General features: G+C 35.1%; 59 protein-coding genes (1 of these 59 running past the window's edge). 37 read left to right on the plus strand and 22 right to left on the minus strand.

The genetic code is table 11. The annotated features are described in order from the left end of the window. Positions 1–241: 241 nt before the first annotated feature. Both EYD45_RS15750 and EYD45_RS15755 read right to left on the minus strand, forming a co-directional pair. Positions 242–1,126, minus strand: a complete 885-nt coding sequence (locus EYD45_RS15750) for an NAD kinase (protein WP_130965598.1) — start codon at positions 1,124–1,126, stop codon at positions 242–244. 3 nt (positions 1,127–1,129) lie between these two features. Further along, positions 1,130–1,789, minus strand: a complete 660-nt coding sequence (locus EYD45_RS15755) for a CBS domain-containing protein (protein WP_130965600.1) — start codon at positions 1,787–1,789, stop codon at positions 1,130–1,132. 88 nt (positions 1,790–1,877) lie between these two features. On the opposite strand from EYD45_RS15755, the gene EYD45_RS15760 reads away from it, so the two are divergent. From EYD45_RS15760 to pth, 7 genes are all read left to right on the plus strand, one after another. After that, complete coding sequence (locus tag EYD45_RS15760; protein WP_130965602.1) at positions 1,878–2,591, plus strand: pyridoxine 5'-phosphate synthase; 714 nt, start codon at positions 1,878–1,880, stop codon at positions 2,589–2,591. Between the two features lie 10 nt (positions 2,592–2,601). Next, positions 2,602–3,378, plus strand: a complete 777-nt coding sequence (locus EYD45_RS15765; protein WP_130965604.1) for an alpha/beta fold hydrolase — start codon at positions 2,602–2,604, stop codon at positions 3,376–3,378. 34 nt (positions 3,379–3,412) lie between these two features. Next, the gene (locus tag EYD45_RS15770) at positions 3,413–3,760 is read left to right on the plus strand and encodes a phage holin family protein (protein ID WP_130965606.1); all 348 of its coding nucleotides are present in this window, start codon (positions 3,413–3,415) and stop codon (positions 3,758–3,760) included. 120 nt (positions 3,761–3,880) lie between these two features. Then, complete coding sequence (tig, locus tag EYD45_RS15775; RefSeq protein ID WP_130965608.1) at positions 3,881–5,209, plus strand: trigger factor; 1,329 nt, start codon at positions 3,881–3,883, stop codon at positions 5,207–5,209. Positions 5,210–5,389: 180 nt separating this feature from the next. Then, positions 5,390–6,064, plus strand: coding sequence for an ATP-dependent Clp endopeptidase proteolytic subunit ClpP (gene clpP / locus EYD45_RS15780; RefSeq protein WP_130965609.1), 675 nt, complete (start codon positions 5,390–5,392; stop codon positions 6,062–6,064). 71 nt (positions 6,065–6,135) lie between these two features. Continuing rightward, complete coding sequence (gene clpX / locus EYD45_RS15785) at positions 6,136–7,368, plus strand: ATP-dependent Clp protease ATP-binding subunit ClpX (RefSeq protein WP_130965611.1); 1,233 nt, start codon at positions 6,136–6,138, stop codon at positions 7,366–7,368. Between the two features lie 77 nt (positions 7,369–7,445). Continuing rightward, positions 7,446–8,072 carry an aminoacyl-tRNA hydrolase gene (gene pth, locus EYD45_RS15790; RefSeq protein WP_130965613.1) on the plus strand — a complete coding sequence of 209 codons (627 nt, stop codon included), beginning with the start codon at positions 7,446–7,448 and terminating at the stop codon, positions 8,070–8,072. 10 nt (positions 8,073–8,082) lie between these two features. On the opposite strand, the gene EYD45_RS15795 is transcribed toward pth, so the two are convergent. Beyond that, positions 8,083–10,728: a reprolysin-like metallopeptidase gene (locus EYD45_RS15795; protein WP_130965615.1), complete on the minus strand. Its 2,646-nt coding sequence runs from the start codon at positions 10,726–10,728 to the stop codon at positions 8,083–8,085. Between the two features lie 68 nt (positions 10,729–10,796). Between EYD45_RS15795 and EYD45_RS15800 the strand changes: the two genes are divergently transcribed. The 14 genes from EYD45_RS15800 to EYD45_RS15860 all read left to right on the plus strand — a co-directional run bounded on the left by EYD45_RS15800 (position 10,797) and on the right by EYD45_RS15860 (position 25,204). Then, positions 10,797–11,726, plus strand: coding sequence for a bifunctional riboflavin kinase/FAD synthetase (locus EYD45_RS15800; RefSeq protein ID WP_130965617.1), 930 nt, complete (start codon positions 10,797–10,799; stop codon positions 11,724–11,726). Continuing rightward, on the plus strand, positions 11,726–13,042 hold the full coding sequence (locus tag EYD45_RS15805; protein ID WP_130965619.1) for an HTTM domain-containing protein: 1,317 nt from the start codon (positions 11,726–11,728) through the stop codon (positions 13,040–13,042). The genes EYD45_RS15800 and EYD45_RS15805 overlap by 1 nt, the downstream gene beginning before the upstream one ends. Positions 13,043–13,084: 42 nt before the next feature. Further along, complete coding sequence (serS, locus tag EYD45_RS15810) at positions 13,085–14,353, plus strand: serine--tRNA ligase (protein ID WP_130965621.1); 1,269 nt, start codon at positions 13,085–13,087, stop codon at positions 14,351–14,353. 140 nt (positions 14,354–14,493) lie between these two features. Next, positions 14,494–14,616, plus strand: coding sequence for a hypothetical protein (locus EYD45_RS17030; protein ID WP_262708621.1), 123 nt, complete (start codon positions 14,494–14,496; stop codon positions 14,614–14,616). Positions 14,617–14,797: 181 nt separating this feature from the next. Then, the gene (locus EYD45_RS15815; RefSeq protein WP_130965623.1) at positions 14,798–16,573 is read left to right on the plus strand and encodes a tetratricopeptide repeat protein; all 1,776 of its coding nucleotides are present in this window, start codon (positions 14,798–14,800) and stop codon (positions 16,571–16,573) included. Between the two features lie 16 nt (positions 16,574–16,589). After that, positions 16,590–16,856 (plus strand): SemiSWEET family sugar transporter, encoded by a 267-nt coding sequence (locus tag EYD45_RS15820; protein ID WP_130965625.1) that lies wholly within the window; start codon positions 16,590–16,592, stop codon positions 16,854–16,856. A 211-nt stretch (positions 16,857–17,067) separates the two neighbouring features. Beyond that, complete coding sequence (gene ald / locus EYD45_RS15825) at positions 17,068–18,168, plus strand: alanine dehydrogenase (RefSeq protein ID WP_130965627.1); 1,101 nt, start codon at positions 17,068–17,070, stop codon at positions 18,166–18,168. A gap of 80 nt (positions 18,169–18,248) precedes the next feature. Continuing rightward, positions 18,249–18,941 (plus strand): zinc metallopeptidase, encoded by a 693-nt coding sequence (locus tag EYD45_RS15830; RefSeq protein ID WP_130965629.1) that lies wholly within the window; start codon positions 18,249–18,251, stop codon positions 18,939–18,941. Between the two features lie 75 nt (positions 18,942–19,016). After that, positions 19,017–20,795: a MutS-related protein gene (locus tag EYD45_RS15835; protein ID WP_130965631.1), complete on the plus strand. Its 1,779-nt coding sequence runs from the start codon at positions 19,017–19,019 to the stop codon at positions 20,793–20,795. Positions 20,796–20,820: 25 nt separating this feature from the next. Beyond that, on the plus strand, positions 20,821–21,318 hold the full coding sequence (locus tag EYD45_RS15840) for a hypothetical protein (protein WP_130965633.1): 498 nt from the start codon (positions 20,821–20,823) through the stop codon (positions 21,316–21,318). 63 nt (positions 21,319–21,381) lie between these two features. Beyond that, positions 21,382–21,885, plus strand: a complete 504-nt coding sequence (locus tag EYD45_RS15845; protein WP_130965635.1) for a BAR domain-containing protein — start codon at positions 21,382–21,384, stop codon at positions 21,883–21,885. Positions 21,886–21,968: 83 nt separating this feature from the next. After that, the gene (lhgO, locus tag EYD45_RS15850) at positions 21,969–23,186 is read left to right on the plus strand and encodes an L-2-hydroxyglutarate oxidase (protein ID WP_130965637.1); all 1,218 of its coding nucleotides are present in this window, start codon (positions 21,969–21,971) and stop codon (positions 23,184–23,186) included. A 48-nt stretch (positions 23,187–23,234) separates the two neighbouring features. Further along, on the plus strand, positions 23,235–24,380 hold the full coding sequence (locus EYD45_RS15855) for a methionine aminotransferase (protein WP_130965639.1): 1,146 nt from the start codon (positions 23,235–23,237) through the stop codon (positions 24,378–24,380). 41 nt (positions 24,381–24,421) lie between these two features. After that, a complete protein-coding gene (locus tag EYD45_RS15860) occupies positions 24,422–25,204 on the plus strand; it encodes an amidohydrolase (RefSeq protein WP_130965640.1) in 783 nt (260 codons plus the stop codon). Here the strand turns inward: EYD45_RS15860 and EYD45_RS15865 are convergent. Beyond that, complete coding sequence (locus EYD45_RS15865) at positions 25,188–26,798, minus strand: Ig-like domain-containing protein (RefSeq protein WP_130965642.1); 1,611 nt, start codon at positions 26,796–26,798, stop codon at positions 25,188–25,190. The two genes, EYD45_RS15860 and EYD45_RS15865, sit on opposite strands and share 17 nt — an antisense overlap. A 63-nt stretch (positions 26,799–26,861) precedes the next feature. Continuing rightward, positions 26,862–27,536 (minus strand): ComF family protein, encoded by a 675-nt coding sequence (locus tag EYD45_RS15870; protein ID WP_233702678.1) that lies wholly within the window; start codon positions 27,534–27,536, stop codon positions 26,862–26,864. 112 nt (positions 27,537–27,648) lie between these two features. On the opposite strand from EYD45_RS15870, the gene EYD45_RS15875 reads away from it, so the two are divergent. Beyond that, complete coding sequence (locus tag EYD45_RS15875; protein WP_130965645.1) at positions 27,649–29,193, plus strand: glycine--tRNA ligase; 1,545 nt, start codon at positions 27,649–27,651, stop codon at positions 29,191–29,193. Positions 29,194–29,289: 96 nt separating this feature from the next. On the opposite strand, the gene EYD45_RS15880 is transcribed toward EYD45_RS15875, so the two are convergent. The 3 genes from EYD45_RS15880 to EYD45_RS15890 all read right to left on the minus strand — a co-directional run bounded on the left by EYD45_RS15880 (position 29,290) and on the right by EYD45_RS15890 (position 32,021). Next, positions 29,290–29,844: a DUF3575 domain-containing protein gene (locus tag EYD45_RS15880; protein ID WP_130965646.1), complete on the minus strand. Its 555-nt coding sequence runs from the start codon at positions 29,842–29,844 to the stop codon at positions 29,290–29,292. 96 nt (positions 29,845–29,940) lie between these two features. After that, positions 29,941–30,405, minus strand: coding sequence for an Lrp/AsnC ligand binding domain-containing protein (locus tag EYD45_RS15885; RefSeq protein ID WP_130965648.1), 465 nt, complete (start codon positions 30,403–30,405; stop codon positions 29,941–29,943). 251 nt (positions 30,406–30,656) lie between these two features. Continuing rightward, on the minus strand, positions 30,657–32,021 hold the full coding sequence (locus tag EYD45_RS15890) for a saccharopine dehydrogenase family protein (RefSeq protein ID WP_130965650.1): 1,365 nt from the start codon (positions 32,019–32,021) through the stop codon (positions 30,657–30,659). A gap of 47 nt (positions 32,022–32,068) precedes the next feature. Here EYD45_RS15890 and EYD45_RS15895 point away from each other — a divergent pair, with 47 nt between their 5' ends. Both EYD45_RS15895 and pckA read left to right on the plus strand, forming a co-directional pair. Next, positions 32,069–32,455 carry a DUF423 domain-containing protein gene (locus EYD45_RS15895; protein WP_130965652.1) on the plus strand — a complete coding sequence of 129 codons (387 nt, stop codon included), beginning with the start codon at positions 32,069–32,071 and terminating at the stop codon, positions 32,453–32,455. 73 nt (positions 32,456–32,528) lie between these two features. Next, positions 32,529–34,145, plus strand: a complete 1,617-nt coding sequence (gene pckA, locus EYD45_RS15900; RefSeq protein ID WP_130965654.1) for a phosphoenolpyruvate carboxykinase (ATP) — start codon at positions 32,529–32,531, stop codon at positions 34,143–34,145. A 58-nt stretch (positions 34,146–34,203) separates the two neighbouring features. Here pckA and EYD45_RS15905 read toward each other — a convergent pair whose 3' ends face one another. Beyond that, positions 34,204–34,953, minus strand: coding sequence for a uroporphyrinogen-III synthase (locus EYD45_RS15905; protein ID WP_130965655.1), 750 nt, complete (start codon positions 34,951–34,953; stop codon positions 34,204–34,206). An 18-nt stretch (positions 34,954–34,971) separates the two neighbouring features. Beyond that, positions 34,972–35,616 carry a DUF4271 domain-containing protein gene (locus tag EYD45_RS15910; protein ID WP_130965657.1) on the minus strand — a complete coding sequence of 215 codons (645 nt, stop codon included), beginning with the start codon at positions 35,614–35,616 and terminating at the stop codon, positions 34,972–34,974. A gap of 103 nt (positions 35,617–35,719) precedes the next feature. On the opposite strand from EYD45_RS15910, the gene EYD45_RS15915 reads away from it, so the two are divergent. The 3 genes from EYD45_RS15915 to EYD45_RS15925 are packed head-to-tail and all read left to right on the plus strand — an operon-like array spanning position 35,720 to position 38,297. Next, complete coding sequence (locus tag EYD45_RS15915; protein ID WP_130965658.1) at positions 35,720–36,451, plus strand: polyprenol monophosphomannose synthase; 732 nt, start codon at positions 35,720–35,722, stop codon at positions 36,449–36,451. Between the two features lie 5 nt (positions 36,452–36,456). Beyond that, the gene (locus EYD45_RS15920; RefSeq protein ID WP_130965692.1) at positions 36,457–37,797 is read left to right on the plus strand and encodes a dihydroorotase; all 1,341 of its coding nucleotides are present in this window, start codon (positions 36,457–36,459) and stop codon (positions 37,795–37,797) included. Continuing rightward, the gene (locus EYD45_RS15925; RefSeq protein ID WP_130965659.1) at positions 37,797–38,297 is read left to right on the plus strand and encodes a DUF4296 domain-containing protein; all 501 of its coding nucleotides are present in this window, start codon (positions 37,797–37,799) and stop codon (positions 38,295–38,297) included. The genes EYD45_RS15920 and EYD45_RS15925 overlap by 1 nt, the downstream gene beginning before the upstream one ends. Here EYD45_RS15925 and EYD45_RS15930 read toward each other — a convergent pair. Continuing rightward, positions 38,254–39,267, minus strand: coding sequence for an NAD-dependent epimerase/dehydratase family protein (locus tag EYD45_RS15930; RefSeq protein ID WP_130965660.1), 1,014 nt, complete (start codon positions 39,265–39,267; stop codon positions 38,254–38,256). The genes EYD45_RS15925 and EYD45_RS15930 overlap by 44 nt on opposite strands. 86 nt (positions 39,268–39,353) lie before the next feature. Here EYD45_RS15930 and tyrS point away from each other — a divergent pair, with 86 nt between their 5' ends. Next, entirely contained in the window at positions 39,354–40,649 is a 1,296-nt protein-coding gene (gene tyrS, locus EYD45_RS15935; RefSeq protein ID WP_130965661.1) for a tyrosine--tRNA ligase, read from the plus strand. Between the two features lie 117 nt (positions 40,650–40,766). On the opposite strand, the gene EYD45_RS15940 is transcribed toward tyrS, so the two are convergent. The 4 genes from EYD45_RS15940 to EYD45_RS15955 all read right to left on the minus strand — a co-directional run bounded on the left by EYD45_RS15940 (position 40,767) and on the right by EYD45_RS15955 (position 43,341). After that, positions 40,767–41,216, minus strand: a complete 450-nt coding sequence (locus tag EYD45_RS15940; RefSeq protein ID WP_130965662.1) for a YHS domain-containing (seleno)protein — start codon at positions 41,214–41,216, stop codon at positions 40,767–40,769. 66 nt (positions 41,217–41,282) lie between these two features. Next, positions 41,283–41,813 carry a hypothetical protein gene (locus EYD45_RS15945; protein WP_130965663.1) on the minus strand — a complete coding sequence of 177 codons (531 nt, stop codon included), beginning with the start codon at positions 41,811–41,813 and terminating at the stop codon, positions 41,283–41,285. Between the two features lie 111 nt (positions 41,814–41,924). Continuing rightward, a complete protein-coding gene (locus EYD45_RS15950) occupies positions 41,925–42,905 on the minus strand; it encodes an acyl transferase (protein ID WP_130965664.1) in 981 nt (326 codons plus the stop codon). Positions 42,906–42,996: 91 nt separating this feature from the next. After that, on the minus strand, positions 42,997–43,341 hold the full coding sequence (locus tag EYD45_RS15955) for a T9SS type A sorting domain-containing protein (RefSeq protein ID WP_130965665.1): 345 nt from the start codon (positions 43,339–43,341) through the stop codon (positions 42,997–42,999). 204 nt (positions 43,342–43,545) lie between these two features. On the opposite strand from EYD45_RS15955, the gene EYD45_RS15960 reads away from it, so the two are divergent. Further along, positions 43,546–44,223, plus strand: coding sequence for a response regulator transcription factor (locus EYD45_RS15960; RefSeq protein WP_130965666.1), 678 nt, complete (start codon positions 43,546–43,548; stop codon positions 44,221–44,223). A 2-nt stretch (positions 44,224–44,225) separates the two neighbouring features. Further along, positions 44,226–45,269: a sensor histidine kinase gene (locus tag EYD45_RS15965; RefSeq protein ID WP_130965667.1), complete on the plus strand. Its 1,044-nt coding sequence runs from the start codon at positions 44,226–44,228 to the stop codon at positions 45,267–45,269. On the opposite strand, the gene EYD45_RS15970 is transcribed toward EYD45_RS15965, so the two are convergent. After that, positions 45,252–46,298: a glycosyltransferase gene (locus EYD45_RS15970; RefSeq protein ID WP_130965668.1), complete on the minus strand. Its 1,047-nt coding sequence runs from the start codon at positions 46,296–46,298 to the stop codon at positions 45,252–45,254. The two genes, EYD45_RS15965 and EYD45_RS15970, sit on opposite strands and share 18 nt — an antisense overlap. 262 nt (positions 46,299–46,560) lie before the next feature. Between EYD45_RS15970 and trmB the strand changes: the two genes are divergently transcribed. The 7 genes from trmB (at position 46,561) to EYD45_RS16005 (ending at position 50,582) form a co-directional block, all read left to right on the plus strand. Continuing rightward, positions 46,561–47,238, plus strand: coding sequence for a tRNA (guanosine(46)-N7)-methyltransferase TrmB (gene trmB / locus EYD45_RS15975; protein ID WP_130965669.1), 678 nt, complete (start codon positions 46,561–46,563; stop codon positions 47,236–47,238). Further along, positions 47,239–47,868, plus strand: a complete 630-nt coding sequence (locus tag EYD45_RS15980; RefSeq protein WP_130965670.1) for a LysE family transporter — start codon at positions 47,239–47,241, stop codon at positions 47,866–47,868. 3 nt (positions 47,869–47,871) lie between these two features. Then, the gene (locus tag EYD45_RS15985; RefSeq protein ID WP_130965671.1) at positions 47,872–48,201 is read left to right on the plus strand and encodes an MGMT family protein; all 330 of its coding nucleotides are present in this window, start codon (positions 47,872–47,874) and stop codon (positions 48,199–48,201) included. 153 nt (positions 48,202–48,354) lie between these two features. Beyond that, complete coding sequence (locus EYD45_RS15990) at positions 48,355–49,491, plus strand: Mrp/NBP35 family ATP-binding protein (RefSeq protein ID WP_130965672.1); 1,137 nt, start codon at positions 48,355–48,357, stop codon at positions 49,489–49,491. Positions 49,492–49,494: 3 nt separating this feature from the next. After that, positions 49,495–49,737, plus strand: coding sequence for a NifU family protein (locus tag EYD45_RS15995; RefSeq protein ID WP_130965673.1), 243 nt, complete (start codon positions 49,495–49,497; stop codon positions 49,735–49,737). 116 nt (positions 49,738–49,853) lie between these two features. After that, a complete protein-coding gene (locus tag EYD45_RS16000) occupies positions 49,854–50,186 on the plus strand; it encodes a 2Fe-2S iron-sulfur cluster-binding family protein (RefSeq protein ID WP_130965674.1) in 333 nt (110 codons plus the stop codon). 57 nt (positions 50,187–50,243) lie between these two features. Continuing rightward, the gene (locus EYD45_RS16005) at positions 50,244–50,582 is read left to right on the plus strand and encodes a YegP family protein (protein ID WP_130965675.1); all 339 of its coding nucleotides are present in this window, start codon (positions 50,244–50,246) and stop codon (positions 50,580–50,582) included. A gap of 44 nt (positions 50,583–50,626) precedes the next feature. Here the strand turns inward: EYD45_RS16005 and EYD45_RS16010 are convergent, their stop codons facing one another. The 6 genes from EYD45_RS16010 to EYD45_RS16035 all read right to left on the minus strand — a co-directional run. Then, on the minus strand, positions 50,627–51,421 hold the full coding sequence (locus EYD45_RS16010; protein WP_130965676.1) for a DUF1853 family protein: 795 nt from the start codon (positions 51,419–51,421) through the stop codon (positions 50,627–50,629). After that, the gene (locus tag EYD45_RS16015; protein ID WP_130965677.1) at positions 51,422–52,321 is read right to left on the minus strand and encodes a metallophosphoesterase; all 900 of its coding nucleotides are present in this window, start codon (positions 52,319–52,321) and stop codon (positions 51,422–51,424) included. A gap of 31 nt (positions 52,322–52,352) precedes the next feature. Continuing rightward, the gene (locus EYD45_RS16020; RefSeq protein ID WP_130965678.1) at positions 52,353–53,069 is read right to left on the minus strand and encodes an SGNH/GDSL hydrolase family protein; all 717 of its coding nucleotides are present in this window, start codon (positions 53,067–53,069) and stop codon (positions 52,353–52,355) included. A gap of 96 nt (positions 53,070–53,165) precedes the next feature. After that, complete coding sequence (locus EYD45_RS16025) at positions 53,166–53,540, minus strand: hypothetical protein (protein ID WP_130965679.1); 375 nt, start codon at positions 53,538–53,540, stop codon at positions 53,166–53,168. A gap of 299 nt (positions 53,541–53,839) precedes the next feature. Beyond that, positions 53,840–57,298 carry a hypothetical protein gene (locus tag EYD45_RS16030; RefSeq protein WP_130965680.1) on the minus strand — a complete coding sequence of 1,153 codons (3,459 nt, stop codon included), beginning with the start codon at positions 57,296–57,298 and terminating at the stop codon, positions 53,840–53,842. 157 nt (positions 57,299–57,455) lie between these two features. Continuing rightward, a protein-coding gene (locus EYD45_RS16035; RefSeq protein WP_130965681.1) for an acyl-CoA dehydrogenase family protein crosses the window boundary here: on the minus strand, positions 57,456–57,671 show its 3' end. 963 nt of this gene lie beyond the right edge of the window; the window shows 216 of its 1,179 coding nt (coding positions 964–1,179); its start codon lies off the right edge, out of view — the gene reads right to left on this strand; the stop codon is at positions 57,456–57,458.

Raw genomic sequence — 57,671 nt, forward strand, 5'->3', positions numbered from 1 at the left:
TTGATTGCTCGCATCTTTGCGGTTATACAAAGACAAACACCTTATGTGGATACATTAAGGTTCGTAGCTTAAATTTTAACAAATTTTTTTTGGTCGAATCATAGAATACGCAGTAATATCTGCTAGCTTTAGTATCTTATCCTAAATTTAGTTTTATCTAAACATTAACTAATACTAAAATCGCACTTAATATCTTTCGATCTGTTTAGTAGTTCCTCACTTTCGGGGGCAGTAGGGGTAGTTAATTTCGGTTATCCTCGCCCCACAACATTTTCTTGCGAAGTGTTTTTAAAAAGCTCTCGTCAAGTAAATCAATCATTTTAATTTTAAAGTCGGCTTTTTTAACTTTTATAATAGTGCCATTATCTAAAGTTGCAATTCTGGAGTCTAACGAAACCAAATGTTGCTCTTCACGACCATCAACTTTTAATTGAATTTCGGTTGAATCGGGAATCACCAGAGGTCTTGCACTTAAATTATGCGGAGCAATAGGTGTAAGTACAAAACTGTTGGCACCAGGTGTTATTACGGGGCCACCACAGCTTAGGGAATAGCCAGTTGAACCTGTTGGTGTTGATACAATTAGGCCATCACTCCAATATGAGGTAAGATATTGCCCGTCAAGAAGTGTCTCTACGGTAATCATGGAAGTGGTGTTCTTGCGGCTAACGGCTATCTCGTTTAAGGCAAAGTTTAAGTCCAAAATATCATCATTTTCAGGTGACGTTTCTATTGTAAGTAAGCTGCGTTCTGAAATTCTATACTTGCCGTCAATAATATTTTGTACTGCTTTTTCAATATCCTCTACCTGAATTGTTGCCAGAAACCCTAACCTTCCAGTATTAATGCCAACAATAGGGATGTCTAAATCCATCACAAAGGTTATGGCTCTTAAAATAGTGCCATCACCACCTATACTTACCAATAAATCGAATGATTCATCCAGGGATTTAAACGTTTCAAACGTACTATAAAAATCTCGTTTTGTTGAAACGGATTTTATGAGTTCCGAAAATTCAGATTCTATGTAGACTTCCACATCTTTTTGAGCAACATAGTTAAGGAGTGTGTCTACAGATATAAGTGTATACTTATTATTAAAGCGTCCAAAAACGGCTAACTTCATACATTAAATATTTAAATATTTTTTTAAATAGTCCGACCGTTCTTTTAAATTCTGTGTAAAACTATCTTCCTCGTGTCCTGATGCTATATTGTAGCTATAACGCCTGAATGTTTGAATAATATCATTAAGACTGGTATTTCCAATTTTTAAGGTAACCTGAACAATATCATTTTTCATTTTTGAAACAAACGCTCCGAGCAATTTACCGTTGTTGGACTCTACAATTTGGCTTATCTCGCTAAAAGAATAATCATTAATACCTTTTTCAACCACTAAAACACCTCCGGCTTCATTAAAAAATGGGGATTCGTTAAAAAGTCCTATCACATCATTAAGCTCATAATACCCCAGATAATCTCCTTTTTCATTCAAAACAGGCATAATGTTAGCCGAGTTTTGGGCGAAAGCTTCCAAGACGTCTAGCCACATGGTGCTTTCTCGCACATAAAAATCCTCCAAACTATATAGGTAGTCGCTCACCAATTTGTTGCCATCAAAACAATGCACATCAGTCTCAAAAAACGTACCTGCAAAAACACCGTTTTCATCCTGAATAGGGATATGTGAATAAGTAAGCTGGTTAAAAAATTCTTGCAACTCACTTATTTTACTGTTAGTTTTTACTGGTTTTATGTCGTTTATAATAAATTCTGAAAGTCTCATGTGTACTATTAATTACATTGCAAATTAATCAAAAAAAACCTACCTAAGCCTGTTCTAGTTTGTATTTTTGTACTTTAAAATTGAATAGATGACAAAGTTAAGTGTAAATATTAACAAGATTGCAACCTTGAGGAATTCCCGTGGTGGTGATGTGCCAAACGTAGTGCAGTTTGCCAAAGATGTACAGCGTTTTGGTGCCGAAGGGGTGACTATACACCCAAGACCAGACGAGCGCCACATACGTTACCAAGATGCAAGAGATCTAAAACCTGAGGTGTATACGGAGTATAATATTGAAGGTAATCCCATAAAATCATTTATGGATTTGGTATTGAGTGTAAAACCTACGCAAGTTACATTGGTGCCTGACGCTGAAGATGCCATAACAAGCAATGCAGGTTGGGATACTATAAAACACAAGGATTTTCTAATTGATGTAATTGCAGAGTTCCAAAAGAATGGGATTAGAACATCTATTTTTGTCGACCCGATTTTAAAACAAATTGAAGGTGCTAAAGCAACAGGAACTGATAGAATTGAACTGTACACTGAAAGTTTTGCACATCAATATAATTTGGGAAATAAAGACGGTATTTTACCTTATACTGAAAGTGCTATTTTGGCAAACGACTTAGGTTTAGGAATTAATGCAGGACATGATTTATCATTGGATAATATTCAATTTTTTAAAGAAAATATTCCAAATCTGTTGGAGGTTTCTATCGGGCATGCTTTAGTTGCAGAGAGTTTGTACTTAGGCGTTGAGAATGTAATTCAAATGTATTTGCATAAATTAAAATGAGGTTAAGTTTATGACAGAAGATAGAATTTTACATTCAAATATATTAGGGGAAGGACAACCGTTTGTGATTCTACATGGGTTTTTAGGCATGGGCGACAATTGGAAAACTCATGGTAAAAATCTTGCTGAGTTAGGATATGAAGTACATTTGGTAGATCAGCGCAATCACGGACATAGTTTTCATGATGATGCTTTTAGTTATGAAGTGTTAGCAGAAGATTTGAAACACTATTGCGAAGCAAAACACTTAGATAAAATTATTTTACTGGGGCATTCCATGGGTGGGAAAACAGCGATGTTGTTTGCAACGGAGTACCCAGAACTGGTTTCAAAATTAATAGTTGCTGATATTTCTCCAAGATTTTATCCTGTGCATCATGATGCGATTTTAAATGGGCTAGGCGCACTCGATTTTGATAGCATTAGAAGTAGAGGAGAAGCAGATAGGGCTCTAGTCAAATATGTACCCGATGTTGGTACACGCCAGTTTTTATTGAAAAACCTGTATTGGGTAGAGAAAGGACAATTAGGGCTTCGTATTAATCTGGAGATATTGCAAAATGAAGTTGCAGAAGTTGGTGAAGCGCTACCAAGTTATGCAAGATTTGAAAAAGACACCCTGTTTTTACGTGGCGATCGGTCAGAATATATTGGAGCAGATGATGAAAGGATTATAAAAAATCATTTTTCAAATGTTAAAATTACAACAATTCCCAATGCAGGACATTGGTTGCATGCTGAGAATCCAAAGGCGTTTTTTGATGAGCTTATGGGCTTTGTGAAATAATATTTACTTTTATTAAATAAAATAATCTGTAACAATGAAACTAATTATCAAACTTTTGCTAAATGCAGTAGCCGTTTTTATCTTAGCGCACTTACTTTCAGGTGTTAATGTAGATGGCTATGTAGGTGCACTTATCGTTGCCGTAGTATTGGCTATTCTTAACGTATTGGTAAAACCACTGTTAGTCATTTTTACACTGCCAGCCACCATTCTTACGTTAGGTCTTTTTCTATTAGTGATAAATGCCGTTATCATACTATTGGCGGACAAACTAATAGATGGTTTTGCAGTAGCTAATTTCTGGTGGGCGCTACTTTTCAGTATCCTATTGTCTATACTACAATCCATATTGCATTCACTTTTAAAAGAAGATAAAAAGTAGCTCTAAATCAAATAATTAAAAACTTTGTTGGGATGCAAAAATGTACTAATTTTGCATCCCAATTTTGATTTCGGGCCTATGCCCATTTGTTAATTGCCTAAACAGGCTTATATCATTACAATGAATATTACAAGAGAAAACTTAGATGCATTAAATGCGGTAGTAAAAGTAGATATCGCTAAAGAGGATTACAGCGATAAAGTAGAGAAAATTTTATCAGATTACCGTAAAACTGCCAACATTCCAGGATTTAGAAAAGGACACGTGCCAATGGGAATGGTAAAAAAGCAATACGGTAAAGCAGTATTAGTTGATGAAGTAAATAAGCTGTTGCAGGATGCGCTAAACAAATATCTTACTGAAGAAAAACTAGATGTTTTAGGGCAACCATTACCTAAGCCTCAAGACGAAATTGATTGGGATGCCGATGGTTTTAGTTTTGAGTTTGAATTAGGGTTGGCACCGGAATTTGACGTAAACTTAAAAAGCAAAAAAGCTATTACACACTATAATATTATTGCGGATGATAAGATGATTGACGAGCAAATTGAGCGTATTCAAAAGCAATATGGCAAGTTAGTGTCTCAAGATACCGTTGAAAAGGATAGTGAAATAACAGGATCGTACAAGAACGAAGAAAAGGAAATAGATAACACGGTTACTTTAACTTTAGATAAATTCAAAGGCAAAACAACAGCGAAGAAATTTGTTGGTGCTAAAGTGGGAGATGTTATTACTTTGAAAACAAAAGGGCTTTACGAAGATGATCACGATTTAATGCATGCCTTAAAAGTAGGTCATGATGAAGCTCATGGTTTGGATATTGAAGTGAACTTCACAATCACTGAAATTAACAAGCGTGAATTAGCAGATTTAGACCAAGAGTTATTTGATAAAATATTCCCTTCTAAAGAAGTAACTTCTGTTACCGAATTAAAGGAAAAGATTAAAGAGGACGCTGAAAAGCAATTCAAACAGCAATCTGACCAAAAATTATTGAATGATGTAACGGAATATTTGGTGGACAATACCAAATTTGAATTACCTGCTGAGTTTTTAACTAAATGGATGCAGACTTCAGGTGAAAAGGAAATGGATGAAGCGCAAGCCAAGGAAGAATATGAAAAGTCAGAAAAGAGTTTGCGTTATCAGTTAATTGAAGGTAAATTAATTGAAGACAATAACATTCAAGTTACCATAGAGGACATCAAAGGGCATGCTAAAGAAATGATCAAGGCGCAAATGGCACAGTTTGGACAGATGAACCCATCAGATGAAGAGCTTGAAGGTATTGCAGCTAGAGTGTTGGGAAATCAAGAAGAAGCACGTAGAATTTCAGAGCAATTAATAAGTCAAAAATTAATTGAACTTTATAAAGAAAAAGCAAACTTAAAGGTAAAGGAATTGAGTTACGAAAAGTTTGTTAAAGAAGTATACGGCGACAAATAAATCAAATAATAATTCATTATATTTATGCGCTTGAATCCATCGGATTCAAGCGCATTTTTAGTGAAACTCAATTTTGGGAAATCTCAAAATTTATCAAAATTGTAAGTTGAACTAATCCCGCTTTTTTTTGCGGGATATTTTTTAACATAACATCTTAATATTAAAAAGATATAGCTTATTATGGATTACGCTAAAGAATTCGAAAAATTTGCAATTAAAGATCAAGGTATCAGTAGCACGTATTACGACAAAATTGTAAGTAGTATGTACCCTACCAATCTTACCCCAAATATTATTGAAGAACGCCAAATGAATATTGCCATCTTTGATGTGTTTTCACGATTGATGATGGATAGAATCATATTTTTAGGTACGGGAATAAACGATCAAGTTGCAAATATTATTCAAGCCCAGTTATTGTTTTTAGAAAGTGTTGATGCTTCTAAAGACATACAAATTTACATTAACTCTCCAGGAGGTAGTGTGTATGCCGGTTTAGGTATTTATGACACGATGCAATTTATTAAGCCCGATGTAGCCACAATTTGTACAGGAATGGCCGCCTCAATGGGTGCGGTATTGTTGTGCGCTGGAGAAAAAGGAAAACGCAGTGGTTTAACCCACTCTAGAGTAATGATTCATCAGCCAATGGGCGGTGCTCAAGGGCAAGCCAGTGATATTGAGATCACGGCAAAGGAAATCTTAACCCTAAAAGAAGAGCTTTATAAAATTATTAGTAAGCATTCAGGTCAGGATTACGACAAAGTATATGAAGATAGTGACAGAGACTATTGGATGAAAGCCGATAAGGCGAAGGAATACGGCATGATAGACGAGATATTAGCTAGAAATTAAAAAAAATCGTACTTTTACAAGTCCTAATAGAATAAGTAAAGTAATTTGCTTCTCTCAAATTTAACTGATTAATGGCAAAAGAAGAATTAGAATGTTCGTTTTGTGGCAGAAAAAAGCCAGAAACAAACTTATTGATTGCAGGCTTGGATGCACATATTTGTGATAGGTGTATTGAGCAGGCACATGGTATTGTTGTTGAAGAATCAAAACAAAACGACACTAATGATTTATCTGCAGAATTAAAGCTAAGAAAACCACAGCAAATCAAGGCGTTTCTTGATGAATATATTATTGGTCAGGAAATGACAAAAAAGGTCATGTCTGTTGCTGTTTACAATCACTACAAGCGTTTATTGCAACCACCAACAAATGATGATATTGAAATCCAAAAGAGTAATATCATTATGGTTGGGCAAACTGGTACAGGTAAAACGTTGATGGCCAAAACGGTTGCCAGAATGTTAAATGTGCCTTTGGCGATTGTTGATGCCACCGTGTTGACTGAAGCAGGTTATGTTGGAGAGGATGTAGAAAGTATTTTAACACGTTTGCTTCAAGCTGCGGATTACAATTTAGAGAAAGCTGAAAAGGGTATTGTTTTTATTGACGAAATAGATAAAATTGCACGTAAAAGTGATAACCCATCTATTACCCGGGATGTTTCTGGTGAAGGTGTGCAACAAGCGTTATTAAAGTTACTTGAAGGAACTACAGTGAATGTTCCACCGAAAGGCGGAAGGAAGCATCCAGATCAAAAGTTTATCGAGGTGAATACCGAAAATATTTTATTTATCGCCGGTGGTGCTTTTGATGGTATAGAACGCGTTATTTCCAAGCGCCTAAATATGAAAGCGGTTGGTTATGCAGCTTCAATGTCTGATGAGGTTGTCGATCAGGATAACTTATTGCAGTACATTATTCCAAAGGATTTGAAAGATTTTGGCTTAATCCCCGAAATCATCGGAAGACTTCCAGTATTAACGTACATGGATCCTTTAGATGCGAAAACCTTGAGAGCGATATTAACTGAGCCAAAAAATGCCATTATCAAGCAATATAAGAAGTTGTTTGCGATGGATGATATTGAATTCACGATAACAGATGGTGCACTAGGTTTTATTGTAGACAAAGCGATTGAATATAAATTAGGAGCTAGAGGACTACGTTCGTTATGTGAAGAAATTTTAACCGATGCTATGTTTGAGTTACCAAGTAGTAATGACAAAAAATTGAATGTTACTAAAGTTTATGCAGAAGACAAGTTAACAAAAACCACACTTAAAAAACTCAAAGCCGTTTCTTAAGAAACAGATTTATAAATTAATATGAGCATTCTAAATTTTATTTAGGATGCTTTTTTATTTTTACAAAAAATGAACGTATGTGTAGGTTTTTGTTGAATTGGTTCAAATCGACACCCAAAATAAAAGATCAAGACCCCATGAAGAAATTTTTAATTGTTGGTTTAGGAAATATTGGTGAAAAATATGCTAAGACACGACATAATATTGGGTTTAAAATTTTGGATTTTTTTGCTAAAAAAGAAGATTTTTCTTTTGAAACACAAAAACTTGGAGACGTGGCTACCTATAAATTGAAAGGGCGTACTTTTATTTTTCTAAAACCTAGCACGTTTATGAACCTAAGCGGTAAAGCAGTAATCTATTGGTTAAAAAAGGAGAAAGTACCCTTAGAAAATCTGTTGATAGTTACTGATGACTTAAACTTACCTTTTGGAAGCATTCGGTTAAAAACCAAAGGAAGTGATGGAGGGCATAACGGATTAAAAGATATTCAGGAAAAACTGAATACTACCAAATACAACCGTTTTCGGTTTGGTATAAGTGATGCGTTTAGTAAAGGTAGACAAGTAGATTATGTGTTAGGAGAATGGAATGATGATGAAATAGAAAAACTTCCTCAACGTTTAGAAACGTCGGTAGAGCTTATAAAATCTTTTGCCTTGGCGGGTGTAAATACTACGATGAATAGCTTCAACGGGAAATAAGGAAAATTGCTTATTTCACTACAATTCTTCTTGTATCTGTACTGGTCTCATCTTGCAGGCGCAAAATATACATTCCTGATTGAATACTATCGAGTGTTACAGTCTCATCAAGTCTTGACGTTTCTTCGAATTGTTCTTCATACACCAATCTGCCCCTCACATCAAATAGTTCCATTTTAATGTTTTTATTAGCATGGGCAGCGTCAATTTTTATGGTAAACTCGCCATTATTAGGATTAGGAAATAGTTTAACATTTTTAAAGGAAAATTCGGTGATTTCCAACGCTGTATGAGTGGTTTGGCAAACCTCAATAAACCAAGAATTTAAGGTGCCAGTATCTCCTGGTTGAAAATCTCCTAATCTAATCGTCCAATCTCCGGCAGTACCTTCGCCATTAAAAATTTCTAGTAAATCATTTAAAGATTTTTGGTATAAGTTATTATCAGAATTGAAACAATTGAAAGCCACAGCGTCATCATCAAAAACAGCAATAATATCTTCTTCAGAATCACAATCACTTGAAGTTTTTAGTGTTACTGTTGTATTATTAGGACTCACAACTTCAATCCCTAAATCACCAATATAACTGTGGGTAATATTCATGCCAACGTTAATATCTGTTATAATTGCATCATCTGGTATATTAATCACATGACTTTGTGTAAAAGCCTCAGTATTATCATCAATATCAATACCTAAATTGGTTGAAGAATTATACTGCGTACATGTAGAGGTGACTTCAAAGTCAATAGCAAAATCTTCAGAATTAATGGCAAAGAAATTATTGTTGGTAGGTTCAATCATTAATCTACATTCAGGCGAAGGTGAGTTTGGAACAGTAAGCGAATAATTACCATTGTTAGGGATGTTGCTCACTATTTCATTATAAGTTTCGCCACCGTCAGTGGATAATAGAATATTTACGTTTGATGCTCCTGGTAAAGTATTGGTATTGTTTACATCCCAAGTAATGGTTTCAGTACTTCCGCTTGACCATGAAATACCAGTGGTACTTTGGGAAGTAATTTGAAACGGACCGAAGCTTGGGTCAAAAGTAACACGCATATCATCCTGATTATTATTGGCACCATTAGGTTTATTATCTCTCACAGTCAACCTAAAATCTGCAGTTCTACCCACATTAGGAACTTTTTCCCATTGGCTTGCATTTACTCCAAATGTTAAATCGGACAAGTTCGGAAAATATCTTGTGGGGCTTGTTGTGGGAGGAAAAGATCGTACCAAAACAGCATCGTCGCTGCCTAAATTTGGGTTAGGGTAGACGGTTGCGGCATTATTCTCGTCAATTTGCTCCCAGCAATATGTGATAATGTCCCCATCACTATCTCCACCTGTGCCAGTAAGCTTAAATGCAGTGCCAATAGGAAGCGTTACATCATTTCCTGCATCGGCAGTTGGAGTCGTGTTTCCTGTGTTGGTTTCAGTAGCGCAAGAGGTTGTTTTTATAAAATTTGTGACTTGCTCTATGGAAATTCCATGAAAGTAAGGATCACTGTTAAGCTGTATGTTGGCTGAAGCCGCAATACCAGCATAACCCATTACTGTTGTACCACTGCCGGGTTCTATTTGTACATTTGTACCCTCGTTACCGTCGTGTGTCCATGTATGATTTGCTCCAAATTGATGTCCAATTTCGTGTGCTACTAAATCGATATCAAAATTAAACCCGTCAGGTATATCATCAGAAGCATAAGCACTACCTTTAAGTCCAGTTGTGCAAACACATCCAATACATCCAGCGTTACCATCAAAACCTATAGCTGAAAGTAAGTGGCCAACATCATAATTGGCATCGCCAATTTCAGCATCTAAGGCGCCTTGTGCTTCCGTACCGTAATTGTTAAATCCAGAATAGGGATCGGTAGCCGCATCAAAATATATAACATTGTCATTGTTAGCAGCAAGTTGTAGAGAGACATTAAAATCGTTTTCAAAAACAGCATTTACATTAGTTAGTGTCGCCGCAAGTGATGCATTTACAAAAGGCAGGGTGCCACCATGAAAATCAGAATATTCTCCAGTAACTGAAATTGCTATCGTATACAGCCTGTTAATACTGTCATCTGCATCTTTCAAGCCATTACTCTTATTTGATGCTTCAAAAAAGCTATCTATAGTCCTACAGTTAAACCCTTCTTTTTTATCCAAACTAGATTTGGTAAGAACTGTAAATTGTGATGTATTTTTAGTATCAGGTTGAAAAACCTCCGCTTTCTCCTTACCTAAGACAATGCCGGTTAAGCCTTTGTATGGAGAGAGGCTAAACCTTAAATACCCTGTTGGGGAATCAATGCCATACCCAATATATGATCTAATTTCGGGGTATTTAGCTTGAAGCTCAGGATGCATCACTGATGCTTCAACTATTCTATACCTTTCTAAAGAGCCTTTTAAGTTTGGGAAATCAATTATAACATCTGATGCTTTAGACGTATTTTTATTAGAGGCTTTCTGTAATGCAGCACTCAATTTGTTATAGTCAAACTGATATGTTGAATGTGATTCTGAAGTAGTTTTTAATGCGCTTGCTTTTTGCTGATATTCTATTTTTACAAAAAAGTTATCTTGCGCAGAAGCTGAAAAAGCAATTAAAAATATGGTTGTTGCAAAAACATAATGTAGTTTTGTTTTCATAACTAAACAGGGGTCTTTTAAAAGCAAATCTAGCTTATTTTAGCGACATTAACAATTCCAAAACACCTATGGGTAAGGTATTGAAAATTGAAAAATATAAATCTTCAGCATCCACAATAGTAACCATTGGAACTTTTGACGGTGTTCACGTTGGACATCAAAAAATCATTAATCGTCTTATTGCTTTAGGTGAAAAGGAAGGTTTAAAATCTGTAATTCTTACATTTTTTCCTCATCCGAGAATGGTTTTGCAAAAGGATTCCAACATCAAACTCATTAACACAATTGATGAACGTAGTGAGATATTAGATTCATTAGGATTAGACTACCTGCTGATAAAAAAATTTACAAAGGACTTTTCACGATTATCGGCAGAAGAATTTGTAAAACAGGTTTTGGTAGATAGACTAAACGCTAAAAAAGTAATTATTGGTTATGATCACAGATTTGGTAGAAACAGGAATGCGGATATCAATGATTTGATAAAATACGGAGAGGCATTTGGGTTTGAAGTAGAAGAAATTTCAGCTAAAGATATTAATGACGTTGCCGTAAGTTCCACAAAAATTAGAAAAGCGCTTTCAGAAGGCAATATTCAAAAGGCAAATAGATATTTGGGCTATCCATTTATGCTGACAGGAACCGTTATAAAAGGAAAAGGTATTGGAAAGCAACTTGATTACCCTACTGCCAATATAGGCATAAATGAAGCTTATAAACTCATACCAAAACAAGGGTCTTATGTTGTAAAAACAACTATTGGTAAAGACACCGTTTTTGGTATGATGAACATAGGCATGAACCCTACGGTTAGTGGTGAAACAGAATCCATTGAAGTGCATTTTTTCAATTTTGATAGCACCATTTATGGCGAAAAAATTCAAATTGATGTATTGGAGCGCATTCGGGACGAACAAAAATTTGAATCGGTTCAAGCACTTAAAGATCAGCTTCAAAAGGATAAACTTTTTTCATTGAATTTTATCAATAACTTATAATGTTGAATAGTTGGTTATTCAAACATATCGATAATTCACAATTAGTAGTTTTTAGAGTTTTTTTTGGTCTACTTTGTTTCCTAGAATCTTTTGGGGCGATACTTACAGGTTGGGTAAAACGTGTTTTGGTTGAACCAAAATTCACATTTACATTCATAGGTTTTGAGTGGTTGCAGGTATTTCAAGGTGAAGGGATGTACGTGTATTACGCCATAATGGCTGTTTTTGGCTTGTTGATTATGGTGGGATACAAGTATCGCTTAAGCATAATAAGTTTCACGTTGCTTTGGGCAGGAAGTTACCTGATGCAAAAGTCGTCATACAACAATCATTATTATTTGTTGGTTTTAATTAGTGCCATAATGGTGTTTATGCCAGCGCATCGTGATATGTCTTTTGATGCCAAATTAAATCCATCATTAAAAACCAACGCAATGCCCAATTGGTGCCGTTTGGTGTTTATCCTGCAACTTTTTATTGTTTACACCTATGCTTCTGTCGCAAAACTCTACCCAGATTGGTTGGATGGAACCGTTATGGAAGTATTAATGAAAGGAAAACAAGGTTACTATCTTATTGGAGACATGTTACAGGAAAAATGGTTGCAAAACGTTTTAACTTGGGGAGGCATTTTCTTTGACGGATTAATAGTGCCTTTGTTGTTGTACAAACCAACAAGAAAATGGGCATTTATCATTTCAATAGGGTTCCATTTATTTAATTCGATAGTGTTTCAAATAGGTATTTTCCCTTATTTGGCTTTGGCTTTTTATCTGTTTTTCTTTCCGCCAAAAACCATTCGAAATATCTTTCTAAAAAAGAGAGTGTTTTATGATGAACGTGAAATAAAATATCCAAACTTTAAGAATGCTTACATTATTTTGTTTGCTATTTATTTTGTTTTTCAAATAGTATTGCCACTGCGCCATCATGGGTTTAAAGATTATGTGTTATGGACGGAGGAAGGGCATCGTTTGTCATGGCGCATGATGCTTAGAGCTAAATATGGGAGAACAGTATATACAATAAAAGATAAAGCTACTGGTGAGCGTTTAAGTATAAATATGAACGATTTCCTAACCAAAAAGCAGCAGAAAAGCACAAGTACAAAACCAGATGTAATTTGGCAGTTTTCAAAATACTTAAAAGACCATTTCAAATCTAAAGGAAAAGATGTAGAAGTTTATGTGGATTGTAGGGTAAGCGTAAATGGAAAGCCTTTAAAGCGGTTTATTAATCGCGACGTGGATGTTGCAAGCCAACCTTGGAAACCTCTAAAACATAGCGATTGGATTTTACCTTCAAAAACGGAATAAATACTACCTAAATCATTAAATTTGTCGCTTAAATTTTAAACCATGCTACAAGTTCCATTTATTCGAGATAATAAAGCAGCAGTTATACAACGTTTGGCAAAACGAGGTATAGATGCCAGTAAAATGATTGATGAGGTTATTGCTTTGGATGAAAAGCGTAGAAATATTCAAACCGAATTGGATAATACTTTAGCAGAGTCTAACACCATTTCTAAACAAATAGGAGGCTTATTCAAGTCGGGTAAGGTTGAAGAAGCAAATGTGTTAAAGGCGAAAACGGGAGAATTAAAAGAAACTTCAAAAGCCCTGACGGATCAATTGAATGAAACAACAGATAACCTACAGGAACTGTTGTTTCAAATCCCAAATGTGCCACACGAATCTGTGCCTGCTGGCAATTCTGAAGAAGATAATGAAGAGGTTTATAATTGGGGCGATATTCCAACACTTCACGAAGGTGCATTGCCGCATTGGGAGCTTGCAAAAAAATATGATATCATAGATTTTGAGCTTGGTAATAAAATTACAGGAGCAGGGTTTCCTGTTTATAAAGGAAAAGGTGCAAAGCTACAACGTGCGTTAATCACTTATTTTTTAGATAAGAATGCTGAGGCTGGATATACGGAATACCAATTGCCATTATTGGTGAATGAAGCCTCTGGTATTGGTACTGGGCAATTGCCTGACAAAGAGGGGCAAATGTATCACGTAACTGAAGATAACCTGTATTTAATTCCTACGGCTGAAGTCCCAGGAACTAATATTTTTAGGGATACAGTGTTGAATGAGAGTGATTTACCAATAGGGATTACTGGATATACCCCTTGTTTTCGAAGAGAAGCTGGAAGTTATGGTGCCCACGTTAGAGGTTTAAACAGGTTACATCAATTTGATAAGGTAGAAATCATAAGAGTAGAGCATCCATCAAAATCCTATGATGCTTTGGATGGAATGGTAAACCACGTAAAAACTGTTTTGGAAGAATTAAAGTTGCCCTACAGGATTTTAAAACTGTGCGGAGGCGACACGTCTTTTGCATCTGCTTTGACATACGATTTTGAAGTGTTTTCAACTGCGCAAAATAGATGGTTGGAAGTCTCTTCTGTTTCAAATTTTGAAACCTTTCAAGCCAATCGCTTAAAACTACGATTCAAGAATGCTAATGGGAAGAATGAGTTGGCGCACACCTTAAATGGCAGTGCTTTGGCATTACCAAGAATTCTTGCAGGTATTTTAGAGAATTATCAAACTGTGGATGGTATAGAAATTCCAGAAGTGTTGCGTGCCTATACAGGGTTCGCTAAAATTTAGTCTTTTTCTTTCAAAATTACATGTAAAAATCGATTAAATGCATTTTAGACATGTTGATTAACGATTTTTTATAAGTTTGCTTGGTGATTTCCAATATATTTTAGAATATAGCTAGACCAAATCTATCAACCTACTTAACCATGAAGAATGTACTACGTATTATTCTGCTTTTAGCACTCATATTTATCGGGAGTAAAGTTTTGTTTTCAGATTTTAGTTTAGAAAAATCTGAAGATAAAACCTTGGCAGTTGTGAAAAAATAAGTTGTTTTAAACATACAAAGACTGTCCCCAATCGAGTGATGCTATCGTTTTTATTTTCGGTAGTTTAGTTAATAGAACTTTATTTTGGTTGGTTATGCCCGAATGCAATATTCGGGCATTTTTGGTGTTCTTCAAGTTAGAAAAGGTATTGTGTTCAATTTATCTTCATTATATTTACTCAATGAGATTGCTATTGTTTTTATTCCTATTTATTCCAGCGCTTCTGGTGGCGCAGGATGATTTATTTGCTAAGGAATACTACAAAAATGGTGATTTTGAAAAGGCATTGGTAGAATACAAGAAGCTTTATTCAAAATCAAAGTCAAACATAAGCTATATCAAGCAGATTATTGATATCCATCAACAATTGGAACAATATCAAGAGGCTGAAGATTTTTTGACAACAATAATAGGGAGAACCAAATATCCCGCATTTTATGTAACGCTCGGGTATAACTATCAATTACAAAATAAACCAGAAAAGGCTAATGAAAACTACACGATAGCCATAAATAGTTTACTGGTAAACCCCAATAACGCCTATTCTGTCGCTAGGACGTTTCAAGATTATGCATTGCTAGATCAGGCGGCAACCACTTATGAAAAAGCCATGGAGCTTAATCCAAAATTGAATTTAAAATTGCCTTTGGCTCAAATTTATGGTGAAAAGGGAGACATTGAAAAAATGATGTTGAATTATATAGATTTTGCAGAGAAAAACCCCATTTCGTTAGGCAACGTAAAGCGAGCGCTTAATAGTTTCATAAGTGATGATGGCAGCAATGAGAGCAACATCATTTTACGAAAATTACTAATCAAGAAAATTCAGCAAGAACCCAATGTGCTATGGAATGAACTCCTAAGTTGGTTGTTCATTCAGCAAAAAGAGTTTAATAAGGCATTTGCCCAAGAAAGGGCCATAAATGCAAGAGTCCAGGAAGGACTAGAACGCATCATGAATTTAGGCAAAACTGCCGAAAGAGATAAAGCTTATGAAACTGCAAAAACTATATTTAACTATGTAATTGAAAATGCTCAGGATAGCGATACAAAATTAGTGGCGTTTTATGATTTACTTCAAATCGAAACAAAAGAAGCTGATAAAGATTCCTTTAAAGAACTTGAAAATAAATACATAGAACTTTTTGACACCTATGGTACTTTCGCACAAACATTAGATTTACAAATAGCTTACGCTCATTTTTTAGCCTTTTATATGAATAAAACAAAAGAGGCAACTGTGTTTTTGGAAAATGCATTAGAGTTACCGTTGAATGAAATTGAAAAGGCCCAAATTAAATTAGAACTGGGTGATATTTTGGTGTTAAAAGAGGAGTTCAATAAAGCTTTGATCTACTATACACAGATTCAAAGAAATTTAAAGAATAGCGAAGTATCACAAATGGCACGATTTAAAGTTGCCAAGGCAAGTTATTATAAAGGCGATTTTAAATGGGCAGAATCTCAACTTAAGATTTTAAAATCTTCAACATCACAATTAATTGCCAATGATGCTTTAGATTTAAAATTATTGATAACCGACAATAAGTACGAAGACTCTCTTCAAACGGCCTTAAAGCGTTATGCGAAAGCAGATTTGTTGGCTTTTCAAAATAGAAATGATGAAGCTATTATGTTACTGAGTAAGGTGCTCGAAGAACATAAAACCGAACCTATAATACCCCAAGCGCTATATAAGCAAGGTCAGCTTTTTGAAATTAAAAAACAATTTGAAAAGGCTGCAAATAATTACCAACAAATAATCGATAACTTCAGAGATGGTATTTTAATAGACAACGCTATTTACAGTTCGGCAGAGTTATATTTATACCATTTGGATGCCCCAGAAAAAGCTAAAGGATTATACAAAGAATTGATTTTCAACCATGCAGATAGCATTTATTTTATTGAGGCGCGCAAGCAATTTAGAAAACTTCGCGGAGATGCTATCAACTAACTTTTAAAGTTTACTAATGGGTTTTGATGCATATGAAACAATAGGTTTTGCCGCAGCGGTACTTACAACAATTGCATTTTTGCCTCAAGTATATAAAACATGGAAAACTAAAGATGTTTCTAGTTTGTCACTACCCATGTTAATTTTATTTTTTATCGGTATAGTGTTATGGCTTATCTATGGGTTCTTAAAACATAGTCCTTCTATGATTTTTGCAAATTCTATCACTGTATTGTCTGCAATATTATTGCTGTATTTCAAACTGAAATATGGCAAAAAGTAAACCTAACATGGTTCGATCGTTAATAACGAATAATACAACGAAAACTCTGTTAAGCTGAAATGTTTTATGTAATTCCTAGCATATTGTTAAAATCGATATTGAAAATTCAAAAAAAATAACAATTCTCTGTTTATTTTCAATTCAATATCTTAATATTGTACTCGTATTTCGTTTCTTAACCATAATTGTAATTTAACTTAAAAATTGAAAGATGAAAATTGGTGTTCCTATTGAAATTAAAAACAACGAAAACCGCGTTGGAATGACGCCTTCTGGTGTTTTCGAATTAACAAAAAGAAATCACACTGTATACATTCAAAAAGACGCTGGCCATAACAGTGGCTTCTTAGATGAAGACTACATTAAGGCAGGTGCAACCATTCTTGACACTATCGAGGAGATTTATGATATCGCAGATATGATAGTGAAGGTAAAAGAGCCTATTGAGCCAGAATATAGTTTAATAAAGGAAGATCAGGTTGTGTTTACCTATTTTCATTTTGCATCTAGCGAAGTGTTAACCCAGGCTATGATTGAGAGTAAGGCTGTATGTATCGCATACGAAACTGTGGAGGACAAAGACGGGTCTTTACCATTATTAATCCCCATGTCTGAAGTTGCGGGTCGTATGTCAGTCCAACAAGGTGCTAAATATCTGGAAAAACCAATTCAAGGTAGAGGTATTTTATTGGGAGGTATACCGGGTGTACCACCTGCAAAAGTATTGATTTTAGGAGCTGGTGTTGTGGGGGTTCAAGCAGCAAGAATGGCTTCAGGATTGGGGGCAAATGTATTTATTTTAGATATCAATATGAAAGCGTTGCGCCATGTAAGTGAAACTATGCCAAATAATGTGATTAGCGAGTTTTCAAGTGAATATAACATTAGAAAGCATATCAAGGATTCTGATTTGATTATTGGTGGTGTATTGATTAAAGGAGCAAAAGCACCTAAATTGATTACAAAAGATATGCTAAAAGATATGCGTCATGGAGCAGTAATGGTGGATGTTGCAGTAGATCAGGGTGGTTGTTTTGAAACTACTAAACCTACAACGCATCAAGACCCTACTTATATCATTGACGAAGTAGTACATTATTGTGTGGCCAATATGCCTGGAGCTGTACCATATACTTCTACTATGGGGCTAACTAATGTTACATTGCCTTATGTTATTAAACTGGCTGATATGGGATGGAAAAAGGCATGCAAGAAAAACAAATCTCTTGCAAAGGGACTCAACATCGTTAATGGTAAAATAGTATATAAAGAAATTGCCGAGGCTTTTGATTTAGAATTTGAAACTGTGTAAGCAAGTGAATCTGACAAAATTTCATGGGTTAGAATTGGCGTAATTATTGCTATATTTATTGTAAATTAAAAAATGAAATTATGTTTGGATATTATATATTAATTGGTGCAGTAATGCTCGCTAGTTGGGCGGTAAGTAATACTTTAAAGCGAAAGTTCGCAAAGTATTCAAAAGTGCACTTGAGAAATGGAATGAGTGGTGCTGAGGTAGCTCAAAAAATGTTGTCAGACCATGGTATTTATGACGTTGAAATTATCTCCACACCCGGAAAGTTAACAGACCATTACAACCCAAAGAATAAAACGGTTAATTTAAGTGAAGCGGTCTATAATCAGCGTAATGCTGCTGCTGCTGCAGTTGCGGCTCATGAAGTTGGTCATGCGGTACAGCACGCGCAAGCTTACAGTTGGTTGCAAATGCGTTCTACTTTAGTCCCTGTGGTTAGCGTAACTTCTGGCATGTCGCAATGGTTGATTATTGGTGGATTAATTTTAGGCGGTGCCGCTGGCTTAGGTTTAGGTTGGTGGGTTGCGGTAGCTGGTTTAGTAATGATGGGAGCTGCGACATTGTTCAGCTTCATTACCTTGCCAGTAGAGTACGATGCCAGTAATAGAGCATTAGCTTGGTTGAAGAATAAAAATGTGGTTACTCCAGATGAATACAAAGGATCTGAAGACGCTTTAAAGTGGGCTGCCAGAACGTATTTGGTAGCTGCTATTGGTGCATTAGCAAATCTATTATACTGGGCATTTCAAGTGTTTGGAAGAGATTAAGACAAAACATTATAACTACAAAAGCTCTGAAGTCATTTCAGGGCTTTTTTGTTTATTTACATTTTTAATTGCGTAATGATAAATTCAAACCCTAAAGCATATTATAAAGAACATCTTGAAAGCTACGAGCTAAAATCAAAAGCACTATATAAGCGAATGACAACATTAAGCATTTTGCGTGTATTGGTGTTTTTAGTAGTCGCTTTCGGAATTTATTTTTATTTCAATTTTTGGCAAGTAGCAGTATTACTAGCTGCTATCGGTATTGGTCTTTTTGTGTATTTACTTTCAAAACATAGCGATGTAAAGCATCAAAAGGCCTTTTATGATGCTTTAATTAAAATAAATCAAGATGAGCTTGCCATAGCTTCAGGAAATTTTCACAATAGAGATCAAGGATTGGAATTTCAAGATCCTAAGCATTTTTACAGTCTGGATATTGATTTATTCGGTCGTGGTTCCTTCTTTCAATTTATTAATCGAACACATATTAATGAAGGGAAAAAGCAATTAGCTGATGCTTTAAAAGCAAATGAAACTAAGGATGTAAAGCTTCGGCAGGAAGCTATTAAAGAATTGGCTTCTAAACCAAAATGGCGACAGTTTTATGGAGCTAATGCAAGATTGGTTACTGTAGAAACTCCTGCAACAGCGATTGTCAATTGGTTGGGAACTTACAAATCGTTTTTGCCAAATCTCATGCAATGGTTGCCATTGGCATTTAGTTTATGTTCCATAGCTATTTTTATAGGTATCATTTCAGACGTTATTGCTAACCAAAGTGTTTTACTGTATTGGTTGTTTTTAGGTTTGGGGCTCACGGGAATATACGTCAAGAAAATCAACCAGCTTTCTTCCAATGCTGATAAAGTAAAGGATACATTTCGTCAGTATGCTGTATTATTGGATATGATTGAAAACGAAACGTTTCAGTCGGAATTGTTGAAACAAAAGCAACATCAAATTCAAACGGAAAAAGATAAGGCCTCATTAATTTTTAAAAAGCTATCAAGATCCTTAGATGCATTGGATAATAGGAATAATATTATAGGAGCCATTTTTGGAAACGGTTTCTTCTTAACCGATATAAAAAATAGTTACAGAATTGAGCAATGGATTGAGCAATACAATACCAAGGTTTCTGATTGGTTCGAGGTTGTATCGTTCTTTGATGCCTACAACAGTTTAGGCAATTTCTCATTCAACCACCCCGAATATGTATTTCCATTAATTAGTAAAGATGAACATATTATTAAAGCAGAAGGTCTTGGGCATCCACTTTTAAATAAAGATAAAAGGGTGGATAGTGATGTAGTTATTGATAAAGAGCAATTTTTTATTGTTACGGGTGCAAATATGGCTGGGAAAAGTACGTTTTTAAGAACTATTTCGCTGCATATAGTAATGGCTAATGTAGGTTTGCCTGTGTGTGCTAAGTCAAGTGTTTACAGTCCAATAAAACTAATTACCAGTATGCGTACATCAGATTCCTTAACTGATGATAGTTCGTATTTCTTTTCAGAGTTAACACGATTAAAATTTATAGTTGATACAATAAAAGAAACACCATACTTTATTGTGTTGGATGAAATCCTGAAAGGTACAAACAGTACTGACAAAGCTATCGGTTCTAAAAAGTTTGTTGAAAAACTTGTGGCATCCAATGCTACGGGGATTATAGCAACCCACGATTTGAGTTTATGTGACATTGAAAAAGAACTAGAGGACGTTAAAAACTACTATTTTGATGCAGAAATCGTCAATGATGAACTGTTTTTTGATTATACATTGAAAGAAGGTGTTTGCAAGAACATGAATGCAAGTTTCCTTTTGAAGAAAATGGAAATAGTTTGATGTTAAATTTATAAATACAAAAATTATGAAATTGAAATATATAATTCTAGTAATTTGGATAGCTAGTATTACCTCATGCGGAAGTAGTGAACGTGTAATTACTGATAGTGGGGAGGTATACAAAGTAAAAGGGAATAAATTTTATAAAGAAGGTAAAGATGTTACTGCTGAACTTTCAGACTCAAGAAAGGAGTATATTAATGCTGTTTTAGAGCGCAGGCTTAAAGCCGAAAAGGAAGCTGAAGAACAGGAAGAGCGCATTAAAGGCGAGTTAGAAAAACTTCAAGAAAGGGAGAAAGCACTTAAGCAAAAGCAAAAACAGATTGAAGAAAAGACCGAAAAGCGTGAAGAGGCAAGGAAAGAATTTTTCAAGATTAAAGAGGATTTAGAAAGCTTAAAGAAAGAGTATAGTACAATTAAGGAAAAAGGGGAACTATCACCTAAAGCAAAGAAAAAGTGGGAAAAACGCTTGAACAAACTAGAACTGAAATTGAAAAAAGCAGAACTTAAAATCAACAATTAATAGTGAATTCAACAAAGTGACTTTTTAGTAAAAATAGCGTCTAAATGACAAAGTATGTAAACCATGAAAAATATAGTTAGATTCTTATTATTGATAGTATTTGTAACGATAGGAATGTCATTGTCCGCACAAGAAATAAAAGTTAACGACAAGGTATATGAAGTTAAAAAGGGACTTATTTTCCAAGAAGGTGTGGATATTACCAATACTTTGAGCGTGGAAGAAAAAGCAAAAATTTTAGCTGAATTTGAAAAGAAACAACAAAACATAGCGGAAGCTGAAGCAACACAAAAGCGAATAGAAAAGGCAGAGAAAGAGCAGAAAAAAGCTGAAAAGGAACAAAGAAAAGCTGAAAAAAAGCGAAAAAAGGCTGAAAAAGCATTAAGACAAAAAGAGAAAGCTCAATCTAATTATGACAAGGCCACCAAGAAATTTAAGGATGCCCAAAAGAAGTATGAGAAGCTAAAAAGCAAAGGCAAATTATCACCTCAGGATGAAAAAAAGTGGTTAGAAAAAATAGAGAAATTAAATGCCAACGTTGCTAAGACAAAACAGAAGCTAAAGTAAATATAGAAACTAGATTTATCTGTAAATCTGGTTTGATTACTTCAAATTATATAATATCTTAAGAGTTCAAAAAAACTAAGTGTTTGGACTCTTTTTTTTATGATATAACAATTGTTGGCGGTGGTATTGTTGGTGCTGCTACGGCCTATAAAATTCAACAGAAATACCCTCGTTTAAAACTGGTTCTTATCGAGAAAGAGGAGAGTTTAGCTGCACACCAAACAGGCAATAACTCAGGGGTGATACATTCAGGGTTATACTATAAACCAGGATCGCTTAAAGCTAAATTATGCTCAGACGGAAGAAAACAATTGGTGTCTTTCGCTAAACAGTATAATGTGGCTCATGAGGTATGCGGAAAAGTTGTGGCTGCAACTGATAAAAGTGAACTACCTTATTTGGATAAGATTTTCAATAACGGACTTCAAAATAAAATAGAAGATATTGAGAAAATTAACTCAGATCAGGTTAAAGATATAGAGCCTTATGTGAAAAGTATTGGAGGTATTTGGGTGCCATGTACGGGTATCATTGACTTTAAATCCGCTACGGAGACCATGGCGAATTTGGTTTTAGGGATACAGCCCAAGAGTAAAATTGTGCTAGGAGCAGAAGCTATGAATTGGAACCATTCGTCTGAGACTTCAGTTTTAGTAACTTCAAAGCAAAAGTATAATACTAAATATGTTATTTTCTGTGGTGGTTTACAAGCGGACAGGTTAGCAAAAAAAGATAACATAAATCTTAAACAACGGGTGGTTGGTTTTAGGGGAGATTATTACAATCTTACTGAAGGCGCAAAAGAAAAAGTAAAAAATCTTATATATCCAGTACCAAATCCAGCGTTTCCATTTCTTGGGGTTCATTTTACAAGGATGATAAATGGCGATGTGGAGTGTGGGCCAAATGCAGTATTAACATTTAAACGCGAGGGTTACGGTAAAACCGATTTTAATTTGAAGGATACTGTTGATGCTTTAACTTACTCAGGAATATGGAATTTGCTTAAAAATAATACCAAGTTTGCGGTGAATGAATATCGTCGTGCATTTTCAAAAACTATGTTTTTAAAGACATTGCAGCGTTTGATACCGTCATTAACTGCTGAAGACATAGTCCCTGGAAGGTCAGGGGTAAGAGCAATGTTGCTTAAAGAGAATGGAGAGATGCAAGAAGATTTTGAGATCGCCTACCAAAACAAAAGTATTCATGTGTTAAATGCGCCTTCACCAGCAGCTACAGCGTGTTTAGCAATCGGAGATAAAATTTGCGACATGGCAATTGCACATTTTGATTTATGAGGTGTTTTAAGATGGTAAAGATTGTTTATAAGTTCTTATCTTTAAAGGATGCAACATGCTTCTAAAATTCCCAACGTAGGTACTACCATTTTTACTGTTATGAGTGCTTTGGCAACAAAGCATAGTGCCATAAATTTATCCCAAGGTTTCCCAGATTTTGATAGCGATCAAGAACTTATCGATTTGGTTAGTAAAGCCATGAATTCTGGATATAACCATTACGCACCAATGCAGGGGAATTTAGAATTAAGAGAAGCTATTGCTGAAAAAACAGCTACACTTTATAACGCAAGTTATCATCCAGAATCAGAAATTACAGTAACTGCTGGAGCTACTCAGGCTATTGCCACCATTATAACAACTTTTATAGGTAAGGAGGACGAGGTTATAGTATTTCAACCAGCTTATGATAGCTATCAACCAATGGTGGAGCTTAATGGAGGTAAAGTGGTTCCCATTCAAATGAAGGCATCCAAGAATTTTAAAGTTGATTGGCAAGAAGTGAAAGAGAGCGTTAATCATAAAACCAAAATGATTATCATTAATTCACCTCACAATCCAACGGGCTCAGTCTTTTCTGGTGAAGATTTAGTTAGATTACAGGAAATTACTAGAAATACGAATATCATTGTTTTAAGTGATGAGGTATATGAGCATATGGTTTTTGATAGCGAGAAGCATCAAAGTGTATGTATGTATCCGGATTTAAAAATAAGGAGTTTTGTGGTGGCATCATTTTGTAAAACCTTTCATAATACTGGTTGGCGAATAGGGTATTGTTGTGCTCCAAATGAACTTATGAAAGCGTTTTTAAAAGTACATCAGTTTAGTGTGTTTTGCGTACATCATCCTACACAAAAAGGAATTGCAGACTATATGAAAAACCCTCAGCATTATCTGAGTTTGCCTGAGGTTTATCAGAGGAAAAGAGACTTGTTTTTAGATTTAATAAAAGATTCAAGATTCAAATTTACACCTGCTAAAGGTACCTATTTTCAATTACTGGATTATTCCGAAATTAGTGATGCATATGATGTTGATTTAGCAAAACGATGGACTATTGAGCAAAAAATAGCCTCTATTCCATTATCTGTTTTTAATTCTAATGGCTCTGATGAAAAGCTGTTGCGATTTTGTTTTGCTAAAAAAGAGGATACTTTAAAACAAGCTGCGGATATTTTAAACTCTATTTAAATATAATATCTGACAGATAAAAAACAATACAATTTAAGCAGATGAAAGACGACTTAAAAATAGCTTTAGTACAAACCGATTTGGTGTGGGAAAACCCAGAACAAAATCGGTTAAACTTCGGTGAGAAAATCAAAAGCATTAAAGAGGAGGTAGATATTATTATTCTGCCAGAAATGTTTACATCTGGGTTTACCATGAATGCTAAAAGTGTGGCTGAAACAATGGATGGAGTTACTGTATCTTGGTTAAAGGATATGGCAAAAACAGTGCAATCTGCTGTTGCAGGAAGTGTAGTGATCTCTGAAGATGGCAGTTATTTTAATAGGTTCTTGTTTGTAGAGCCATCTGGAAAATTATCATATTATGATAAACGGCACACTTTCACTTTAGCAGGGGAGCACAAGGTTTATACCGCAGGGAAAAGTAAGCTAATTTTGGACTATGAAGGATGGAGAATTTGTCCTTTAGTTTGTTATGATTTACGTTTTCCTGTATGGGCAAGAAACACTGAAAATTATGATATTTTGCTGTACGTTGCCAATTGGCCTGTGCCAAGAATTGATGCTTGGGATGCGTTATTGAAAGCAAGAGCTATTGAAAATATGAGCTACAGTATTGGTGTAAACCGAATTGGCGTTGATGGAGCCAACATTGGATATTGTGGGAGCTCTGCCTGTTATGATGTTTTAGGTAAAAAAATATCTGAAATACCGATGAATAAAGAAGTTATTGAAATTGTAAACTTATCCAAGAATCATATTAGGAAATACAGAAACGCACTTAAGTTTTTGGAAGACAGAGATGAGTTTAATCTTTTAATGTAAAGCTGGTTTCATCATCCCATCCAGCTCTAACTTCAATAGATTTTTCAGAATGTTTGGTGATTTCTGGTTGTATTTTTTTTAGGTAGCTCCCTGTGTCGTAAATCTTATTGCCGTTGGCATCAAAAATTACTTTAATTAAATAATTGCCAGGACTAATGTTTAAAAAGTCAAATATTCTTTGCTCAGTGGCATATTGTTCATACTTAACATTTTCACTTTTATCTGTAAGTTGAACAATAATTGGGTAAACCGCATTATTAATTCTTAGGCGTAAATTCCCGTAACTGTCTTGTTTTTTAGTTCTTAAAGAATATTGGAGTGTGTCATTAGTGTTTTCAAAAAAGTCAGTAAAAGCTTCAGGAAAAACAGTCATATTATATTCGCTGTCCTCGGTTTTTTTAAAATCTAAGGCATAAGTGTTGGATAAAGAGTCGTATGATTTTATAGTAAACTCAACAGGCAATGAATCTTTGTCAATCAACTCAATTTTGGTTTTATCAAATTTAGTGAAGGGGATGTTTCCAGAAATCTTGAAGTCTGCATCATAAGCAATAGTGCCGCTTGGTTCAACTTCAAGCATTAAGGAATCACGTTCTTTATCACGTATTCTTACGGTGTATTCCTTAGTTATTTGCGGGTGTTCAATATGCAAAATTAACGAGTCAACTTCTAGTTTAGGTTTGTACCAATAATATAGTGTGTCAGTTTCTTTGTTTTTAGAAATGCGATATTCAAAGTCCTCTGGGACTTCAGAAATCATCGAAAATCTTACACCTTCTGGATCTCCTTCATACCCAATCATAATTTTTTCACCATTTACAATTTGAGGTCTTGAAGGATTAAAATCTACCACTTCATTAAACAACCTTAGGCTATAGGTACTATCAGTTGGGAGCGTAATAAATTCCTTTTTAAAGGCAATTTGATCTGACTTTTGCTGATAAATATTATCGCCGTTTTTATCCTTTAATGCAACCAATAAATACTTGCCTGCCTTTGCATTTTCTATAGTATACGTAGTAAGACTATCGAGTGTGTTGGTAATGTATTTTGGAGTTTCTTTATAAATAATAGAGTCTGTAAAAGTAGAATCCACTTCGTAAAGCATTACCGAAACAAAGGTTTCGGGTTCACGTTTAAATGCATCCGTAATATTTCCTGAAACCGTTAAAGAGTCAATAAAATCTCCAGTAGAAAACACGTAACGATAATAAGTGTAGGGATTGCCTTCGTTATTGTCCTCAATACTATTCCCAAAGTTAAAGGCATACGTAGTATTAGGAGGCAGTGTGTCAAAAATCTTTATTTTAATAGTTTTACTTGCGGCTCCCAAAGGCGTAATTTCAGGTTGGGTTTTCATGGGAGGCGAAATAATTAATTGCTTTTGTAGGTTTTTAATTTTAATATATTCATCAAACTCAATTCTTATTTCCTTCGCATTAAAATTGGTGGAGTAGTTTTCTGGAGAAGTGCTAACAATTACTGGAGGTGTCACATCCTCTTCGCCACCTTCAGGTGTGCCTCTGTTGGCACAATTGATAAAAATACAGCCAACGGTTAGTGCCAAAAGAAAATTTAAAAACGTATTGCGCATTGCCTTAATTAAATTTTAAGCAAACCTACATAAAATTTGCCTTAAAAATAAACGATAAAACTTTTAGGCTATTGCCATAGTAGCAATACTTATTTTTATAACTTTTGCCTGACTTAATGCTGAGGAACATGCCTCTAAAGTAGCGCCAGTTGTAATAATATCATCTACTAAAAGTACATGCTTGTTTTCAATTTTTATGATGTTTTTTACAGCGAAAATTTCATTGCTGTTATTCCACCGTGCTAAGCGCCCTTTTGTGGTTTGAGATTTTGTGTTTGAGATTTTTACTAAAACGTCGTCCACGTATTCTGCATGTAATGCCTTAGCTATCTGTTGTCCAAATTTTGCTACCTGATTATAACCTCTTTTCTTTAGTTTCTTTGGATGCATTGGTACCGGAATTACCATGTCTATGGTTTGGTAAGCTTCAACTTCACTGAGTTCACCACCCAACCAATCTCCCAAAAGTTCTCCAATAGGTTCGTAACCTCTGTATTTCAGTCCGTGGATGAGTTGTTGCACAGGCCCTTTTTTTTCAAAACGAAATAATGCCGTGGCGTGTTCAATTTTTGCTCTACCTCTTAGTACTTTTTTTACGGTGTCGTCATCGTTAAAGTGAAATTCGGTAACGGGTAAATCATGTCTGCAATTGATGCAAATTGTGGCTTCGTTATCCGATAGGTAATTGGAGCATGCATAGCAAACTTTCGGGAATAATAAGTTGATGACTGATTTCAAAAGAGATTTTATTATAGCTGCTTTGTAAACTTAAGTAAAAAAATAACGCTAATGAGCTTAATTTTTTTCAAACTAGCTATACAGTTTACTACGGTTTTATATTTTTGCACCTATGGCAAATCAAGACGATACATTTAAGAAGGTGATTTCGCATGCTAAGGAATACGGATATGTGTTCCAGAGCAGTGAAATTTATGATGGTTTAAGCGCGGTTTATGACTACGCCCAAAACGGAGCAGAGTTAAAAAAGAACATTCGTGACTACTGGTGGCGTGCCATGGTACAGATGAATGAAAATATTGTAGGTATTGATGCGGCAATCTTTATGCATCCAACAACTTGGAAAGCATCAGGACACGTCGATGCCTTTAACGACCCGCTAATTGATAATAAGGATTCTAAAAAGCGTTATCGTGCCGATGTTTTGATTGAAGATTACTGCGCCAAGATTGAAACCAAAATTGAAAAAGAGGTAAAGAAAGCTGCAAAGCGTTTTGGGGAAGCCTTTAATAAGGAAGAATTCATCACAACCAATAGGCGTGTTTTAGGATATCAAAAAAAGATTAATGAGACGTTGTCCCGTATGGCAAAATCTTTAGAAAATGAAGATTTGGCTGATGTTAAGGCTTTAATAGAAGAGTTGGAAATTGCAGACCCAATGACAGGAAGCAAAAATTGGACAGATGTAAAACAGTTCAATTTAATGTTTGGGACAAAGCTTGGTGCTTCTGCGGATAATGCGATGGATTTGTACTTACGACCCGAAACAGCACAAGGTATTTTTGTGAATTTTTTAAATGTGCAGAAAACAAGTCGTTTAAAAATCCCATTTGGTATTGCGCAAACAGGTAAAGCCTTCAGAAATGAGATTGTTGCGAGACAATTTATCTTTAGAATGCGTGAGTTTGAACAAATGGAAATGCAGTTTTTTATAAAACCAGGAACACAGGCGGAATGGTATGAGCATTGGAAAGAAACCCGATTGAAATGGCATTTGTCTTTAGGACTGGGAGAAGATAACTATCGTTTTCATGACCATGAAAAATTAGCGCATTACGCAGATGCCGCGGCTGATATTGAATTTAAATTCCCATTTGGATTTAAAGAATTAGAGGGTATCCATTCTAGAACAGATTTTGATTTGAGTCAGCATGAAAAATTCTCGGGTAAAAAATTACAATATTTTGATCCTGAAGAAAATAAAAGCTACGTACCGTATGTTTTAGAAACCTCTATTGGTTTAGATAGAATGTTTTTGGCTGTTTTTTCAAACTCACTTCAAGAGGAAGCATTGGATAACGGTACTACTAGAACAGTTTTAAAGTTACCAAGTGTATTGGCCCCAGTAAAGGCTGCCGTTTTACCATTAGTTAAAAAAGATGGTTTGCCAGAAATAGCTAGAAAAATTGTTGAAGACCTAAAATGGGATTTTAATATTATTTATGATGAAAAAGATGCGGTTGGTAGACGTTATAGACGACAAGATGCCAACGGAACACCATTTTGTATCACTGTAGATCATGATACTTTAGAGGATAACACTGTTACTATTCGTCATAGAGATACTATGGAACAAGAGCGCGTAAAGATCGAGGATTTAAGGGATATTATTAAGAAAGAGGTTGATGTACGCCATTGGCTAATGAAGATGAAATAGAGCATGTATTGACATGCTGAATTCATTTCGTCATCTCATTAAATATATAACCCTAACTTTTTAGTTAGGGTTTGTTTTGTAGATATATAAGTTGATTTAGAATCTATAACCTAAAGTAATACCGCCTTTACCAATAATTTCGTAATCAAGATCATTATTGTTAAAAAAGTTTCTACCAACACCAAAACCTAATTCACCAACAAAACCGCTTTTTGTTACCCATTTACCACCAATGCCTATACCAAGGGCAAAATCAGTTTTGGCTTCGTTCTTTTCTATAAAACTATCAGAAGTAAATTCTATATCATAGCTTACGGTAGAGTTAAGCATTCCAAAACCTTCAACATAAAAACCTGCAGCATACTTTTTTCCAAAATAAAATCTATAATAAGGAGATACGTAATATTTTATTTCATCGCTTACATCGTCATCAATAGGCAAAAACAATGAAACTCCTGCTCCGGATTCCTCATTAAGCGTTCGTTCATAAGTAACTTCGAATGCCCCTAAAACTAAAAAAAGACCGTTAAGCTTGATTTCATTGAAGTTGGTTGAAGTGTCGTTTAAATCAATGCTGTTATTGTCTTCTTGTGCAAATGAAATATTAGAGATTAATAATGCCAAAATTGTAACAACGAATAGTTTTTTCATAAAAGTCTAGTTTAAAGTGTAATGTAAACAATTACATGCTAGATGTAATTCTATTGCAAAGGTTGCGCAATTATTGTGCCTATTTTATGATTTTTGTTAGATTTTAACTTGGCGCTGTATTAATTGGGATAAAGAAATAAAAGTCTCTGTTCGAGATACACCGTTTATTTCTTGAATGGTGTTCAACACTTCCATTAAGTGGTCATTGCTTTTACAGATAACCTTAAGGAAAACATTCCAGTTTCCCGTAGTATAGTGGCATTCCAATACTTCTGGCACTCGTTTTAGGAGTTTTATAATTAGTGGCGCATCCGCAGCTTTATCAAAATATACACCTACAAATGCCATGGTATCAAAACCTAAAACTTCAGGATTTACCACAAATTTTGATCCAGCCAGAAGTCCAGATTTTTCTAGTTTACGAAGACGTTGATGAATAGCAGCTCCAGAAATACCAACATTTCTTGCGATTTCAAGGATTGGTGTTCGGGCATCTTCCATTAAGGTGCGCAGTATTTTTTTGTCGATGCCATCAATCTCAGTTTGTTTCTTTTTTGCCATTGGTATTATAGTTTAGAAGGTAAAAGTAATAATTTGATTGCAATTAGGAACATTTTTTTGATATGTGTGCTATTTAAAATTTAACAAACATAGAAGTGTATATTAACTAGGGCTGGTAGCTGTTTTAGGCAGATGAGTGCGTTAAGGACTGAACACTTCGACTGTGCTCAGTGCAGGCTAAATATTGGAGCTCCTGACGTAGGAGGAGCTAATAGTAAAAGCCTGACCCCTCGCAGGTAACACCCATTATCCTAATTGTTTAACGGGTTATACCCCAAATACGGTACTTCTTTTTCCTTAAACAAAATCCCAAACTGCTGCAATTCCTGGAGAATAGGTTCATAAATTTCTTTTGTAATAGGGATTTGAACCCCAGCACTAGTGATTTTGCCATTGAGAATAGCTAGGGTAGCTATAGCAACTGGTAGCCCGACAGTTTTTGCCATTGCAGTGTACCGTTGATCTTCGCCAATAACCACCATATTTGCGTCTAGTTGATATTTTTTTCCATTCAGTTCGTAGCCAAATTTATGGTACATCACAATCATGTCCTTGTCGTCTTTACTCAAAGTCCAACTGTCCATAAGTATTTTTTGTAGTATTTGAGCTGGTGTGGCATTTTTAAGTACCACCTTTTTATCCGGATTGAAAATATCTAGTTCTACAAGTTTATCCCAAACAACATCATCCTGATCTATTTTTAATTCATGCCTTAGTTTTAACTCAACCGAATCTTTATGGCTGTATGGTAGAAAGGCGTTTGTAAAATCACGATAGCTCATGTTTTCGCTGTCCTCTATCGTGAAACTATCATCCGTCATTCCTAAAGTGACAAAAATATTCCAAGCACGACTGAAACCCACGCGACGCATTGTACCTCGATACAAAGTTCTAACATTGCTTAACCCATATGCATTTTGATATTTTAACGAATCACGATTTGCATATGCCTCAAACCTGCCAAAACCCTCAATATCTAAAAATTCGGTGCGCCTAAACAAACGGTGATAAGGGATGTATTTATAGCTGTTTTCTTGTATGAACTTTGCGGTACCTCCTTGTCCTGCGGTAACCACATTTCTCGGGTTCCATGTAAATTTGTAGTTCCATAGGTTGTTGTCACTTTCAGGAGCAACCAATCCGCCAGTAAAAGACTCAAACAAAATAATGTTGCCACCTTTATCCCTAATCTTATCTAAAACCTGCATGGCGCTCATATGGTCAATGCCAGGATCTACACCAATCTCGTTCATGAGAATGATGCCTTTGGATTTAGCTTTGCCTTCTAGAGCTTTCATTTCTGGACTAACGTACGATGCCGTAACCATATGTTTATTGTGGAGAATGCAATCTTTTGCTACCGTACCATGAAAACGGGCTGGCAGCATTGAAATAACAATATCGGCATTCTTGATGGCGTTTGAGCGTTCTTTATCATTGAAAACATCGAGTTGTATAACATTTGAATTAGTATGATTTTTAAGAATACTTTGTGCGCTGCTTATATTGATATCTCCAACTGTTATAAATAGATTTTCTGAAGTAGATTTATCTAGTAAATATTTTAATAGATAAGATGTGGATTTACCGGAACCGATAACTAAAATCTTTCGCATATTTGTGATTTGTTGCCTAAATTTGTTGAACAATTAAATTGTAAAAGATGCATAAAATTATTTTGATTACTGGAGCTATATTAGGTGTTTTGGCTATTGTACTAGGTGCTTTTGGCGCACATGGTTTAAAAGCCCATTTATCTCCAGAACAGTTACAAACTTTTGAGACGGGTGTACGTTATCAAATGTATCATGCACTTTTTTTATTATTTATAGGAAGTACTACTGTGGTGACTTCTGGATATAAAACTGTCATATTTTACTCAGTTCTTATTGGTGTTGTTTTGTTTTCTGGTTCTATTTATGGCTTAGCAACAAATACCTTAACAAACTTCAATTTTAAATCTATTGGTTTTGTCACTCCCATTGGCGGATTGTTTTTAATTGCGTCTTGGGTGGTTTTAATTATTAATTTCGTAAAATTAAAGTATTAAAAATACGAATTTTATATTTTTAGTTAAAAATAATATCATAGTTTTGCATAATAATTATTTTATCAGATAAAAAATGATGAACCATAATTCGTCCACACAGCAGATTTCATTAGAAGATTACGGTATTAAAAATGCGAAAATGCATTACCAACTATCCCCTGAAGATTTACATCGCATAACTATTGAGAAAGGGCAAGGTGTTGAGACGTTCTCTGGGGCTTTAGCAGTAAATACTGGAGAATTTACTGGCCGCTCTCCAAAAGATAGATTCATTGTAAAAGATACTATTACTGAGGACAAAATTTGGTGGGGTGACATAAATATACCTTTTGCACCTGAAGATTTTGATAAACTTTATGACAAAGTAGTGGCATACTTATCTGAAAAAGAAGTTTTTGTTAGGGATTGTTATGCCTGTGCCGATAAAAACTACAAAACAAATATTCGTGTAATTAACGAGTATCCTTGGAGTAATATGTTTGCTTACAACATGTTTTTAAGACCAACATTGGAGGAACTGGAAGGCTTTGAAGCAGAATGGACTGTTATAAACGCCCCTGGGTTTATGGCGAATCCTAAAGTTGACAAAACAAGACAACACAATTTTGCAATTTTAAATTTTACAAAAAAAATAGCTCTAGTCGGTGGTACTGGGTATACTGGTGAAATTAAAAAAGGTATTTTTTCTGCCTTGAATTTTATATTACCCGTTGAAAAAAACACTTTGCCTATGCATTGCAGTGCCAATGTAGGGAAAGAAGGTGATACTGCAATTTTCTTCGGGTTATCAGGTACTGGTAAAACAACACTTTCTACAGACCCTAATAGAAGTTTGATTGGTGATGATGAACACGGATGGACAAACGAGAATTCTGTTTTTAATTTTGAAGGTGGTTGTTATGCAAAAGTGATAAGCCTATCCAAAGAGAAAGAGCAAGAAATTTATGATGCTATAAAAAAAGGGGCTATTCTTGAAAATGTAATTTTGGATGATAACGGTGTTGTAGATTTTGATGATACTACAATAACACAAAACACTAGGGTAAGTTACCCAATTCATCATATTGAAAATATTATGGTGCCATCGGTAGGTGAGAATCCAAAAAACATATTCTTTTTAACGGCCGATGCTTTTGGGGTTATTCCACCAATTTCTAAATTAACACCAAGTCAGGCTGCATATCATTTTATATCGGGTTACACTGCAAAAGTAGCTGGTACCGAGGCTGGTGTTAAAGAGCCACAGCCCTCGTTTTCTGCATGTTTTGGTGCCCCGTTTATGCCACTGCATCCCGCGAAATACGCTGAAATGTTAAGCAAAAAAATGATTGAAGCTGGGGTAAATGTTTGGTTGATAAACACTGGTTGGACTGGAGGTCCTTACGGTGTTGGTAAACGTATGGAATTAAAATACACGCGCGCTATGATTAATGCAGTGTTAAATGGAGATTTAGGCTTATATAACTACGATGATTATCACATTCACTCAGTATTTGGTGTGGCGCAACCAAGAACTTGTCCAGGTGTGCCAACAAGTGTATTAAGTCCTCGACAAACATGGAATGATGATAAAGCCTATTATACAATGGCATTTAAGTTAACTAATGCATTTAGAGAGAACTTTAAAAAGTTTGAGGCCCACTGTACTGAAGAAATAAGACGTGGCGGCCCACAACGGTACGCCTTTTAAAAACAAAAAAGCGTTTTCAATTTTTTGAAAACGCTTTTTTTATGATTTACTATAAGTATTATTTTCCTTTGTTAACCTGGTCAATATACTTTTCCAGAGCCATGGTCATTGAAGGTGTTTCAGGAGTTGGAGCTGCAATATCAACACGTAATCCTTTTTCTTTAACAGCTTTTATGGTTGTGTTTCCAAATACCGCTATACGTGTATTGTTTTGTTGAAAATCTGGAAAGTTTTGAAATAAAGATTCAATTCCAGATGGACTAAAAAATACCAAAACATCATAATATACGTTAGCCAAATCTGATAAATCACTTACAACCGTTTTATAGAATGTAGCCTGTTTCCAATCTACACCTAGAGCATCTAATGTCTCAGGAACTGCTGGTTTTACTTTATCTGTATTCGGTAGCAAAAATTTCTCATCCTTATATTTTTTGATCAAAGGTGATAATTCAGAGAACGTACGTTTTCCAACATATATCTTACGCTTTCTATACACAACATATTTTTGAAGATAGTAGGCTACCGCTTCAGATTGACAGAAATATTTCATACTGTCAGGCACCTTAAAACGCATTTCTTCGGCCACTCTAAAAAAATGGTCCACCGCATTTCTACTTGTAAGAATTATAGCAGTGTAATTGTTCAAATCAATTTTTTGGTGTCTTATTTCTTTAGCTGGAACACCTTCTACATGAATAAAAGGTCTAAAATCTATTTTAACTTTCTTTTTCTCCTGAAGGTCAAAGTAAGGAGAATTTTCAATTTTAGGTTCTGGCTGAGATACTAAAATGGTCTTCACTTTCATAGGCGCAAAATAGTTTAATTAAGCACTAAAAATCGCGTAAATAACTACATAGGGTGCGATTTCGAGAGCGCAAAGATACAAAATAAAATAGAAAAAGTTATTTTTAATTTCATTTTGATACATTTTAAATGAGGTAAATAAACCACTGATATTCACTACAAAAAGTAATCCAAGAATACTATAAAGTAATGTTTTTGTTGGAGCTATACTAAATATTAAAATCGCATTAATTGGCAGAAGTAAAATGCCTAAATAATTTTTATAACTAATCTTTTGAAAAAGATAATTATCTATAATCTCATCAATTTCAAAAAGACTAGCAATTAAACGCTCTAGCAGTACTTTTGCAAGCATAAAAATACCAATACCAACAACGAGTTTAACGAGTAATGTGATGTTGGATTCTATTGAATTTGTTAAGTTTTCAATACAAATTACACTAAATATTGCGCCAGATATGATAAGGTTTATAAACAGTAGGCCATCGTAATAATCTAAAAACTTTTGATCCTTACCATAAATCTTAAGATATCTTGAGTTAGAAATTACCATAATGAACTCATTAAAGCGCCTTGGAGCTATACTTTTAGCGATGGCAATTGTTGCCAAACAACTTAGTAGCAAAAGTGTGTATAATGTATGGGAAGGTACTTCTCGAAGCATGGGTTAAAATTATCATAAATTTTAAAGAAGAAAGGAATTATTACGAAATTTTTAAAAAAAAGAATATCTTAAAAATGTACATTTGTCTTTGATATTATTTTAGATGAAGGACGCTGTTGTAATCATTCCAACGTATAACGAGATTGAGAATATAGAGCTTATCATAAGAGCTGTATTTTCAGAATCTAAAGATATACACATTCTTGTTGTAGATGACAATTCTCCAGACGGCACTTCCGATAAGGTAAAAGAGCTTCAGGGTGTTTTTTCAGGTAGATTGCACTTAAAACAGCGCAAAGAAAAAGCAGGTTTGGGTACGGCTTATATTTTAGGTTTTAAATGGAGTTTGGTTAGAAAATACGAGTATATTTTTGAAATGGATGCTGATTTTTCTCATGACCCAAGAGATTTGAAAAAACTCTATAAAGCTTGTGCCGAAGGTGGTGCGGATGTGGCTATCGGTTCGCGTTACATTACAGGTGTTAACGTTGTTAATTGGCCAATGAGTAGAGTGTTGATGTCGTATTTGGCATCAAAATATGTACGCTTTATTACAGGAATGAACATTAATGACACTACCGCAGGTTTTGTTTGTTATAAGCGTAAAGTATTGGAGGCACTAGATTTACGTAAAATTAAATTTATAGGATATGCATTTCAAATTGAAATGAAGTTTAAGACCTATCTCAAAAAATTTAAAATCGTAGAAGTTCCTGTTATTTTTACTGATAGAACCAGAGGAGAGTCTAAATTGAGTTCAGGGATTATTTCTGAAGCGGTTTTTGGAGTTATCTCAATGAAATTTAAAAGTTTGTTTAAACGAAAAGATTTATAATGAAATTGAAAAGAACACTTATAAAGAATGCCAATATTGTTAATGAAGGCAAAGTTTTTAGTGGAGACATATTAATTGAAGGCGAATTTATAAAGCAGATTGATACATCCATCAGTGCAAAATCGGCAGATGTTGCCATCATTGATGCTGAAGGGAAATATGTTTTACCAGGAGCCATTGATGACCAAGTGCATTTTAGAGAACCTGGTTTAACGCACAAAGCTACTATTGAAACAGAATCTAGGGCAGCTTTGGCTGGAGGGATTACCTCTTTTATAGAAATGCCAAATACAAATCCGCAAACCACAACAGTTGAAAAGCTTGAGGAAAAATTTGAAATAGCTGCAAAAACATCCTCAGCGAATTATTCGTTTATGTTTGGTGGTACCAATGATAACCTGGATGAAATACTTAAAGTAGATGAAACGTCTGTTGCTGGCTTAAAGTTGTTTTTAGGCTCTTCGACAGGGAATATGCTGGTTGACGATCCAAAAGTTTTGGAGAAAATATTCCAAAACACTAATATGGTAATCTCAGTACATTGTGAGGATGAAGCTACTATTAGAAAGAACCTAAAAGCACACATTGAGAAATTTGGAGATGATATTCCTATTGAAAAACACCCCATAATTAGAAGTGAAGAAGCGTGCTATTTATCCTCTTCAACTGCCATAGCATTGGCAAAAAAAACAGGAGCGAGGCTACATGTATTCCACCTTTCTACTGGAAAAGAAACCAACTTATTCACTAACAAAATTCCGTTAAAAGATAAAAAAATAACAGCCGAAGTATGTATCCATCATTTATGGTTTTCAGATGAAGATTATAAAACAAAAGGAACGAATATAAAATGGAATCCCGCTGTAAAAACAAAAACCGACAGAGAACAGCTTTGGGAAGCGCTTTTGGATGATAGGATTGATGTAATTGCTACAGACCATGCACCGCATACTATTGAAGAGAAGAAAAACGTTTATACTAAAGCACCATCGGGTGGACCATTAGTGCAACATGCATTACCTGCCATGTTGGAAAAGCATCATGAAGGTAAAATTTCGATTGAGAAAATAGTTGAAAAAATGTGCCATAATCCAGCTATTTTGTTTCAAGTTGAACGCAGAGGTTATATTAAGGAAGGGTATTATGCAGATTTGGTATTGGTAGATTTAAACAATCCATGGACGGTTAAAAAGGACAATATTTTGTATAAATGTGGATGGTCGCCTTTTGAAGGGACTACATTTAAATCAAGAATTACACATACCATTTTAAATGGTAGTTTGGTGTACCATAATTTTAAGTTTTCAGAAGTTAAAGCTGCAAAACGTTTAACATTTAACAGGTAATGTATAAAAAAGCGATAGTACTATTTTTGTTGTGTCTGCTGTTAGGGCTCTCTTCCTGCTACAAATACAATAAGCCTAAAAAGCCCAAAAACCTTATCCCAAAGGAGGAAATGGTTCATATTTTATTGGACTTAAAGTATATTGGTGCAGTTACAGGAAGGGATAAGAAAGTTTTAGATAGTGCTAAAGTTAATCCAGAAGGCTATATCTATAAGAAGTATAACATTGATAGCGCGCAGTTTGCTGAAAGCAATGCTTATTATGCCTATTATATGGATGACTATGCTGAAATTTATCAAAAGGTGAAAGACAGTCTTTCAAAACTAAAAACACATTACACGGAAATTCTAGATAAAGAACGAGAAGAAAAAAAGAAGGCAGATTCCTTAAAGGCTATTAAACGTGAACTTGAAGCAATAGAACTTGAAGATGAAGCAGATTTGGAGCAACTTGAACTTATTGAACCTGTTTCAGATACTGATCTGCAATCTCCGAAATAACTAATTCTACAGGCTCAAACTTATAGTTTAAAGCTTTTGTTATTTTCTTGTTACTGTAATTTGTTTTGGTAGTTAAGGATTTGGTAAGTTGCTTCGTTAATTTTCTACGTTTTCCCGTAATTTGTCGTTTTAACCAATCCAATCGCCATCCAATTTTCAATATCCAAGGTTTTGCTAATTTTTTTGGAAGTTTAACATGAAGAGCCCTAGCCATAGTTTGTAAAAACGATTTGTAAGACCAATTTTCAGCAACTAAAATATAGCGTTCATTTTTTATATCACTTTTCAGTAGCTTAATCATAATATTAACAACATCGGTAACAGATACTAAACCAATGTTGCCAGAAGTATAATAGTTAATACCATCATGTATTTTTTTAAATAGGTTGCCGCTGCCGTAGCGCCAAATGCCCGCGCCAAGGATAACGCCTGGATTAACAATTACAGCATCCAATCCTTCTTGGGTGCCTCGCCATACTTCCATTTCGGCACCATATTTTGTTATGGCATAAACGCTATTGTCGTCTTCAGGATTCCAATGGGTTTCTTCAGTAATAACTTCATCTTCTTTTACAGGATTCCCAACAGTTGCTATGGAACTTACATAACACATTTTTTTTACACCTTTGGCAATACAAACATTTACAACGTTGGCAGTGCCTTCAATATTTATTTGTCGTAAAAATTGGTACTTATCAGGTTCAAAAGAAACAAAAGCGGCGCAATGATACACATATTCAATTTCGTTTAATGCTTCGTTTAATGAAGGAATATCTAGAATATCCGCCTTAACCCATTCAATTTTGTCAAATAAAGCTGAATCGGTCTCACCATAGCAGGAAAAAACATTTTTAACGTTTTGAAGCTTACGTTCGGTACGGTAAATTGCCCTAACAGCTTCGTTGTCTGAAACTAATTTATACAATAAGTGAGCGCCTACTAAACCTGTTCCCCCTGTTACTAAAATCATAGAACGAAATTAAAGAATTATTCAGAATCACTGCCTATGTCTGCATGTATTTTTATATTTGCGCTAGTTTTCTAAAATTGAATAAAATGGCTAAGAATTTTGTTGAAGAATTAACATGGAGAGGTATGATACACACCGTAATGCCCGGGGCAGAAGAACATTTGATGGAGGGCATGAGAAGTGCGTATGTAGGTTTTGACCCCACGGCAGATTCTTTGCATATAGGAAACTTGGTGCCAATTATGCTATTGGCACATTATCAACGTTGTGGGCACAAACCAGTTGCCCTAGTTGGTGGTGCTACGGGTATGATTGGTGATCCGTCTGGAAAATCAAGCGAGCGTAATTTGTTGGATGAAAAAACACTACGCCATAACCAAGAGGCTATAAAAACACAACTAGCTCATTTTTTAGATTTTGAAAGTGATGCGGAGAATGCAGCCGTTTTGGTGAATAACTACGACTGGATGAAGACGTTTTCATTTTTGGAATTTATTCGAGACGTGGGTAAGCACATTACTGTAAATTATATGATGGCAAAGGATTCTGTGAAAAACAGAATTTCTTCAGACGACTCGGAAGGGATGAGCTTTACAGAGTTTACATACCAATTGGTGCAAGGTTATGACTTTTTGCACTTGTACAAAGAAAACGACTGTACCATTCAAATGGGTGGAAGCGACCAATGGGGAAATATTACCACGGGAACTGAGTTGATTCGACGTATTGGGGGAGGCAAAGGCTTTGCTATCACGTGTCCTTTAATTACGAAGTCTGATGGTTCAAAATTTGGAAAATCTGAAGGTGGAAACGTATGGCTGGATGCTAACCGTACGTCGCCATATAAATTCTATCAATATTGGTTAAACTCTAGTGATGAAGATGCTGAAAAGTATATTAAAATATTTACGTTTTTAGGAGAGGATGAAATCAAAAGTCTTATAGAAGAACATACGAAAGCACCTCACTTAAGAATATTACAAAAGCGTTTAGCAGAAGAGATTACCACTATGGTGCATTCAAAAGAAGATTTAGATAATGCAATAAAAGCTAGCAATATTCTATTTGGAAAATCTACAAGTGACGACTTGAAACAGCTTGATGAAAATACGTTTTTGGATGTTTTTGAAGGTGTACCGCAAGCGGAAGTTGATAGGTCTGAAATTACATCAGGGCTAGATATGATCGGTGCATTGGCAGCAAAAACCAGTTTTTTAAAGTCAAACGGAGAGGCGCGACGTGCCTTGAAGGAAAATGCTATTTCAGTAAACAAGGAAAAGGTAAAGGAAGATTATAAAATTACCGATGCAGATTTAATCAACAACAAGTTTGTACTACTGCAACGCGGCAAGAAAAACTACTTTGTTTTAACCGTAAAATAAACAAAAGCCCAATCAAGAGATTGGGCTTTCTAAACTAACCAACTTACTAAAATAATCTTTCTTTATTCTTAGCTTTTGTTTTGTCGAAATTTGTTCCAACTACTTACAAAAACCAAGTTATTTTTTAAATTTAATCGTTTCCCAGTTTTCATTGGCCATTTCAATTAACTCACTTTGGTTTTCTTTAATCCACAACTCTAATGTATTCGTGCCCCAAGCGTTATAAAATAAATACAGTTTTCCGTCTCTAATTAAAAACGACTTCGGATTTATGGAAACTTTGGTGTTTTTTAGCGCAACTGCGTAAGCGCAATAACCGCCATACTGCGGCACATATGTTGTCGGATCTTTTAAAAAGGTATTTAGGTTTTCTTCTGAAGAAAATTTGTAATTAACACCGTCAAAAGTGGTTTTAAATTTCTTGTTACCTTCCTCTGCTATATTATCAAAATATGCTACAACATCATAACCATTTGCGGCAAACCCTTTCTTGGTATTGTAATCAACTGTTTGGGAAAATAGGCCTGTACTGAGCATTATAAAAAAGACCGCTATTAGTTGTTTCATATCTTCAACTTTAGAGTTAAGTCCGTAATTCTTAAAGTAGCTTACAATAGTACGGTGATAAGTTGCTTAACCTGCACATTCAAAACAATCTAAAATCAAGTCAGAAATTGTTGAGTTCATTATCACACTGCCATCAAAGCTGCTAAATACGGCATTTAGCCTTAATTTATCTGCATCCCCATTCAAATTATCTTCAATTGTGCTTATGTCAAGAGAACCCGATATTCCTGTAAAAGTGGAACTGTTGTCTACATATCTAAGAGTAGCATAAAAAGACTTAGAGGTGTCTCCTATTGGGAATTTAGTACCATTAACTAGTGCCTGAAAAGTAGTGTCATTATCGACTACCGTTAAAGTTAGCTTGCCTCCGCTAGGACCTTCAGTATCGGCAGTAATATTGATTGATAGTGTTTGGCTAGTTTCGTAGTAGTTGGAAATTGTAGCAACTATATTTTCCATAGCAAAGCCTCCACCATTTGTAAAAGCAATAGAAATCGATCCTTGAGTTGATTGCTGTTCATCTTCAGAACCGTCATTTTCAGAACAAGATAAAGTTAATACAGATACTAGAAGAAAAATAGTTTTAAGAGTTTTCATAAATTTTGATGTTTTAATTTTATACTACAGCATCGCGCTAATCATAAAATGTCATCATTAAATATGAAATTAAAATTTCTTTTTAATTATTTAAAATGGGCTTATAAGAGGTTAAAGTACCATCAAATTACATCCTCTTATGTCAGAGTGGTCAAAACGTCCGATAACTTCAAATGAGTTATCATCATACACCCGTCCTAAATCTTGAGTAGCAATAAATGAACATGAGTTTACATTCGCCAAATCTATGATGTTAATACCTCCGGCTTTGCCAGAATCAAGAAGCGTTAAAGGATCTTCTGTGTCACGGGTTAACACTTTCATCCATGGTGGACAATTAAAAATGCCATCCCCATTTGAATACGCTTGACTTAATAATTCCGTCATACCATATTCACTATGGATTGTCTTAACGCCAAAACCTTTTTTTAGTATGTTATGTAATTCGCTACGAATAAGTTCCTTACGTCGTCCCTTCATGCCACCAGTTTCCATCACTATAGTGTTTTTCAGGTGAAAAGTATGTTGTTCGATTAAGTCCAATAAAGCAAAAGAAACTCCGATCAGCAATACTTTTGCACCAGATTTATCCAGTTGAACAAGTTTATTTTTTAAATCTGAAAGGTTGTTTAAATAAAATCCACTTTTAGGAGATTTTGATTGGGCAATTAAATCATTCACCATATAGATTAAGGACGAACCTTCACGTTCCAAATAAGAAGGGAGCAATGCTAAAACCACATAATCCTCAATATTACCGTAAAATTCAGAAAACCCTTTGGTATAGCTATCTTGGTAGATTTTTAAAATAGAAACATAATGTTTGCTTGTGACGGAGCCAGTAGTGCCAGAACTGGTAAACACAGTCTCAGCTTTGAAGTTTTTATTAATTACCTTACGGGATTTAAAAAACTCAATAGGTAAAAAAGGTATATCGCTAATAGTTTTTACATCGCTAGGATGCTTATATAGCAAGTCGCAAAATGAGCGATAAACGCTGTTGTTTTCAAACTGAAAATTAAATACTTTAAGAGCGGTATCTTCAAATTCAATTGGCGTAGCAATACTAAATATGGAAGCAGTGTCTATCATAAAGCGATAACGGCAAAATTATATAAAATAAAAGAGCATTGCTTTATGCAACGCTCTAAATATTTTTATGTGGTTTTGTATGTATCCTAAATTACCGTATGACTAATTTTCGTGTTTCGCTAATTGAGCCTTGAGTTATTTTAAGAATATAAACACCAGAATTTAAAGATGAGATATCCAACTCTTTTCTTGTAGACACTGTGGCCTTTATTTGCTTACCTAGAACATTATATATTGCAACTTTCTTAAGAGCAATTTTATCCTTGCTAATAATGTATATAGTGGAGGCGTTACCATCTACAGGGTTAGGATAAACCGAAAGCCCTTCAATATTTAGTTGAGTAGGCTCAGGAGGAGGATTTCCTTGTGCAAATCCATTTTGAATTGGCAGACAAAGAAAAACGATAAACATTAATAAAAAGTAGATGTTCTTCATAAAACGCTTCTTATAAGATATAAAATTACTACAAAAGCTGCAAAATCCGTACCAAAATAGTGTTAAATATTTATGTTTTACATCGAAAAGTTAAATATGCCTATGGCTATGTTACCTAATTGTTATTTGTATTTTAAATTCTATAAACTAATGTTATTTAGTTTTATCTTTACTTTTGGAAAACTAAAATAGTACCATTCTGTAATGAATAAAAAAGATATTAAAATCCTTCTTGTTGATGACGAGCCAGATATTTTAGAAATTGTAGGCTACAATCTGTCCAATGAAGGTTATCATGTAATTACTGCTGAAAACGGAGCTGAAGCCGTAAAAAAAGCAAAAAAGGAGTTGCCGCAATTAATAATTTTGGATGTAATGATGCCAGAAATGGACGGTATTGAGGCTTGCGAAAACATAAGAAAGCAACCGGAATTAGAAGATGTAGTTATCACATTTTTAACTGCTAGAGGTGAAGATTACTCGCAGGTAGCTGGCTTTGATGCTGGTGCTGATGATTACATTACTAAACCAATAAAGCCAAAGGTGTTGGTAAGTAAAGTAAAGGCGCTTTTAAGACGTTTTAAGGATGATGTAAAAAACACCGTTAAGGTTGGTAACCTTGTCATCAATAGAGATGAATATAAAATTGTGCTAAAAGGAAACGAAATAATTTTACCCAGAAAAGAGTTTGAATTACTATCTTTATTGGCGTCGAAGCCTGGGAAAGTTTTTAAGCGCGATGAAATCTTAGATAAAGTTTGGGGAAATGAGGTTGTAGTTGGTGGCAGAACTATTGATGTTCATATCCGTAAGCTACGCGAAAAAATCGGAGATAAAAGCTTTAAAACTGTCAAAGGCGTCGGCTACAAGTTTGTAGACTAATAATGCAGGTAAAATTTAAGAAATCTTATAAGTTCGCGATAAGTACATCGCTTTACATTACTATATGCTTTACACTCTTAATGAGTGTTTTTTTGTATTATTATTTTACCCTCAAATGGTTGCCCATTCTACTATTTGCTGTTTGTTTTTATGTTGTCTCTTTTATTATAATTCAATATAGGGTAGAACGCTATATCTACAGGCGCGTAAAAAGTATTTATGATGATTTAACGCTTTTGGAATCTACAAGTTTAACAAGAGGTGCAATTACCACCGATATGGCTACCTTAACACAGGAAATTGACAAATTTGCCAGAGATAAAAAGTTAGAGATAGAAACCCTAAAAGTAAGAGAGCAGTACCGAAAAGAGTTTTTGGGAAACGTGTCACACGAATTAAAAACACCATTATTTACCATTCAAGGCTATATTTTAACCTTGCTAGATGGTGCCATGGATAATAAAAAACTTCGCAGTAAATACTTGGAACGTGCCAATAGTGCTGTAGAACGTCTAGCGTATATAGTTAACGATTTGGATTTAATAACAAAACTAGAAGCTGGCGATTTACGCCTACAACCAGAAGTTTTTGATATTGTAGAGCTTATCAAAGAAGTATTTGGCATGGTGGAGATGCGCGCAAGCGAAAAGAAAATCACACTAACTTTTGATAGAGATTACGATAAACCGGTAATGGTACGTGCCGATAAAGAACGTATTCAACAAGTTTTGGTAAACCTCATTATCAATTCCCTAAAATATGGACGTTTAAAGGGTACTACAGAAGTAAGTATTGAAAACCTGATTAAAAACAAAGCCATTATCAGGGTTACGGATAACGGAGAGGGTATTGAAAGAAATCATTTGGAACGTTTGTTTGAGCGTTTTTATAGGGTTGATAAAAGCGGCTCAAGAAACCAAGGGGGATCTGGTCTGGGTTTATCTATCGTAAAACATATTATTGAAGCGCACGATGAACGTATTTATGTTGAAAGTGAATACGGTGTGGGTAGTGAGTTCTCTTTTACTTTAGAAAAGGCGAAATAACGCTTTGTAGTTAGCTCGGGTATTAAAACTTTTCAGGCCTTTATATTCTGAAATTTTGTCTAGTAAAAAAATGCTAAATTCCTTTTGTTTACAACTAGGAACAAACCCTTGTTGTGTCAAACGATTTGCCAAATACTCTTGCTCAGTTTGCCCAGGTGTAGGAATAAAAAATGCTTTTTTTTCCAATTTGGCCAAATCCATAATACTGGTGTACCCAGATCTTGACAGCACTAACTTACTTTTATTAATCGTTCTTTCCAGACGATTAGAAGTCATGAAATTATAAATGGTCACATCCTGTTTTTGCTCAATCTTTTGTTCTTTTTCAGGAATACCCCTAACAAAAACCACATGCCCTCCATAATTTTTTACTTCTTTAAGTAATTTGTCTTCAAGTAAGGAACGTTGTGGTTCAGGACCAGATAACAATACCAGCAAATCTATAGTTTCCTCAATGTCCATTTTAGTAAACCTGCTTATTGGACCAATATATTTCGTTTTGATATTTAGCTGCCTTTTATGCCCTAATTTTCCAGATAAATTTAAGTCACCCTCGGCATCAGGAACCCAGCATTCATTAAAGTTAGCCATATATTTTTCGTGCAGTTTGGTACTCAACCAAGTAGTACTTCCACTCAAAACATTAAGTTGATGGGTAACAAAGGCACAAGGAGTATCCTTATCATAAACACCAAGTCTATTATCAGAAATAATCCCAGAAATATTATGACTCTCAACGATGTCACGAGTAGCTATTTTTTCCGCCTTTATGGCCTTCAACATTCTTGGGGAGTCCTTTATAAGTTTCAATTTAAAATGACTTCCTTTTTTAGGGTAAGTTACATCGTAAGAAGGCAATTCTATCGAAGCAAACCTAGGGAATTCCTTACGCAACAAGTCCAATGCTATGCCATCACTAGCAATAATTGGCTGAAAACCATGCGTATGCAATGCTTTCATAATCGGTATACATCGGGTGGCATGTCCTAAACCCCAGTTTAGTGGTGCAACTAGTATTCGTTTTTTCATTAAAATAATTTGGGCGTGCCCATAAGGGGTCGGGTCTGCCTGTCGGCAGGCTTTCGGCAGTCGCTTTTTTGCGTTGCATACCTACCTGTTGGCAGAAAGGCAAAGCAAAAAGAACTTCAACTAACCTGTACTCATTTTGTTGAAGTATGCCTCTATCCCTCACGCGAGTTTCAGCTAAATTCAAAAGTAAAGATATAAACCCTGTTGTATATTTCCTTAATTTTACCAATTCAAAAAAATAATAAGAAATAATTAGTACACTTTGGGCAGTAAAAATAAACTGAAGCGATTTAAGGAAAACGAAACATTTGCTAACGTATTTCAACCAACTAGAGAAGAACTGGTTGAAGGGAGTTACAGGCTAAAAGGTGCATGGAATTCTAAATACTTTAAAAATAACAACCCAATTGTGTTGGAATTAGGTTGCGGTAAAGGCGAATATGCTGTCGCGCTCGCCCAAAAGTATCCCAATAAAAATTTTATAGGTGTTGATATAAAAGGAGCCCGATTTTGGCGAGGCGCAAAAACGGCGATTGAAGAAAACTTGCCAAACGTGGCATTTCTTAGAACACAAATTGAGTTAATAGACCATGCCTTTTCTAAGAATGAAGTAGATGAAATTTGGATCACCTTTCCAGATCCACAGATAAAATATAAACGTACCAAGCATCGTTTAACAAATGTGGAGTTTTTAAAACGTTACAAACACATCCTGAAACCAGAAGGCGTTGTTAATTTAAAAACAGACAGCGAATTTATGCATGGTTACACCTTAGGGTTGTTGCATGGCGCAGGGCACGAGGTCTTGTATGCCAACCATAATGTTTACAAGCAAGAAGGAAGTCCCGAGGAGGTAACTAGCATTCAAACTTTTTACGAATCGCAATACCTAGAACAAAATAAACCTATTACCTTTATAAGGTTTAAAATAAACAGGTAAATGAACCTCACCTTTGTTTTCTTTCTCGGACTTTTTTTTGCACTAATTGGTGTTATTCCACCTGGGTTGCTTAATATGACTGCTGCAAAAATTAGTTTAAAAGAGGGTCATACAAGGGGTATAGTATTTTCCATAGGCGTCTGTATTATCGTCTTTGTTCAAACGTATTTGGCAGCAATTTTTGCTAGGTACTTAAGTATGCACCCAGAAGTTGTGGATATATTAAGAATGGTTGCGTTGGTGATTTTTATATTGATAACGGTCTATTTCCTATTCGTTGCAAAAGCATCTTCAAAACAACAAATTGAACCTAAAATTAAAAGTAAGCACAGTCGTTTTTTTCAAGGGATGCTCATGTCTGCTATTAATGTGTTTCCCATTCCTTATCAAGCATACGTTACAATTACCCTAGCGTCCGTTAATTGGTTAGATTTTGAACTTACTAGCATTATATCTTATGTGGCCGGAGCGGGTATGGGTACTTTTGTAATGCTCTATGTATATATTTTCTTTTTCGATAAAATTAAAAGCAAGTCCTTTACCTCCCAAAAAAACATGAACTATATTATCGGTGGTATCACAGGAATTATTTCGATTATGACATTAATTAATATCATAAGGGATTTTTAAAAGATGAAGGCAGAAACCCTCAGTTTTTTTGAAAAGGTATACGAAGTTGCTCGACAAATTCCATATGGAAGAGTAACAAGCTATGGTGCCATTGCTAAATATTTGGGAGCAGCCAGAAGCGCGAGAATAGTAGGCTATGCAATGAATGGTTCAGGAGGAAAAGATGTGCCAGCACACCGCGTAGTAAATAGAAAAGGATTATTAACTGGGAAGCATCATTTCGATGGTACAAACCTCATGCAACAGCTTCTGGAAAGTGAGGGGATTGTTGTCAAGGATAATCAAATTCAAAATTTTAATGGAGTGTTTTGGGATCCAGGGAAGGAATTGTAATTATTTCCTAATTTTTTAAAAATTTACAAATAATTACAGATCACAACCGATAACCAAACCCAATAATTACATCAATAAATCTTCTAACTTGCATCATCTGTCTTCTGTCATTATTGCCTATCTTTGCACTTAGAATGATTCTTAATAGGAAAAATGAAATTAAATAAACAAGATATACTAAAGGCTTTAGAAACCATTACTGTTCCTGGAGAAGGACAAAATATGGTGGAAAGTGGCGCTGTAAAGAATGTGGTAACATTTGCAGATGAGGTTATTGTAGACATTACTATTAAAAACCCAAGTTTACAGGCCAAAAAGCGTACTGAAGTGGATATCCTTAAAACCATTCATGAGAAAGTATACGAAAAGGCAAAGATTACAGTAAATGTAAAGGTAGAAGCACCAGCTAAACCTAAAACAAATGTTATCAAAGGAAAACCAATTCCAGGAATTCAAAATATAGTCGCAGTAGCGTCAGGTAAAGGCGGTGTAGGTAAATCTACCGTTACCGCTAATTTGGCGGTGTCTTTATCCAAAATGGGTTTTAAGGTAGGTGTTTTAGATGCTGATATTTACGGGCCTTCAATTCCTATTATGTTTGATGTGGAGGCTGAAAAACCTTTGGCGGTAAATATTGACGGAAAATCTAAAATGAAGCCTATTGAGAATTATGGTGTAAAGGTACTATCTATCGGTTTTTTTACGCAACCAAATCAAGCAGTAGTATGGCGCGGGCCTATGGCGGCAAAAGCCTTAAACCAAATGATTTTTGATGCACATTGGGGCGAATTGGATTTCTTGTTATTGGATCTGCCTCCTGGAACAGGCGATATCCATTTAAGCATTATGCAATCGTTACCAATTACTGGAGCAGTAGTCGTTAGTACACCGCAGAATATTGCTTTGGCTGATGCTAAAAAAGGTGTGGCGATGTTTCAACAGGATAGTATTCAAGTACCTGTTTTAGGAATTATTGAAAATATGGCGTATTTTACACCAGAAGAGCTGCCAGACAACAAGTATCATATCTTTGGAAAGAAAGGAGCAAAAAATCTAGCAGAAGATTTGAAAGTCCCATTTTTGGGAGAGATTCCGTTGGTACAGAGCATCAGGGAAGCAGGAGATGTTGGTCGGCCTGCAGCAATGCAAACCGCAACTCCTTTAGAAAAAGCTTTTGAAGCTTTAACCCAAAATGTAGTGCAGGAGGTAGTACGAAGAAACGAAAATTTACCACCAACCGAAGCAATAAAAATCACCACGATGGCTGGATGTTCAGCTGTAAAAAAATAAGACATGACTACAGAAGAAATCAAATCAAATGTTGAAAAAGCCTTGGATGAAATTCGTCCTTTTTTGCAAAGTGACGGAGGGGACATATCTCTATTATCAATTGAGGAGGATAAATTGGTAAAAGTGCAATTGCAAGGTGCCTGTGTTGGATGTAGTGTCAATCAGATGACTTTGAAATCAGGTGTAGAAATGACCATAAAGAAGCATGCGCCACAGATTGAGAAAGTTATAAATATTGAGGCATAAACTGCGCTACGATTAAAATCCCATTACTTCATCATATTTTTTTAGAAAAATCCCAGAATAAATAATACTTTTGGCACGCAAAATGTATTGCATCTAGCGTAACAATAATTTTTCAAATGAGTCAAGATATAAATATCAAGATAACCGATAGAGATGGTGTAACCCACGAAATTGTAGCACCCACGGATATGGCCATGAATTTAATGGAAGTAGTTCGTTCTTACGAGCTAGCACCTGAGGGTACCATTGGGGTTTGCGGTGGGATGGCTATGTGCGCCTCTTGCCAGTGTTATGTGCATAGCGAAACTGAACTTCCTGAAAAGAGCGACGACGAAGAAGCTATGCTATCTGAAGCCTTTGGTGTGCGCGATAATAGCCGATTAGGTTGCCAAATACAGATGACGCCAGATATGGAGGGTCTTGAGGTAGAACTGGCTCCTGAGAGTTGATTTGCAGTGTGACTTCATAGCAAATTTTGTGTCATATAATTAATCGCATTCAGATTAATGACATTTCTAAAAATTTATAAGGACAGATTTAATAATTACAGGTTTTATTTAAAACCAAATAATCGCATCACTTTTTTTAGCGAACCTTATATTTCTAAACGCAAATGTTTAGAGAAAGCTGATTTTTTAAGAACACATTCTAGAGTGGATAAAAACTATCAAAGACTAAAAGCCCAATGCGGGAGTCATTATTTTGTGTTTAAGAATCATATTGATGGTGAAGTAATTGGAACGAGTGAAAGTTATTTAAATGTTGGCGCAATGGAGCATTCCATTTCCTTAATTAAAATGGGCATCAATAAGGTTAAAATAGATAACGAGGTTTATGTCATGTAATACCGGGCTCTAGGTTTAATTTCAACTAATAGCTTTCTGGAAGACTACCACCAAACTAAAAATACTTTCTCAATGGTACCAGTATTGCGCTTCATCCAGCATAATGTGGAAAATTTTTGCTCAAAGTAATTTTTAGTTGTTTCTTTAAAAGTTTCAAAATTTAACCAATCAACGTTGCTGTAAGGTTCTATTAGCCAATCTTTTTTTGTAGGGATAAAAAATTTACAATCTTTAAAATTATTCAATTCATTCTTATTAACGTAAAATCCAGCTATACAATCGGTATTCAGGGTTTTGAGTTTCGTATTTTTATTGTTGTATGGTAAAAAAAGTTGTGCCTTAAAATAGACTTGCTGCGTCATGTCTTGTGCATCAAGATTAAATCTGTCCAAATACTTTTGGCAAGCATCAGAATAGAGCAAAGGTAGTTGCTTGTCCTTGAGTTTATTTAATTTTTCAATCAGGGAATCTTTCCTATTCGGACCAATAAAGTGTTCAATTTCCGAAGCGCCAATAGAAGTGTCATACAAATAGAATTTATAAATAATTTCTAAATGAATGGGCTTGTCGTCTTTTAAAAGCAAACAATCCAACTCACCCAGAGTGCCATTGTTTTTTTGAATTTGAATATTTTCGGCTACAACCTTAATGGCATCTTGTTGCCGTAATTCAAACGAAATTAAACGTTCTACATATTTTCCTAGACGTATGGTTTCATCAATGGAAATATCAATTTTATGATGCAGGGAAGAGATTTCAAACTGCTTTAAACCGTGTACTGAATTATTATGCCAAAGGCAAGGTGTATTTAAAAAGCCTTTGTATCTTTTTTGAAGCATTTAATCGGTTTTGTAATCCTCCAATTTCCGTGGGCCTTCCAGCAACACTCTAACGATCTGCAAAGTACCATCGTCTTTGGTGGCAATCTGCCATTTAATCAAAGAGATTTCGCCATTTTCAATTTCCAGTCCTGTAATGCTTCTAGGGTGTACACAGCTTCCATCATTAAAAAATGCAATGTCTCCAGGTTCTGGGAATCTTGGGCGATGTGTATGTCCAGCAATGGTTAAAAGGTTGCCGTTTTCAGCAATCCACTTTTTGGTTCTGCGCTCTACCTTAATAAGTTCTTTGTAGTTTTTCGCAGGACTAGTAGGGTCTGCAATTCCCATTACGTTTAAGGGTTTCCAAAGCACACGTACCATAAAACGACTCCATTTCCAAAATAGGTAATTCCACCAATCAGCTTGATGCCCATGTGTTAAAAATAATTCTTGTCCAGTAGAACAATGCTTTAAAACAATGCCTTCATGATAGGTGATGTTTCCAAAAAGTTCAACATCTTCACCAACTTTTGGGTCAAAATACGTGGAAAGGTGCTTCTTTACATAATCAGGGTTTCGGTAGACCATATCATGATTGCCCCAAATCATGTGTAAACGATTATCCTTATGAAACAACTTCATTAACATGAATACATTTTTATGGGCATTTAAAATAGATTCAAACGATAGGTTTTCCCATAATTCGTCGCCATCGCCCAATTCGAAATACTGAAAACCTTCTGCATAATAATGCTTTAGTGCGTGAAAATAGATGTTGCGATTATTGGCAAAATCATCAGCGAAACTATTGTCGCCACGGTGGCAATCACTAAACAAAATAAATTTACTCTCGTCATCAAAATCGACAACTTTAGCATTTTTGTATGCGTTATTTAAACGTTTTTTAGAAGAAAACATGCCTAAAAGTGTTTAGGCTAATATAGGTAAATTAGTTACCATTATAGCCAATTTTTTCAAGCGCAAGAGGTAAAATACGACTAACAAATTTTGAGTAAGCCAAGGTTGATGGGTGTAAACGGTCACTGGCTATTAAGTCGGGTTCATCTAAACCTTTCCTGGTAATATCCGTAATATAAACGTATGTTATTCCGTTTTCGTTGCAGTAATTTTCGATAAAATCGTTGTATTTATCGATGCCATTGGATATGCTTTCTCTACCAGCACCATAAGGAGTGAAGGCATAGTCTGGAATGGAAACCACTATTAAGTTTTTCTTCACCCCTTTGGTATAGGATATGGCTTTATTGGCTAGCTTTGGGAACTGTGTTTCAAATTGCTCAAAGGGTCTGCCTTGAAACTGATTGTTAACCCCGATTAATAAGGTGGCCAAATCGTAATTTTCTTCTATAGTTTCTTCGTTTAGCGCATTTAGTAAAGCACTGGTAGTCCAGCCTGTTGTTGCGATAACTTTCAGGTCTATATCTGGATTTCCAGTTTTGTGTTTTATGCTATCCTTTAACTGCTCTGGAAACCTACAAGTACTGCAAACGCTTTCTCCAATGGTGTAACTGTCACCCAAAGAAATAATCTTTAAAGGTGTAGTACTTTCCATTACTGGCTGGTCATTTTCTTGTGAGTTTGAAGTACAGCCCGCGCATAAAAAAAGGACTAAACAAAGGTTTAGAAGAAGATTTTTCAATTTCATTTTTTATTTTAAAGATACGGTTTTAAATTCTAAATTAAAACCAATAAAAAAGCGTTATAATATTGAAACGCTTCTTAACTGTGAGGTAAAACGTATTTAATGCATGGCGTATTGCAACCCAAACATAAAGTTACAATTCTGTTTTAGCTGTATGCCGTTTAAGTCTTGATAAACGGGTGTGCTTATTTCCCTAGCAAATCTTAACCCTTTTAAATCACCATATTTGTTTATATAGTTTAATCCAAATCCAGAGTTTATAAAGGTTCCACCAGAGATTACAGTATCCGCAGTAGTTGCCATCATCGGGTTTAACAATGGGCTAGTGCCATCGATCTCATCAAAAAGAGGTGCTTGCAATCTTATTAAAACACTTAAATTGTCTCCAGCTTTGGCAGCAATCCAGTTGTTAAAACTGTAGCGATTACCAAATTTATAGTCTTGGTCGTTATCTTTCAGGTTTATAAACCCCATTATCTGATGTCCTCAAGAAAATTTGTCGAATTGTCCTAAATAAGTCAATCCAAGTCTTGCACCAAAAGATCCTGTGCCTATTTGCATAGGGTAAGGCAGTTGTACGGCATTACCAATAGGCGTTGGTAATAAGTTCTCTCAATACTTTCGGCAGGAATGTTCATGCCCAATTGCGTGTGTAATACTGTTCTGTTTTTATTAAATATACTTAGAACAATTGTTTGAGAAAAAATCTGGGTGATAATCTAATGATTATATCACCCAGAATACTAAAAAACTAAAAATCAATTAACTTCTTACTAATTACTTTTTCTATACAGAGGGTCGGCTCCAATGGTACCTACTAAACTTTTTAGGTAGTCATCAGATTTCACTTCTGCATAAGATGCTTTTACAGATTTCAATTTGTCCTCAATTCGCATTTCAGAAACAAGGGTTTTATTGTCTTCATTAGCAATAAAATCCTCTAAATAACTTATTTGGGTGTCATAAAAACCAATATCTTTTTGCTGCTTCAATTTTAAACGTTCAGCATACCAATCACTCTTTACAACATAGTCTCTATCAAAGAATTTACGCAATTCTGGATCGCTAATATCTTTACCATCATATTCGCCATAAGCCATGATGTGCAATAAAATTTTCAGAGGAGGAATAGCAGCTTCAATACTACCATCAGCAAAATAGTTTAGTGCTACTTTTTGTTGTGCTTCGGTAATATTATTTATACCATCAACATAATCGTCCATACCTTGTAATTCTGGTTTCAGCATACGTTCACTAAATACCGCGGTAGGTTCATCAAAAATTCTATTTAAGCATAGTAAATTAAATTTCTCAGTAATTCTGTAACCTAATCTACTAGCCAATACTTTTTGTCCGTCATACTCAAAATCCTCCAATTTTTCAAGAGCACCAACCTTAATTAGGTTAATAGGGTCTCTATCCTCAGGAGCCATTCTAGCCCATATTTCGGGTATCAATAAGCTTACGTCATGGTCTATCTTGTTTTCTGCACCAACATAACCTGCAGCGGTACTAAATCCGTTCGATTCTGTTAGGATGTGAGATAGTAAAGCATTATTTAAATCAGTTGTTGGTGTCAACATATTAAATGGAGCCTTTGTTAAAGCACCCTCGGATCCTGCACCTGTTGTTGATGGTGATTTACCAGTTAAACTACAGATAAAATCCATAAATAATTCTGGAGTTTCTTGATAATGAATTGGGTTATAGACCGCTAAAGGTCTTATACCTGCTTTTTTATCTACAGGATTATTTCTTCTACCGGGTAACACTGCATTTACAGTATGGATGACTGGATCTTCTAATTTAATTTTTCGCTTTAAGCGCACACCCATATCTGAGATGTAAGACGCCTCAGTTTCATTATAAAACTTGTTTGGCTCTAAATAACGTGGATTCTTAGTAGGTAAACCATCCTCAATAATTCTTGGGTGCGATGGTAATACAAACTGTATATCTTCATCATCGCTGTCAATAATTTCTTTTATGAAGTCTTGAACAGGTTGGGTGTATTTATCGTAATTGATAGTGTCTTCGTATATTTCAATAGCATCTTTTTTGGTTAACATTTCATAGTTAGTTAAAAATCTACCATCCGAAATAATATCTAATTCCGCACCTTTGTCATAACCACGTACAATGGCTTCATCTGGTCTTTGAAATAAATGTGCTTCACAGTTTATAAGAACTTTTACACTTTTATTTGGATATTCGGGGTTTAAGTTTTTAAACTGATTTCTTGGAAGCGTAATAGATGCTGAAATATCGTCTTCAGTTTGAATTTTTTCTGAAGCCGAAAAATCAGAGCGTAATTTATTTAACATCCAGTTGCCTTCTTGGTTAAAACCTATTCTTACATAACTTCCAACCACAGGGTTGTTATTATAAATTAAAGATGTGCCTTTTACACCGTTTATCGTTTCAACAGACATCATGTCTTTCCAGTTTAGGTTAGCGCCATGGGCTTGTCTAAATAAACGTTTAACAAACAATATTAAAGAGCGCACATGTACTGGGATATTTTCTAACCATTCGTTAAATTCATCCGAGTTTTCTTCAGATGGTGTTAACAATTTTACGACAGAACCTAAGGTTCGTTTTTCACTTAATAATGATCTGGATTTTGGTCTTTTAATAGTTTTATCTTTCCAGCGAGTTGAATAATTAAATTCTATAATTTCATCAGCCTTTTTAAAGTCTTCTTCTATATTGTGAATATTGAAGTTGCTATATGTAATGGCATTTTGCATGGATTTTGAAATCTCAGATTTACCACCACCAGAAACCGTACAAGGTTTATGACAAAACACACCTTCTGGGTAAGTCTCAATCATACGCCATAAATCGATGGATTTATGTTTTTCTAACCGAAGTTTATTGCCTGATGGATGTATATAAGTTTTAAAAGGCGATAGCTTTAATCGTTGTTCTTCTCCCTTGTAATTCCAGGAAATACTATTGGTGTTAGTATCAAAATAAGATGACTCAGGAATATAAATGATATTTGGGTAGGTTTTATCTATAGCATAGTTTTCTGGTTGTACCTCAATACGATCTCCTAATAAAGTTTTAACATCTTCAATGGTATGATCTAATCCGTAATACACTTTGTAATCTTCGCAATTAACGGTATCCCCCATCACACGTCTTGCGTAAGCTATGGCGCCACCAGCGTGTTCTTCTTCTAAAACACCATATAAGTTAGCGGAGTAGCTAATTTGTGTTTTAATCTCTTTTTTAGAATACCCGTAGTAGTTATCGGCAATCAAAGTAACTACGACTCCGCTGTCATCTCTACACGTAATTTTAAATGCACCGCCGTCATTATACAACTCATTTTCATCTTTCCAGCACATGCCATCCTTTTTTTGACGATCTGTAGCGTCATCAAAATGAGGTAATCCCACCTCTTTCTTTTTCAGCTTTAAAAGTTGAGGCGCTAAAATAATGCATCCTGTATGTCCTGTCCAGTGTTCTGGATCTAAAGCAGCATCATTATGTGCTAAATTTGGGTTGCCAGCATTACCAAATATATTCTCAACGAAGTCTAAATTACTAGCTAAGTTTCCTGGTGTAAAAAAGCGCACCTCTAAAGATTTTTTGGTAACTACACCTTTTACTTCTGGGCAAACTGTTGGTCTTAAAAGCATAGACACCATGGTTTTTGCTTTTTCTTCCTGGTTTGATGTAAATGGTAACGTATTTAAATCATCCGAGGGTTTGAACGCTTCATTTATAAAATGTGCTAAAACTACTCGAGGCACTTCTTTTTTGTCCAATGGTACAGGCAATGGACCTTCAACAATATGAAACGTTCCTTTAGTAGTACGTTTATCATGTAATGGGTTGTTCAAGATACCTTGTTTTAAGCGTTTAGAGTTGACTAAATCACTTTCAAATGAATTGCCATCAGGTGGTAGACTAACCTCTCTTGCTTGTCCTTTTTTAGAAAGTATTAGTGTGTTATTAGGTAATTTATAGGGTTTGTCAATAGATACATCTTTTAGATAACGGTCAATAAAGTTTTGAATCCTCGTATCAGCTGGTGATAAATGATCGGCTAACAGTCTTGACTTTTCCCGCAAGCTCATGATTAATGGCTTGGTAGTTTTTTCAAATTCTGGGTCACAGAATTTAATCGCGCTATCATCTTTATCTTTGAAAGTAGGTTGCCCTAATGCGGCTAATTGTAGGTTGGTAAACTGGATAATGTCTTTTCTTGAATCTTTCATGATACTTTATACTATTGAATGGTAAATGAATACAACGATATTCAAAAGCAAAAGTAAATTGACATTCCTTTAAAAAACATGTCAAAAGTCATGTTATAGCTAGAAAATATACTAAAACGATGTAGTGAAATTGATACTTCAAGAAGTAAAAAGAAGCTTATTTAAAAGCATTCAGTCCAGTAATATCCAATCCTGTAATTAATAAATGAATATCATGTGTGCCTTCATAAGTAATGACACTTTCTAAATTCATGGAATGGCGCATAACGGAGTATTCTCCAGTAATTCCCATGCCACCAAGCATTTGTCTGGCTTCTCGTGCGATATTAATTGCCATTTCAACATTATTGCGTTTTGCCATGGATATTTGTGC

Origin of the sequence: Hyunsoonleella flava (genome assembly GCF_004310325.1) — a bacterium.
Classification (GTDB): Bacteria; Bacteroidota; Bacteroidia; order Flavobacteriales; family Flavobacteriaceae; genus Jejuia; species Jejuia flava.

Coding starts and splice junctions, on each gene's coding strand:
- EYD45_RS15750 (WP_130965598.1), bottom strand. CDS start 1,126: ATGAAGTTAGCCGTTTTTGGACGCTTTAATAATAAGTATACACTTATA.
- EYD45_RS15755 (WP_130965600.1), bottom strand. CDS start 1,789: ATGAGACTTTCAGAATTTATTATAAACGACATAAAACCAGTAAAAACT.
- EYD45_RS15760 (WP_130965602.1), top strand. CDS start 1,878: ATGACAAAGTTAAGTGTAAATATTAACAAGATTGCAACCTTGAGGAAT.
- EYD45_RS15765 (WP_130965604.1), top strand. CDS start 2,602: ATGACAGAAGATAGAATTTTACATTCAAATATATTAGGGGAAGGACAA.
- EYD45_RS15770 (WP_130965606.1), top strand. CDS start 3,413: ATGAAACTAATTATCAAACTTTTGCTAAATGCAGTAGCCGTTTTTATC.
- tig (WP_130965608.1), top strand. CDS start 3,881: ATGAATATTACAAGAGAAAACTTAGATGCATTAAATGCGGTAGTAAAA.
- clpP (WP_130965609.1), top strand. CDS start 5,390: ATGGATTACGCTAAAGAATTCGAAAAATTTGCAATTAAAGATCAAGGT.
- clpX (WP_130965611.1), top strand. CDS start 6,136: ATGGCAAAAGAAGAATTAGAATGTTCGTTTTGTGGCAGAAAAAAGCCA.
- pth (WP_130965613.1), top strand. CDS start 7,446: ATGTGTAGGTTTTTGTTGAATTGGTTCAAATCGACACCCAAAATAAAA.
- EYD45_RS15795 (WP_130965615.1), bottom strand. CDS start 10,728: ATGAAAACAAAACTACATTATGTTTTTGCAACAACCATATTTTTAATT.
- EYD45_RS15800 (WP_130965617.1), top strand. CDS start 10,797: ATGGGTAAGGTATTGAAAATTGAAAAATATAAATCTTCAGCATCCACA.
- EYD45_RS15805 (WP_130965619.1), top strand. CDS start 11,726: ATGTTGAATAGTTGGTTATTCAAACATATCGATAATTCACAATTAGTA.
- serS (WP_130965621.1), top strand. CDS start 13,085: ATGCTACAAGTTCCATTTATTCGAGATAATAAAGCAGCAGTTATACAA.
- EYD45_RS17030 (WP_262708621.1), top strand. CDS start 14,494: ATGAAGAATGTACTACGTATTATTCTGCTTTTAGCACTCATATTTATC.
- EYD45_RS15815 (WP_130965623.1), top strand. CDS start 14,798: ATGAGATTGCTATTGTTTTTATTCCTATTTATTCCAGCGCTTCTGGTG.
- EYD45_RS15820 (WP_130965625.1), top strand. CDS start 16,590: ATGGGTTTTGATGCATATGAAACAATAGGTTTTGCCGCAGCGGTACTT.
- ald (WP_130965627.1), top strand. CDS start 17,068: ATGAAAATTGGTGTTCCTATTGAAATTAAAAACAACGAAAACCGCGTT.
- EYD45_RS15830 (WP_130965629.1), top strand. CDS start 18,249: ATGTTTGGATATTATATATTAATTGGTGCAGTAATGCTCGCTAGTTGG.
- EYD45_RS15835 (WP_130965631.1), top strand. CDS start 19,017: ATGATAAATTCAAACCCTAAAGCATATTATAAAGAACATCTTGAAAGC.
- EYD45_RS15840 (WP_130965633.1), top strand. CDS start 20,821: ATGAAATTGAAATATATAATTCTAGTAATTTGGATAGCTAGTATTACC.
- EYD45_RS15845 (WP_130965635.1), top strand. CDS start 21,382: ATGAAAAATATAGTTAGATTCTTATTATTGATAGTATTTGTAACGATA.
- EYD45_RS15855 (WP_130965639.1), top strand. CDS start 23,235: ATGCAACATGCTTCTAAAATTCCCAACGTAGGTACTACCATTTTTACT.
- EYD45_RS15860 (WP_130965640.1), top strand. CDS start 24,422: ATGAAAGACGACTTAAAAATAGCTTTAGTACAAACCGATTTGGTGTGG.
- EYD45_RS15865 (WP_130965642.1), bottom strand. CDS start 26,798: ATGCGCAATACGTTTTTAAATTTTCTTTTGGCACTAACCGTTGGCTGT.
- EYD45_RS15875 (WP_130965645.1), top strand. CDS start 27,649: ATGGCAAATCAAGACGATACATTTAAGAAGGTGATTTCGCATGCTAAG.
- EYD45_RS15880 (WP_130965646.1), bottom strand. CDS start 29,844: ATGAAAAAACTATTCGTTGTTACAATTTTGGCATTATTAATCTCTAAT.
- EYD45_RS15885 (WP_130965648.1), bottom strand. CDS start 30,405: ATGGCAAAAAAGAAACAAACTGAGATTGATGGCATCGACAAAAAAATA.
- EYD45_RS15890 (WP_130965650.1), bottom strand. CDS start 32,021: ATGCGAAAGATTTTAGTTATCGGTTCCGGTAAATCCACATCTTATCTA.
- EYD45_RS15895 (WP_130965652.1), top strand. CDS start 32,069: ATGCATAAAATTATTTTGATTACTGGAGCTATATTAGGTGTTTTGGCT.
- pckA (WP_130965654.1), top strand. CDS start 32,529: ATGATGAACCATAATTCGTCCACACAGCAGATTTCATTAGAAGATTAC.
- EYD45_RS15905 (WP_130965655.1), bottom strand. CDS start 34,953: ATGAAAGTGAAGACCATTTTAGTATCTCAGCCAGAACCTAAAATTGAA.
- EYD45_RS15910 (WP_130965657.1), bottom strand. CDS start 35,616: ATGCTTCGAGAAGTACCTTCCCATACATTATACACACTTTTGCTACTA.
- EYD45_RS15915 (WP_130965658.1), top strand. CDS start 35,720: ATGAAGGACGCTGTTGTAATCATTCCAACGTATAACGAGATTGAGAAT.
- EYD45_RS15925 (WP_130965659.1), top strand. CDS start 37,797: ATGTATAAAAAAGCGATAGTACTATTTTTGTTGTGTCTGCTGTTAGGG.
- EYD45_RS15930 (WP_130965660.1), bottom strand. CDS start 39,267: ATGATTTTAGTAACAGGGGGAACAGGTTTAGTAGGCGCTCACTTATTG.
- tyrS (WP_130965661.1), top strand. CDS start 39,354: ATGGCTAAGAATTTTGTTGAAGAATTAACATGGAGAGGTATGATACAC.
- EYD45_RS15940 (WP_130965662.1), bottom strand. CDS start 41,216: ATGAAACAACTAATAGCGGTCTTTTTTATAATGCTCAGTACAGGCCTA.
- EYD45_RS15945 (WP_130965663.1), bottom strand. CDS start 41,813: ATGAAAACTCTTAAAACTATTTTTCTTCTAGTATCTGTATTAACTTTA.
- EYD45_RS15950 (WP_130965664.1), bottom strand. CDS start 42,905: ATGATAGACACTGCTTCCATATTTAGTATTGCTACGCCAATTGAATTT.
- EYD45_RS15955 (WP_130965665.1), bottom strand. CDS start 43,341: ATGAAGAACATCTACTTTTTATTAATGTTTATCGTTTTTCTTTGTCTG.
- EYD45_RS15960 (WP_130965666.1), top strand. CDS start 43,546: ATGAATAAAAAAGATATTAAAATCCTTCTTGTTGATGACGAGCCAGAT.
- EYD45_RS15965 (WP_130965667.1), top strand. CDS start 44,226: ATGCAGGTAAAATTTAAGAAATCTTATAAGTTCGCGATAAGTACATCG.
- EYD45_RS15970 (WP_130965668.1), bottom strand. CDS start 46,298: ATGAAAAAACGAATACTAGTTGCACCACTAAACTGGGGTTTAGGACAT.
- EYD45_RS15980 (WP_130965670.1), top strand. CDS start 47,239: ATGAACCTCACCTTTGTTTTCTTTCTCGGACTTTTTTTTGCACTAATT.
- EYD45_RS15985 (WP_130965671.1), top strand. CDS start 47,872: ATGAAGGCAGAAACCCTCAGTTTTTTTGAAAAGGTATACGAAGTTGCT.
- EYD45_RS15990 (WP_130965672.1), top strand. CDS start 48,355: ATGAAATTAAATAAACAAGATATACTAAAGGCTTTAGAAACCATTACT.
- EYD45_RS15995 (WP_130965673.1), top strand. CDS start 49,495: ATGACTACAGAAGAAATCAAATCAAATGTTGAAAAAGCCTTGGATGAA.
- EYD45_RS16000 (WP_130965674.1), top strand. CDS start 49,854: ATGAGTCAAGATATAAATATCAAGATAACCGATAGAGATGGTGTAACC.
- EYD45_RS16005 (WP_130965675.1), top strand. CDS start 50,244: ATGACATTTCTAAAAATTTATAAGGACAGATTTAATAATTACAGGTTT.
- EYD45_RS16010 (WP_130965676.1), bottom strand. CDS start 51,421: ATGCTTCAAAAAAGATACAAAGGCTTTTTAAATACACCTTGCCTTTGG.
- EYD45_RS16015 (WP_130965677.1), bottom strand. CDS start 52,321: ATGTTTTCTTCTAAAAAACGTTTAAATAACGCATACAAAAATGCTAAA.
- EYD45_RS16020 (WP_130965678.1), bottom strand. CDS start 53,069: ATGAAATTGAAAAATCTTCTTCTAAACCTTTGTTTAGTCCTTTTTTTA.
- EYD45_RS16025 (WP_130965679.1), bottom strand. CDS start 53,540: ATGGGGTTTATAAACCTGAAAGATAACGACCAAGACTATAAATTTGGT.
- EYD45_RS16030 (WP_130965680.1), bottom strand. CDS start 57,298: ATGAAAGATTCAAGAAAAGACATTATCCAGTTTACCAACCTACAATTA.